Origin of the sequence: Wenyingzhuangia aestuarii, assembly GCF_011927765.1 — a bacterium.
Taxonomy (GTDB): Bacteria; Bacteroidota; Bacteroidia; order Flavobacteriales; family Flavobacteriaceae; genus Wenyingzhuangia; species Wenyingzhuangia aestuarii.
Genome location: NZ_JAATJG010000019.1, coordinates 1 through 45,096 on the forward strand (window position 1 = coordinate 1; position 45,096 = coordinate 45,096).

Genomic DNA, 45,096 nt, shown 5'->3' on the forward strand with positions numbered 1-45,096 from the left:
ATTAGTAAACAAGCTTTCTATAAACGCTTGAAAATTCATCAAAAGCAACTACATAACGAACAGATTATCATCAAACTTGTAAAGGAGTGTCGTAAAAGAATTGGACAGTTTTTAGGAGCTAAAAAGCTGTATCATGAACTGAAATATGAGTTTAAAAACCTTGGGATTAAAATTGGAAGAGATAAGTTTTTCACACTTCTAAAAAATCAAATCCTACCTACACTAAGTTTGCAGAAGAGAATGGAATCATCATGAGTATGACAAAACAGTATGATCCTTACGAAAATGCAATTGCAGAAAGAATTAACAGAACTTTAAAATATGAATATGGTCTAAAACATGTCATAAAAAATCTTAAATTAGCAAAAACGATCACTAAAAAGGCGGTCGATATTTATAACAATCTTCGTCCACATTGTAGTCTTGATTTATACACGCCAAAACAAGTCCACCTAAATCAAAATATAAATTACAAATCGTACCGAAGAAATAAAAACAAACTGGAATTATTAACCTTTTAAAAAACACAAAAAAGGTCAACCTATTTCAGGACGATACAGAAAAACTACAAATCGTACCGAAGAAATAAAAACAAACTGGAACTGTTAACCCTTTAAATATCAAAAAAAAGGTCAACCTATTTCAGGACGATACATAAAAATCCATAAAACGTGAAAAAGATAGCTTTTATATTTATTGCCATTTTAATTCCTTTTCTGACAAAAGTACAGATAAGATTGGAGTTAAATGGTAGTATAAATAAAACAATCCCATATCAAATAGGAGATATATCATCAACAATTACTGAAGGAACATCTGTGACTCTTAAGTCCATTTATAAGATGGAAGGAGTTAGTGATGTTCAAATTTTTGATAATGATAAAAAGATATTACTCTCCACTAGTATGAGTAACTTAAATAGTATCTCATTCAAATAACTTTATATTTAATGAAAAAGAATGGACTTTGAAAATGATTCATAAATTAAACAAAATGTAAAAGCCGATAGTTAGTACTTATAGCCTTCCCTATTTTTGATACACCAACCGTTTTACAAAATTCACCAAAATATAGTCCAAGAAATTAATCACCATATTTCTAATTTACTTCATTCAATTTATAACAACTTTTTGTTACAATTGTAATGATGCATCTTTTGTATAAAAAATAAATGTCGTTTCTGCTAAATCAAAAGCTCAGTAAATAATAATTATTTTATATTTGTTAATCAATATATTAGATAAAAAGAGAATTTTAAGTACACTAAAAAAAATAGCTCTAATTATTCTAAAGAAAGATCTTATATACCTTAACCAACATTTGTTTCTATTTTGAGTAAATAGATCAATTTGTAAAAACAAACAGATGCCTTACATTGATCTTAAAACAATTTACTTTAGTTATATTTTAATTAATATTATTAATTTAATTTTAAGCGGATACCTATATTTTCAAATTAAAACCAGGTTTCCGGGGACACTTTTAATAGTCCTTAGTATGCTTATGACTACTACAGGAAATGTATTGGTCTTTTTTAGAAACACTATTCCTGACTGGTTATCTATTCCTGTAGCCAACGTATTAATTGTAGCCTCTATACTTACATTACTTATAGGATTAGAGCATTTTGTTAAAAAGAAAGGACCCCATATTCAAAACTATCTTTTAATTTTTATCTTTCTATTGGTACACACTTACTTTACTTATATAGTTCCTGATTTAAAAACTAGGCACATTAACATTACCATTGCATTTATGCTTCTTAGTATGCAAATAATGTATTTAATGTTTATTAGAACTCCTGTAAACATGCGTAATATAACCCGTCCTATGGGGTATGTATTTACAATTGTTTTTATTACACAAATTATACGACTCATCTATCTTATTCAAAATCCAGAAGCTTTAACCTATAATCATCGGTCAGAATCTATAGAGTCTTTGTTTGTTTTAAATTGGGAACTTATTGTAATAATACTTGCCTATAGCCTTTCTTTAATGTATAACAAACGTTTAATTGTTGATGTTAACAATCAAGAAGAAAAGTTTTCTAAAGCCTTTTATGCGGCTCCTTTTGTAATACTATTGTCAAAATTTAGTACGGGAGAAATTTTTGAAGTCAACAATAAAATTCAATCTATTTGTGGCTATGCACCCAGTGAATTAATAGGTTATAACACCATAGATTTAAAACTTTGGGCATATCCTAAAGACCGTTTAAAATTTATAACGCTATTAAAATCCGAAAACAAAGTAGTGGAACAGGAATATCAATTTCGTAAAAAATCGGGAGAATTATTTTATGGATTAATTTCAGCAAAAACCATTAAAATTAACGGGGAACAATGCATTGTATCTATTATAAATGATATTACAATTAGAAAAACTGCCGAACTTAATCTTAAAAAAAGTGAAGCTTCTTTAAGACAATCTAACTCTACAAAAGACAAGTTTTTTTCCATTATTGCTCACGACTTAAAAAGTCCTTTTAATGGGATTTTAGGCTTTAGTGAACTATTAAGTGAACAAGTAAAAAACAACGATTACGAAAGTATTGTTGAATACGCAGAAATCATACATGACTCATCTAAACACGCTGTAAATTTACTCTCTAACTTAACAGAATGGTCTATGGCTCAAACAGGTAAAATGCAGTTTCATCCTGAGTATGTTGATATGGTTCTGATGATAAAATCTACCTTAGATTTGCTAAAAATAGCTTCGGATCAAAAAGAAATTCATACCCACCTAAATTTACCTTCAAATCTTATTTTGTATGTAGATAAAATAATGATTGAGGTTGTTTTAAGAAACCTTATTTCCAATGCGATTAAGTTTACACACCAAAGAGGAAGTATTTCTATTAATGTTCAAGAAAAAGAGAAGGAGTTTCTATTCTCTATTATAGATACAGGTATTGGTATTCAAAAAAACAATCTGAATCAATTGTTTAGAATTGATAGCAGCTACTCAACCCCAGGTACAAATAACGAAAGAGGAACTGGTTTGGGACTTATACTTTGTAAAGATTTCATCAATTATCACAAAGGAAAAATATGGGTAGAAAGTGAATTTAACGTAGGTAGTAAATTCTATTTTTCTTTACCAAAGTACAATTGTTAAATAGAAAAAAATAAGGCATCCATTAAAATAGCTGGTCACAACAATCTATATAAATCCATAGTGCTCTGATTTCGCAAACGCTAACACAATAGAAAATTAATGACTGAATATTTAAAATCATTTAATTTATTTACAGACATAGAAATTAATGATTTCTTAAAATTATCTCAAACCATCTTATTAAAAAAAGGTGATTTATATATTGACAATAATGAAATTTGCGACACTATAGCTTTTGTTAAAAGTGGAATTTTTCGTTCCTATTATTTTTCAAACAATGACGATGAAATTACTTATTGTTTCACTTTTCCAAACAAACTATTAATGGCTTATTCTTCGTTTATTTCACAAAAACAATCTGAAGAAAATATTCAAGCTTTAACAGATGCTGAAATAATTTCAATACCAAAAGCTACGTTAGAAAATTTAGCCAAATCGAATAGTAATTGGTTGCAATTTTTGAAAATTATTGCCGAAAAAGAATATGTTGAATTAGAAAAATGGATATTTAATCATCAAAAAGATAAAGCGCAGCAACGCTATTTAGATTTAATTACAACGCAACCTGAATATATCAAAGAAATTCCTCTACATTATATAGCTTCGTACCTAGGAGTTACGCAACGTCACCTTAGTCGAATAAGAGCTAATATTACGTATTAGACAAATGTCCTGTTCCTAAACCTTTAGTGCTTCATAAATTTGCATATAATTTAAAAATAAATATTATATGAAAACAATAATTTTAATTGGAGCAAACGGAAAAATGGGACAAGCTGCCTTAACGGGTCTTGGAAAGCACAAAGTTATAACTGCTGGACGATCTACTGACAATTATGACTTTCAAGTAGATATTACTAACGAAGTATCTTTAAGAAAATTATTTAAAGATGTAGGCCATTTTGATGCTGTTGTTAATACTGTTGGTGTTTGTGAATATGCCAATTTTACTGAAATGACCGAAGATCAATGGATGAGTACTATTTTAAGTAAAATGTTAGGACAAATTAACATTGTACGTATTGGTCAAGAATATATTGCAGATAAAGGTTCTTTTACACTAATTACAGGGATTTTAAATATCAAACCCATTCCTTTTGCTATAGCCGATGCTACTACTAGCGGAGCAATAGATACTTTTGTACAATGCGTTGCTCACGAAATGCCTAGAGGAATTCGTGTAAACTCAATAAACCCAACTGTATTAGAAGAAGCTTGGGATGTCTATGGAGATATGATGCCTGGTTTTCAGCCTGTACCAGGAAGTTTGGTCGGAAAAGCTTTTGAACGCTCGGTAGATGGATTTATAACGGGTAAAGTACTTTACGTAGATGCTTACTAAAATCTCCAATCAATACTAGAAACCACCAATTAAATTTTAGAGTATGAAAAGAATATGGATTAAGTTATTAATTGTATCTGTAATAAGCAGTTGCAATCACAAATCAACAACAAGTAATAAAAACAACCCTAAAGTTTCTAAAGGAGAAGAATGCTCTGTAAAAGTATCGGGTATTGAGTTTACCAAATCACTTAACAATGCAAAATCAACAACGTCTATTAGAGGAAATACATTAACACTTAAAAGTAATGCTAAGTGTGATAATTTTAACGATCCAGATGGAAAACTGTCTAATAATACAGCTCCTGTTTTGCTAACAAAAATAGACAATACAAAACCCTTTACATTTACCTCTAAAGTTACTCCAACATTTATAGATACTTATGATGCAGGTGTTATGTATATTTATTTGAATTCCAAACTGTGGTTTAAATTTGCTTTTGAGTTAGATGAACGAAATAAAACTCGTATTGTAAGTGTTAGAACCATCGAAACATCGGATGATAATAATCACGATATGATTGATTCTACAAGCGCATATATGAAAATTTCTTCGGATGCAAAGACAATAGGTTTTTATTACTCTTTAGACAACAACAAATGGCAGCTTGTTAGACTATTTAAAAACGATTATCCAGCTGAATTGTGGGTAGGATTCGGTGCACAATCTCCTATTGGTAACGGAACCAATGTGAGATTTGAAGAATCTTCCTTGTTACAAAGTAGTATTACTGATTTTAGAATGGGTATTTAATAAAAGCATACATAACATTACAGAGTCCAAAAACAGCTAAACTTTATACAGTAACAAATCCAAATAAAAAGCTTAGTTTTAGTCCTTGTCAAAAAAAAATCATCGATTTATGGCAAGGACTATTTATATACACCCCTTATTCCACACTCTATAACCACAAAAGCGCTATTCAATAACGTTACGCAACCTTTTTTACACAATTGCATCTATGTTTTAATCACATTATTTAAAATACCATGAAACTAAAAAACTGGATTCTAAGCCTCTTATTGATAACAATCAGCTGTAACAAAGACAAAGAAACTATAACTATATCAGGAGTTTGGAAACTGTCTAAAATAGTCTACGGGCAAGTACCTGGATCTTTTATTCCTGATGAAAATAATACTCATTCTTATCGTTTTAATACAAACAGTAGATTTGAACGAACTGAAATAAAAAAAGGAAATATCATTAAAGAAGAAGGAACCTATACAATAACAGATACCCATTCATTTTACGAGAATAAAAATGCTAAAATCTCTAAATTAATTAAACTAACATACGACAATCCAGAACTTGTTTTTTTTAACTGTGGATCAACAGAAACGAATAAACAACTAATCTTGCTAAAGGCTGATCATTCTTTGGAAAACAATTCTGCTCTTGCTTGTGATGGTAATGGATATCTTTATAGTAAAGAAGAATAAGTCTCTTATATGATGCCTAAGAGAGGCTAAACATCCTCATAACAGACTCTATTCATCTTATAACCCAAAACAAAGTCCGATTTCACAAAATTCTTAAAAACAATTCGTTATGCTAAACGTGTTTTAGTATTTTAACGGTACTGTTACTTCCATTTATATATAAAATCGTTAAAATAACAGCTATAAACAACATCATCATAAATTTACTATTTTTAAGAATGATGAGTAATTTTACATGTACAGAAAGAAATCAAAAATAGTTTATGAGCGTTATTGAATACATATTACCTTTTATCACAAACCTTTTAAGGTATTTTATTTTTGCGGGGCTTCCATTCTTAATTTTTTATGTTTTTTTTCCAAATACATACGCTAAAAGTAAAATACAACTGTATTCTGCAAAGAAAAATGATTTTGTCAGAGAAATTTTACATTCTGTACAAACAACCTTAATTCTAGTAACCGTAGCGTTGTTAATCATAAAATCACCTCTTAAAACCTACACTCAATTCCACAATACTATATCAGATTATAGCTTGTGGTGGATTCCTTTGGGTATAATTATCTCATTGCTATTGCAAGACACTTATTTTTATTGGGTACATAGAACTCTACATCATCCCAAATTGTATCACAGAATACATTTAACTCATCATAAATCCACCAATCCATCACCTTGGGCTTCTTATTCTTTTCATGTTTTTGAAGCCATTATAGAATCATTATTTGTAATTGTTCTTTTGGTATTGATACCTATGAGTAAAATATCATTAATTTTATTTACTTTCTGTGCTTTTTCTATAAATGTATATGGGCATTTAGGCTATGAAATTGCTCCTAAATGGTTTAGAACCTCCTTTCTTTTTGAAATCTTAAATTCTTCTGTACATCATAATATGCACCATTCAAAGTTTAAAGGAAATTATGGGTTGTATTTCCGAATTTGGGATCGGATTATGAAAACCGAGAATCCTGATTATGTAAAAACATATGATGAAATACAAAAAAGAAGATTTCCTTAAAAAATTTGAACTACTATAGGAAAGCTATAACTACATATATTTCTAACGTTGTTTTGTCTATATTTACTTAGCGGACTAAATTAATAGCCCTCCATTCTCTTTACATAAAAACTATGACCTCAAAAAACAATCAAACATCCATAGTTATGCTAGGGGCAACGGGTGCTGTTGGTACAGAAACCTTACAAACACTACTTCAGTTCAAGAACATTCAACAAATAATATTACTAGGAAGAACCCCTATTTCAAATCTAAATGCTGATTTTGTACAACAGCATAAAATTAACATCTTTGACTCTAGTTCTTACCAGAGTTATTTACAAAACCATACCACAGCAATTTGTACTTTAGGTGTTGGAGAACCCTCTAAAATAAGTAGAGAAGAATTTGTAAAAATTGACAAAACAGCAGTTTTAAACTTTGCAATAGCCTGTAAAAAAGCAAATGTTAAACGTTTTGAATTGTTAGCTTCTGTAGGTATTCATCCTACCTCTAACTCTTTTTACCTAAGAACCAAAGGAGAATTGGTAGAAGAATTAAAAGCCTTAAACTTTGAACGCTTAAGTATTTTTCAACCCTCTATGATTTTAACCCCAACCAATAGATATGGAATTTCTCAGGCCATTACCTTAAAAGTTTGGCCACTTTTAAAACCTTTACTAATGGGTAGTTTAAAAAAATACCGTGGAATTCCCGTTCAGGTACTAGGACAAGCTATAGCTAACAATGTTTTTGTACAAGGACAAGCTTACGAAATATTACAATGGGATGAATTTTATGCAATCTCTAAAAAAGAGCTAACAACTTTTTAGCTTAAAATCACCTATAAAACAAGACTTAAACAACAAAACGATTTTAAAAGTGAAAGAAAAAATTCATAAATACGATTTCAAAGAAGGACTTCCACAGGAGTTTGAAATTATTGATTTTAACTTTTTGTTTCATGAGTTTTCTGAAGAAATAAAAAAACCACATAGAGCCGAATTTTATCAAATTTTGTGGTTTCAAAAGGGCTCACCAACACATTTGGTCGATTTTAACCCTGTTAAAATCCAACCAAATTCTTTGCTTTTTATAAATAAAAACAGTGTTCAACTTTTTGATTATAAAACAAAATTCCAAGGAAAAGCAATCTTATTTACCGATAGTTTTTTCTGTAAAACAGAAACTGATACCCAGTTTTTAAGGAGTAGTATTCTATTTAATGATTTACTTTCTGTATCACAAATTCAGATTCCAAACACCTCCTCTATAATCACTTCTATTTTTCAGTTTTTAGAGAGTGAATTAAAGAATTCTAAGGACGAATATCAATCAGAAATACTTAGAAATAGCTTGCATAACTTTTTACTACATTCTGAAAGAGAAAGACGTAAACAAGATTTTATAGCCATCAAAAAAGATGCTTATCTTGAAGAAACTTTACTTTTTAAAACCTTATTAGACACCCATTTCATCCATCATAAAAAGGTTAGTTTTTATGCTCAAAAAATGAATTTAACCTCTAAAAGACTCAATCAAGCTACCTCAAAAATTTTCGGTAAAACTCCTAAAAATATCATTGACGATAGAGTTCTACTAGAATCTAAAAGGTTATTAGCTCACACAAACGAAAGCATTAAAGAAATAGCATTCTCCTTAGGTTTTGAGGAACCTACCAATTTTATCAAATACTTTAAAAAACACACAGGTAAAACTCCTGTTGAATTTAAATCTAAATTCACTTTGGCCTAAAAGTATCATTCAAAGGATCATTTTTATCCTTTATTTTCTTCTTCTTCATTGCAACTTTGCAGTATCAATTTCAAACAATAGATCATGAAAAAAATACTACTTAGTGCAAGCGTAATTATGGCAATAGGACTTACATCTTGTAAAAGCCATAAAACACATTCAACAATTCAAAAAGAAGAAAAAATGGAAATTTCAAACAAAGAAAAAGTAATCGCTCTTTTAAAAAGTATTGAAACTGGGGCTCATGAGCCAGCAAGTTACATCAACCCAAACAAATACATTCAACACAACCTAGGAGTTGCAGACGGACTTGCAGGATTTGGTGCATTGTTGCAACAACTTCCTCCAAACTCCGCAAAAGTTAACACTGTTAGAGCTTTTGAAGATGGTGATTTTGTTTTTACTCAAACAGATTATAACTTTTTTGGACCCAAAATAGGTTTTGATATTTTTAGGTTTGAAAAGGGATTAATAGTTGAACATTGGGATAATTTACAAGAAAAACCAGCCAATCCAAACCCTAGTGGACACACAATGGTTGACGGTACAACAGAAGTTACAGACATTGACAAAACGGAAGAAAATAAAACATTGGTAAGCAACTTTGTTAATGACATTTTAGTAAATGGTAACATGGAAAAATTAGCTGGATATTTTGATGGAGACAACTACATACAACACAATCCACAAATTGCCGATGGACTTTCTGGACTAGGAAACGCATTAAAATATATGGCTTCACAAGGAATTACCATGAAATTTGACAAAGTACACAGAGTTTTAGGAAAAGGTAATTTTGTATTAACTATTAGCGAAGGTTCTTTTGGTGGTAAACATACCTCATACTACGACTTATTTAGAGTTGAAAATGGAAAAATAGCAGAACACTGGGATGTTATGGAAACTATTGCTCCAAAAAACGAATGGAAAAACAACAATGGTAAGTTCTAACAACTAAAAAGTAGCAACAATTAGGTAGGATCCCTTACCCAAGTACTTGTCTAAAAAACAGCAGTTAAGAACAAATTTTAAATATTTGTCTCTTTCCTGCTGTTTTTTTGTTGGAAACCAAAATAAACATATCCTAAACAACTATACACCTACACGCTTGCTCTAAAAATCCATTTCTATTTCTAATCCATAGACTCCCTTTGTTTGTGTATCTTTGCAAACGATTAAATCTTTTTAAGATCCTTAATCTACATAAAACACAAATTTCCAAATACCAAATTCATGTCTAAAGAGAAAAAGAAACCTATTCGAAATAAAATTCATTCTCGTAACAAAAACAAAGATCGATATGATTTGAGTGCTTTGGTAGCTGTAAATCCAGCATTATCAGATTATATAAAGCCAAACATAAAAGGAGAAGACACTATTGATTTTACCAATCCTGTTGCCATTAAAACCTTAAATCAAGCTTTGTTACAGTATTACTACAGTATACAAGACTGGAGTTTTTCTGATGAATTTATTTGTCCTGCAATTCCTAACAAAGCAGATTACATTCATCACATGGCAGATCTGTTAATGGAAAGTAATTTTGGAAACTTACCTATAGGAAACAAAATTACCTGTTATGACATTGGTATGGGAGCTACGTGTATTTATCCAATTATTGGAGTTACAGAATACGATTGGAATTTTATAGGTTCGGATATTGATGAAACTTCTATTATTTCTGCACAAGCTATTACCAGTAAAAACGAAGTTTTAAAAAACAAAGTTGCTTGTAGATTACAAGGAAACCCTAAAGATTTTTATTACGGAATTATAGATAAAGAAGAAAAAGTAGATCTTTCTATTTGTCACCCTCCTTTGTACGATTCTATAGAAGAAGCTCAAAAAGGAGTTCAGAAAAAAAACGCACCTTATAGCGCTTCCGAAATTGGTAGCGAAATTATATACGAAGGTGGAGAAACTGGTTTTTTACAAAAATTGGTAAAAGAAAGTAAAAAATTCTCAGAAAACTGTTTTTGGTTTTCTGCCTTAGTTAGCAAACAATCCAACCAAAAAGGAATGGTCGATTTTTTACAAGAATTAGGAGCTACACAAACCAAAGTAATTCCTATGGGAATGGGAAACAAATCTAGCCAAATAATCGCTTGGACATTTTTATCTAAAGAAGCACAAACTGCTTGGAAAAAAACAAGATGGACGGTTAAAAAATAACTACTTCCTAAGACCAAACACAATTTTACACACCTTAACAAAGAGTTTCAACTCTCAATCTTATGAATCCTTACCAACAAATAGAAGCTGAAATTCAAGCAGCTTCACATATCGTTATTACTGCACACAAATCTGCCGATGGAGATTCTATAGGATCTTCTTTAGGACTCTTACACTTTATAGAAAAACTAGGAAAGTCTGCTGTAATTTGTCACCCAGACAAAGCTCCTGATTTTTTATACTGGTTAGATACTTCTTCTATTTTAGTAATGGAAGAACATCCTGAACAAGTAACAGAAACCTTGCAACAAGCAGATTTAATTTTCTGTTTAGATTACAATGCAACCAACCGTGTGGGACCCGAAATGCAAGCTTTGTTAGAGGCATCTTCTTCTAAAAAAATAATGATAGACCACCATTTAAATCCTGAAGATTTTCCTTTGATAACGGTGTCAGAAACTTCTGTTTGTTCTACCTCTCAATTAATTGTTGAATTGATAGAGCAATCTGGTCATTTGGATTTGTTAGACCAAAAAATTGGAACTCCTTTGTACTTAGGAATTTTAACAGATACGGGTAGTTTTAGATTCAATTCGGTACAACCCAGAACGCACGAAATATTAGCCAAATTATTAGCAGCTGGTGTAGAACATCATCTTATTCACGAAAAATTAAGTGATAACAATACCGAAAGTCGTTTGCGCTTGCAAGGCTATGCTATGAGTGAAAAACTAGAGATTTTATACAATCATAACGTAGCTATTATTTCTTTATCTAAAGAAGAATTAGCCAAATACAACTATAAAAAAGGCGATACAGACAGTCTTGCCAATTTAGTGTTATCTATTAAAGGAATGAAAGCAGCTATTGTTTTTACCGAAAGAGATGGAATCATGAAAATATCTTTCCGTTCTAAAGGAGCCAACAATCCTGTAAACATTTTGGCTTCGGAACATTTTAACGGAGGTGGACACGCAAATGCATCGGGGGGAATGAGTGATTTAAGCGTTACCGAAACACTAGATAAATTAAAAACATTAATTCCAACCTATTTCCCAACAGAAACATTAAACTAGCCTACAGCTATAAAAAACAACTATGACACAACAAGAATTTTTAGACGAAAACGTTTTTAGAACACAACCTAGCCAAACGTTTCACAATGATGCCAACACTTTATATTTTTCGGAAGAAGGTTTTTCGGAAATTTTAAATAAAGCAGAACATTATGGAATTGCTATTTATGAAATTAAATCTACTTTAGACGGAGAAGCAGGTAAATCTGCTCATCACGAAAAGTTTAAGAAAAAAGCTACAGATCCAAATTGGTACAAAGGAGTTTTTAAAAGTTTTAAAAACGATCAAAAAGGATATGCATATGCTGCTACTTATAAAGTTTCTAAAAAATTATTGAATAGATAAATTCAACTCAGTATTCCACATAAAAAAACTCCCTTTGTAAAAATTACAAAGGGAGTTTTTTTTATAGCTCTTTTAAATTTAAGAATGCGTTAACACCCAAAGCTCTACCTCTTCGGCAGCTCTTCTGTCTAAATCTCTTTTGGTTTTGTCTGATGAAGATTTTACCTTTCTTTTTAAACATTTTTCCAATTGAAACCTACCTCCTTCTGCAATTTCTTTTTCTATAGGATGTTCTTGGGTAGCCTCTGTAATTTGAGCTAGGTTAGAAAACAAAAGCACTAGTTTTCCATTGGGTAACAATCTTTTTTTAGCGGCTGCAAAAAATTCTGGAAACAAATTTTGGTTGTAATAAATAGCCTCATCCAAATTTGTAATTTTATTAGGTTCTGGCAACCAAGGCGGATTAAACACAATCAATTCACTAGGTTTTTCCCAAGCTCCAAACAAATGCCCAAAACTCAATTCTAATTTTCTAGACAACTTTGTTTCTCCCATAAATTCCGTTAATCCCACAATGGCATTTGGATTGGTATCGGTTGCAAATACTTTCTGAAAACCGTGTTTAATCATCAATAAAGAAAGTACACCACTCCCTACTCCAACATCAATGGCAGATTTTTTAGTGCCTTTGTAACGTTGTAACCAATTGTCAAAAAGAACCAAATGATCAAAACGCGTAGGAAAATAAGTTCCGTAATAAGGATGTAATTTGTTACGCAACACAGGAATAGAAATTCCGTTTTGATACCATTGCCAAGCACTATTCAACCCCTGAACTTGTGGAAAAGGTAATAAAAAATCAGTAGTTTCTGCATATAGTTGTTCTAACCAACCAATAGCAGGTGATTTTTTTACAATTAATTTGTGACCTACAATTTCTATCAGAATTAAATTAGACAACTTTTGATAAGCAGCTCTAAACACACGTTGTTCCTGAAAGGTTTGATTGGGTAATTTTTTCTTAAGGTAATTTTGCAACTCTTTTAAAAGCAACAATCCATTGCTGTAAAAAGCAGTAATCAACACAGGTTTACCAGCCTCTAAACCTTTTATAGTACGTTTTATATCTGTAGTACTATGGAACAATTCTAGTTGTTGTCCAGTCACTATAGGTGCTGGCTTGTTTATATTAATATCTGTTATCATCAATGGATTTTTAAAAATTAGTATAGAAAAACATCTTCATGTTTAGATGCTTCTGTGATTGTATGTGGTTGCTAAGTATTACAGAACGTTGTTTTCTATAATGTTCCGGAAGTCTTTTTAAATGTTCTGGGTGAATGGGTACTCGTCTTTCATCGTCTTTTTTAGAGGTACCAATAACCCCCATAGTTAAAAAAGTCATGTATTTTTTGAATTGAAACGGATTGCAGACTAATGAGATTAGCAAAGCGTAAGATTAAAATCACTATTAAATAGTTAGCTCCTAGCAATCAGGCATTAAGTTGGCCACTAGAGTTTCATCAATCAAAAAAAAAGACTTTTACATAAAAGTCTTAGCAATTCGCAAAAAGAAATGCGAAAGGATAAATAATACTACCGCAAAGATAGTCCTTTAAAACCTATAATGTAGATTTAAAAAAAGCAATACAAAATCAACAAAAACAATCTCTACATAAAAAACATTCCTAGTGGTCTTTTTTAGTATATTTGAGCTATGGAACAAGCATTAAAGTCAGAAATCACAAGACAAGCCATTATAAGCAAAGCGTTTACCTTGTTTTACGAAAACGGTTTTAAAACCACAAGTATTAAAACCATTATGCAAGCTACTCAATTGAGTAAGGGTGCCTTTTACCATCATTATAAAAATAAACAAGAAATTGGATTGGAAGTCATCAACCAAAAAGTACAGAAGCGACTTTACGAAAAAATGATTGCTCCTATGTATAAAGATGGAAATGTGATAGAAATTCTAGAAAACACCTTTTTAACTAGAATGAAATCTATGCCAGATTATGACAAAAAACATGGTTGTTCTATGAATAACTTGATCAATGAAATTGGAGATTTTGAAACCGTATATCAGAAGGCTTTAAAAGAGTTGATTGAAGAATGGAAAACAGCCATTGTAACCTTGTTAGAGAGAGGAAAAACAGAAAATTCCATCAAAAAAGAGAGCAATAGCAAAGCAATAGCCATGTACTTAATCAGTGCTTTTGAAGGAGTTAGAGGCATTAGAAAATTATACAATGACGATGCAATTCTAGACGAATACATGGCTGGTTTATCGCTATATCTACAACAATTAAAAGCTTAATAATAACCTCTAGAAAAAGAACTTATGAAACTCGCAGAAAAAGTAATTATAGTAACCGGTGCATCTAAAGGAATTGGAAAAGAAATTGCAAGCTTGTTGGCTAGTAATGGAGCCAAAGTAATTGTAAACTATGCTAATAGTACAGCTGAAGCTGATGATGTGGTAGCTTCTATTGTAAAGAACGGAGGAACAGCCACAGCTATTAAAGCCGATGTAAGCCAAAGAGAACAAGTAACTCAGTTATTTAACAAAGCCATTGAAACTTATGGAAAAGTAGATGTGTTGGTAAACAATGCTGGAGTAATGATTTCCAAAAAGATAAAAGACAATACTCAAGACGATTTTAACAAACAGTTTGATGTAAATGTAAAAGGGATCTTTAACACGTTGCAAGAAGCTGATTCTAAATTAGCAGATAACGGAAACATCATCAACATATCTTCTAGTACCGTAAAATTAATGTTTCCAACCTATGCCTTATACTCTGCCTCTAAAGCAGCTGTAGAACAAATGACTCGTGTGTTTTCTAAAGAAATTGGAAGAGGTATTTCTGTAAATGCCTTAGCTCCTGGTGCCACAGAAACTGAGTTATTTTTAAAAGGAAAATCTCAGGAAACTATTGATAAATTAAGTGCTATGAATGCCTTTAATCGCTTGGCAAAACCCATAGATATTGCCAAAGTGGTTTTATTTTTAGCGAGCGATGATTCTAAATGGATCTCGGGTCAAGTAATTGGTGCCAATGGTGCTTTAGTTTAATCTTATATTTAAAAACAAACCTTATGAAATTTCGTTTATTATCCCTTCTTTTAACCGTAACGCTGTTAGCTTGTAACGGTAAAACAGCATCCAAAACCACACAACAAACAACCTCAGCCCCTACCTACAAAAACAAAGGACATGAGTTGGTTTCTAAAATGGTTGAGAAAGTAGGAAGTTATAACCAACTTTTAACACTTAAAGATGTTGTATATACTTTAACGTACCAAACAGCAGATGTTAAAACCGATATTGTAACAGAAAAATATTTGTTTGATGGACAATTGTCTTATGGTTTGTACAAGCAACACCAAAGAACCTTAGCAGACTTAGAAGGACCTATTGAACAAGGATTTGATGGTCAAGAATTTTGGTTAAAACAAAACGGTAAAATTTTAAACAATCCTAACTATTTAAAAAAAGTAGCCTTTAACAGACCTACTAATTTTTATTGGTTTACCATGTTTCAAAAATTATTAGACCCAGGTGTGAACTACACTTTTGTTGGAGAACAAACTATTAACAATACAGAGTACCATATTGTTAAAATTTCTTTTGAAACAAATGATGATAAACCTACAGATATCTATCAACTTTATATCAATAAAAATACTTTATTGGTTGATCAGTTTTTATTTACTGTAGCCGATTATGGAATGTTAGAAACTCCTTTATTAATGCAATTGCAGTATCAAGAAATTGAAGGTATGTTACTTCCTACCCAAAGACAGTATAAAAAATCTACTTGGGATGCTACTATTAATGATGGACCTTGGATACACGTTAACTGGTCTAATATTCAATTCAACAACCAATTAAGTCCAGTAGATTTTAAAAAATAAAAACCCTCCTATATTTCACAAAAGGTTGATGACTCTTAAAACAGTCTTCAACCTTTTTTTATGAAAACTCCTCTACAAAATTTGTAATAAAATCATTGATGTATTTTTTGTCCTTATCCGTTTTTCTAACCACTAAGTAATGCTTTCTTTTTAACCCATTTTTCCCTAATTTTTTATAGGTAACATTCTCTGGAACATTAAGCGATTTTAAAGCCCATTTAGGCATGCACAACACACCTATATTGGCATCAATCATTTCCAAAGCTACTTGGGTTAATGGAATGGCAGAAATTTTTGCAGGATGTACTTTTTCTGGTTTTAAAAAATCTTGATATACCGAAACCGTTTCTAAAGGATAAGAATGTATTATTAAATGTGTATTTAGAAAGTGTTTGGGTAGTATTACTTTTTCTAAATGCAAAGGATGTTCTTTATGAAGAACAGCATACACCTCATCTTCAAAAAACGGAAGACTCCATAAGGTATCGTTTGCTGGTTTGGTGGTTACAATGGAAATATCTATTTCATTTGTTAGTAATTTATCTATAGGCTGATGGGTAGACTCCAAAGACAAATCCACATTAATATCCGGATAAAGCATGCCCATTTTCTGAATAAACTTAGGCAAACCATGATAGAAAGAAAAACACTCAGTACTGACTTTAATCACCCCCGTAGAACCTGCCTGAATTTTTTTAATGTTCTGCAACCCCACTTCTATATTCTCTAAAATGGTATTCCCTATTTTATACAATTCAGAACCTTCTTCTGTAAGTTCCCATTGGGCACGTTTTCTATAAAAAACTTTAAATCCTAATTGCAATTCTAGTTCTTTTAGCTGATGACTTAAGGCAGACTGTGTTAAAAACAATTTTCCTGTAGAGTTTGCTAAATTCCCCTCTTCTACAATGGTTTTAATTAATTTAAAATACTTTATTTCCATGCGGACAAAACTACAATAAAGCAATGTAATAACAGAGGGCTTTAATTATTTTCAATACTCCTTAAAATTATTTCAACTGTGGGTAGGCTATTATTTAAGAAGTATTTTTAGTATTGCAACTGATAAAATTAAGTTCAACCTCCTCCTCCCAATTTACATACATGAAACGTAAAATTCAACGAACGTTTAGAGTCTCTAAATACATTATTTACAAAGAAACCCTAGTAGATTATACCGAAACTTTTTGGTCTTTTATTGGTGGATTTGTAGGTATTGCTCTTATTGCCTTGTTGCAATCTTTTTATTTACCCAAGCAAGAAAGCGTGTTTTTAATAGGTTCTTTTGGAGCATCTTGTGTATTAATATACGGAGCAATCCAAAGCCCATTAGCACAGCCCAGAAATTTAATTGGCGGACATTTGGTTTCCGCAATTATTGGGGTTACCGTATTTAAATTCCTACCCGATATTATCTACCTAACAGCCCCCTTAGCTGTTTCTCTTTCTATTGTAGCCATGCAATACACCAAAACCCTACACCCCCCAGGTGGAGCTACAGCTTTAATAGCTGTAATAGGTTCCGAAAAAATTAAATCGTTAGGATATTTATATGTATTCTCACCTGTATTAACAGGAGTGCTAATTCTTTTTATAGTGGCTTTGTTGTTTAACAACATGACTAAAAACAGAAGTTATCCTACAAATCAAAACTTTACCAAACTCTTTAAAAGACGAAACAAAAAAGGTCTCAATAAATAACTGAGACCTTTTTTTATAGCTACAAACAGCAATTTTTATTGATTCATTTCCATGGTGTGATCGTACTGACAACAACCCGGTAACTTGCTATAATTTCCTTTGTTACTTTCCATTTTCTCGGTATCATAACCTGAATTGGCAATGGCATGGTGTATATCCATTTCATTGGCTTTAGAAGCATCATAAGAAACCGCTATGGTTTTCTTTTCTACATCCCAATCTGCATGGCTAACTCCCGCAACACTATTTGCTGCCTTCTCAATAGTCATTTTGCACATAGCACAATTCCCTCTTACCCCAAAAGAAACCTCTGTAGTAGCTGTAGCCTGAGCAACTTCGGTACTAGCTGTTTCTTTCTTTGCTTCACCTTTACAACTTACCAAGCCTACTATTGCTAAAAAGGCCATACTTAAAAATACTTTTTTCATGTTTTTATCTATTTAATTATTGGTTTATTTATTCTATAATTTGTGTGACTTCTCCACAGGTTAACATTGTTTTTCCAAAATAAGGATTGATTACCTTTTTTTCGCTACTTAACCAATCTGCTCCTTTGTTACTATCGGACATGGGGCAATGTTGTTGGTATACTTTTTCTTGAATTCCAAATACTTGAATCACCTTAATAAAAGCCATAGACAACTTTTTAAAATGTGTTCGTTGCTCTTCTATTTCTTTTGATGCTGCTAATAATTTTGCCATTGCCTCTAGATCTATTTTAGCAGACATCCATTGTTGATGAGCTTTCTTTTCTGTCAATAATTTCATATTCACCTTAGTCAAATTTTGTAACAATGTTTTGGATGCTACTACAACGGTTTCCGAGTCATCTTTGGTCAATGCATTTTTAATCACAATATAATCTTCATAGATGACATGTAACTGTTCTTGAAAAGCAGAGGCTACCTGTATTCTCTCGTTTGATTTTAGCACATCATCACTAGAAGAAGAAGTTGGCATGTTCATTCCCACATGAGCTTCATGGCCCGTTAGGGTTTTGCCTCCCTTTTTATTCATCATCGATTTTTTTCCTTGTAACTGAGCTGCAGCATCTACTGTAAAAGTTCCATTCATTACAATTTCATCTCCTACAGATAAGCCTTCTAAAATTTCATAGACATCATTCGTTTTATTTCCTAACACCACTTCCCTCATTTCAAAAACAGGTTCCGTAGCATGTACTTTTTGATAGACAACAGAACGTTTTCCTGTCCATAAAATTGCCGATGCTGGAATACGCAAGGTTTCTTCAGTCTCCATTTCTTTAAGCGCTACGGTTCCCGTTACAAACATTCCGGGTTTTAAAGCTCCATTTTTATTCTCTAACACCACTCGTAAATTTACCGTACGTGTTTGCTGATTCAGAACAGGGTCTATAAAACTAACCACTCCTGTATACGCTTTATGAGAAGTAGCATTCGTTTTAATTTTAATGCGCTGTCCTATTTTAAACCTATCTATTTGATGCTCATACACATCAAAATTAGCCCAAACGGAATTTAAATTAGCCACCTTAAAAATAGATTTTCCATCCATAATATGAGCTCCATCACTTACAGCTATTTCAGAAACCACCCCATCTACATGTGCATAAATAGCAAAACTAGTTTTTACGTTTCCCGTTCTTAACACCTCCTCTAATTGAGGTCCATGCACCATCCAGTTTTTAAACTTTTGATGTATGGCTTTAAACAATTCGGGTTGCGATTCTTTTAGTTCATTTGCCGTAATTAATTCTTGCTGAGCAGCCACCAATTCAGGAGAATAGATATCGGCCACTTTCTGACCTTTATATACACGTTCTCCCAAAGAAGTAATGTATAGTTTTTCTATTCTTCCGTTAAAATGTGCAGGTTGTATAGCGGTTTCATCTGCATTGATACTTATTTTCCCCGATAAGTTTACAGCCTTCTCTTCTGTATTTGTAGTACCAACCATAGTAGTTTGAATGTTAGCCAGAGCCATGGCATTTTCAGACAATTTAAACTGATTGGCCAACAAACCCTCTGCACTGCTTGCTGCAGGAATTAAATCCATCCCACAAATAGGACAATCTCCAGGTTCTGATTTCATAATTTGTGGATGCATAGAACAGGTCCACATTTCTTTCTCAACAGTTACTTCTGAATGCTTAGGACTTGTTTCTTTTGAACCTGAATATCCAAAGAACCAACTACCTAATAGCATTCCCACAACTAGTATTCCTATGTAAACTATATATTTTTTCATTTCTTTAAATATTCTCTTTTCTTAATCTTAAAGCATTGGCAATTACGGAAACCGAACTAAAACTCATAGCCAATGCAGCAATCATTGGAGATAATAAAATTCCAAAAACAGGGTATAAAACTCCTGCTGCAATAGGAACTCCAACGGAATTATATATCAAAGCGAAAAATAAGTTTTGTTTGATGTTTTTCATCACTGCATCACTTAAATTTCTAGCTTTTACAATTCCTTGTAAATCTCCTTTTACCAAAGTAATCATAGCACTTTCTATAGCTACGTCTGTTCCTGTTCCCATAGCAACTCCCACATCGCTTTTTGCTAAAGCAGGAGCATCATTAATTCCATCACCTGCCATGGCAACCACCTTTCCGTTTTGTTGGAGTTTTTCTACTTCTTTTAATTTATCTTGGGGTAACATACTTGCTTTAAAATCGGCTAAATTTAATTCTTTAGCTACGGCTTGAGCGGTATTGTAATTATCTCCAGTAAACATCATAACTTCTATACCTTTAGCTTGCAACTCTCGAATGGCTTTGGCACTGCTTTGTTTAATTTTATCAGCAATAACCACATACCCTATCACTTGCTTGTCTATAGCCAAATAAGAAACCGTTTTCCCTTGTTCTTGATAAGCCGTTACTTCTTTTTCCATCTCATCACTAATAGTAGCTTGAGCATGTTCCATCATTTTAGGATTTCCTAAAGCTATTTTTTTGGCATCCACCTCAGCCTCTACACCTTTTCCTGTTACAGCACTAAAGTGTTGCGATGCTAAGAGCTCAACCTTTTTTTCTTTTCCAAATTGAACAGTAGCAGCTGCTAAAGGATGTTCGCTATTGGCATTTAAAGAAACGATGTATTGCAAGATTTGAGTATCACTAAAACCATTCTGAAAAGACCCTACTTTTTCTACCGTTGGTTTTCCTTCGGTTAGTGTTCCTGTTTTGTCTACAATTAGCGTAGTTACCTTGTCCATTTTTTCCAAAGCTGCTGCATTTTTTATAAGCACTCCATTTTGTGCTCCTTTACCCACACCTACCATAATAGACATAGGAGTTGCCAAACCTAAAGCACAAGGACATGCAATAATTAAAACAGCAATGGCATTTACCAAAGCATAAACATATACGGGTTCAGGTCCAAAAGCAACCCAAAGAATAAACGTAACCACAGACACCAATACAACTACAGGTACAAAATACCCCGAAACTTTATCGGCTAATTTCTGAATAGGTGCACGACTCTTACTGGCATCATTCACCATGTGAATAATTTGAGAAAGCAAGGTATCGCTCCCCACTTTTTCGGCTTTCATTAAAAAGGATTGATTTCCATTAATGGTTCCACTATTTACCGTATCTCCTTCAGATTTGTTTACCGGAATGGGCTCTCCAGAAATCATCGATTCATCTACCGTAGTAGCTCCTTTGGTAATAGAGCCATCTACAGGAATTTTATCTCCGGGTTTTACTTTTAAAATAGCTCCAATTTCAATTGTATCAATAGAGACTTCAACCTCATCACCCTCAACTATCTGAATAGCTTTATTAGGAGCTAATTTTAACAATTCTTTTACGGCTGAATTGGTTTTACTATGTGCTCTGGCTTCTAACAATTGCCCCATTAACACTAAGGTTAAAATTACAGTTGCCGCTTCAAAATACACATGTACCGTTCCATGTTCGGTTTTAAACTGAGCAGGAAACACCTCCGGAAACAAAAGTCCAAATACACTAAACAACCAAGCCACTCCAGCACCAATACCAATGAGCGTAAACATATTTAAGTTCCATGTTTTTACACTTCTATATGCACGTTCAAAAAACATCCAGGTAGCATAAAAGACCACAGGAATAGACAAGCCTAACTGAATCCAATTCCAATAGTTTTGATCCAATACCTTATACAGTGGATTGTTTGGAAGCATTTCGCTCATGGCAATCAAAAATACAGGCAAAGTAAAAGCAAGCGCAATCCAAAACTTCTTCAATAACTTTTGATACGTTTTTTCTTCTGCTGAGACATCGGGTTCTTTAGGGACCAAATCCATTCCGCAAATAGGACAATCTCCAGGCTCTTCTTTTAGCACTTCAGGATGCATAGGACACGTATAGGCTTCTGAATGAACGGCCGTTAAATTTTGCTCCTCTACCAAATCCATTCCACACACGGGGCAATCTCCAGCTTTGTCATAAGTCTTATCTCCTTCACAATGCATAGGACAATAAAAAGTTCCTGTCCCTTTTCCTTTGGGAACACTTTCTTTTTTAACGGTATGTGGATGTGCTCCAAGCTTGTGAATACTATAACGTCCTCCAGCTGCCTTCAAAGCTTTTTGTAAGGTTTCCAACGGAATATGACTTTCCATTTCTATAGTAGCTTCCGCTTTTTGCAAATCTACATCAGCCTTAGCAACACCTTGTAGGTTAGAAAGAAGCTCTTCTACATGCCCACGACAACCGTTGCATGTCATTCCGTGTATGTGATATGTATGTTTCATGATATTCTCTTTTTTATACCCTCAAAATTAAACTAGACTCTTTGTTTTCTTTTGTATGATTAAGGTAGATGTTTATACAATTTTGTCCAATGTTTTTCGATTCCAATCTTTTGCCGTTTTATAGGCGGTCATAGACAAACCTGTAAGGAGTTTAAACTGCTTGGCTAAATGACTGCTACTTTTATAATTTAATGTGTAGGCTATTTCTGAAAAAGTGAATTGTCCCATTTGTATTAACTCCTTTGCTTTTTCTATTTTTAAATGAATTACATATTTTTCAATAGTCATTCCCGCTTCCGTACTAAACAACTTGCTTATTACCGAATAATCTTTGTTTAAGTGAGTCGCTAAATAAGTAGATACTTTTACATCAAAACCTCCTTGTACAATAATCTTTTCTTGTAAAAGCTCTTTTGTTTTTTCTACTAGTAATTCGGTATCACTTTTCATCATTTCAAAACCATTAGCCATGATGATTTTTTTAAAAGTTTTAAAATCAGTTTCCGAAGAAATAGTGGCTACTATTTCTCCTAATTCAATTTTAGAAAAAGGAATAGCAGCTTTGGATAATTCTTGATGCAGTACTTGCTTACACCGATCGCAAACCATATTTTTTATGTAAAACGTTTCTTCCATGCTTTGAACTCTCTATTTTATTAAATAATTAATGACTGTAGACATTGCATAGTATTTTTTAATAGCTTCTATTTGATTTACTTCAAACTTTAATTGCAGTTCTTGAATGTCTAAAACATCTTTAAAATCAATGGTTCCTGTTTCGTAATTTTTAAGTAAAATCTCTTCTGCCTTAGTTGCCTGATGTCTATTTTTAGTTTGTGTTTCATAACTAATTCTGGCTTCTACTCTTCCTTTTACAGCACGGTATAACAAGGTTTCTAATTTATTTAAACGCTCTTGTTTTTCCGAATAAATTTCTTGTTGTTTTAATGCATTCTGTTTGCTTCTTGATTGGTATTTCTTATTAAAAATAGGAATAGATAGCGACATCATAGGCATGACAACATCTTTTCCATTGTCGCTAAAAGTTGTGTTTGGAATTTTTGATACATTGATATAATCCAAACCAAAACCAATCATAGGCTGGCTATCTTTTTGATTTAACAATTCCGATTGCGTTACAGAGGTATACAACTTATCGTACTTTAACAATTCAGGATGTACCCCTAAGTTGTCTGAATGTAACTCCAACTCCTTACTTGGAATTTGCAAGGTAGTTTCCAACTCAACAGCAAGCTCTTTAGCTCTGTTTAACAACTTATTTAAAAGGGTTTGTTCCGCTAGAAATTGTTGTACTAAAATTTGTTTTAACTGCTCAATATCATTAATTCTCATTTCTAGTCTTAATACATCTACCACCGAAGCTTTTCCAACCTCTACAGAAGTTAATGCTAACTTTTTATATGTCTTTAATAAGGCTATGTTCTTTACAAATATTTCTTGTTTTTGCTGATTTGCACACAAGTTGTAATAAGCTTGCGATATTGAGCTGATTAATTTTCTTTTGGCAATCACCAAATCTTCATACTTAGCATCTGCCAAAGAATTTGCATAATTTTTACGAGCTGTAAGGGTTCCAAACCAAGGCAACATTTGTTTTGCCGACAATTTAAAGCGTTGAGGACCTGTTTTGGTTTCTGGTTCACTCACAAAATATCCCACACTTAATTCTGTATTAGGCAGTGTTTGTGTCTCATTTGCGTGCTCTGCTACAATTTGATGTTGCAATTCAAACTTTTGAATTTCGGGATTGTTTGCTAAACCTATTGCTATTAACTTTTCTAGTGATTGTGCATTCGCGAAGTGAAAAATTAGAAGTGAAAAAGTAACAATCATCACACTTCTTAAATCCCCCCCTTTATTTTTATATTCTGATGTTGTCATTTTACATTCTTGATTTTGTGGTTTTAATACTACTTACCAACATTGCCGTTAATTCTTTACATTGATTCATTAAAAATTCATGATTTTTAGTTTCCATATAATTGGTATCTTTTAAAAGATCCAACCAGTATTGAGTTTCGTTTGCTTCTTTTAAAGAAATGCTCATTTTATTCACAAAGTCTTTTTTACTCTGTGCAAATTCAGCTTCACGAATAAGAGCTCCAATTGCAGTTCCACTCCTTAAAAGTTGTTTGCTTAAAACATATTCTTTTTTTTCAGAAATCAATAATTGAGAAAGCTTTACTATATGAATAGCAAAAACATAACTTTTAGTTTTTAAAACACTCTCTTTCATAGCGCATTTGTTTTAGATCTTATTTTTTACTTTTTCACTTATCACCTCTCACTTCCCACTTTTAACTTATCACTTTTCACTTTTAACTTTTCACTTCCCACTTATCACTTTCCACTTTTCACTTTTAACTTATCACTTTTAACTTATCACTTCCCACTTTCCACTTTCCACCTTTCACTTCCCACTTCCCACTTTTCACTTTTCACTTTTCACTTTTCACTTTCATCTCTTCTCTCCAGCTATACAATACAGGTACAATAAAATAAGAAGTAATATCAATCACCATTCCCCCAAAAATGGGAATTGCCATAGGAATCATAATATCGCTTCCTTTTCCTGTGGATGTTAATACAGGTAACAAAGCCAATATGGTGGTTACCGTGGTCATTAAACAAGGTCTAATTCTTTTTTTAGCTGCATGCAAAGCTGCTGTTCTAATTTCATTTTTAGTTGTTGGTTTTTCTCTATCAAAAGACTGGGTTAAATAGGTAGCCATCACCACTCCGTCGTCTGTAGCAATTCCAAACAAAGCAATAAATCCAACCCAAACAGCCACACTTAAATTCACCGTTTTGATGTTAAAGAGCGTTCTCATATTTTCTCCAAACAATTCAAAATTTAAAAACCAATCTTGACCATACAACCAAATCATAATAAATCCTCCTGCAAAAGCAACAGCAATTCCTGTAAATACCATTAAGGAAGTTGTCATTGATTTGAACTGGAAATACAAAATCAAAAAGATAATGGCTAAAGCCAAAGGCACAACCACCCTTAATGTCTTTTCCGCTCTTAACTGATTCTCATAGGTTCCTGTAAATTGATAATTGACTCCTTTGGGAATTTTTAAGACTCCTGCCTCTATTCTTTGTTGCAACAAAGCCTGTGCATTTTCTACCACATCTACCTCTGCAAAACCTTCTAATTTATCAAACAATACATAGCCCATTAAAAAAGTATCTTCACTTTTTATAACTTGTGGCCCTTGCTCGTAACGAATGTCTACCAAATCTCCCATAGGAACTGGACTTCCATTGTCTACTGGCACATAAATGTTTTTTAAATCGTTAGGATGATTGCGTAGTTCCCTAGGGTAACGAACTCTTACATGGTAACGCTCTCTACCTTCTACGGTTTGTGTTAAGGGCATTCCCCCCACAGCTACTTTTAATACATCTTGAACCTGTGCGATAGAAATTCCATATCTCGCAATTTTTTCTCGATCAATATCAATTAACAAATAGGGCTTTCCTACAATTCTATCGGCAAAAACGGCTGCTACTTTTACACCTTCTACCTCTTTTAGAATACTTTCCAATTGCATTCCAAAAGCTTCAATTTGTTTTAAGTCTTGCCCTTTAACTTTAATTCCCATAGGTGCACGCATTCCTGTTTGCAACATCACCAATCGGGTTTCTATGGGTTGTAGTTTTGGGGCTGAAGTAACTCCTGGTAATTGGGTAACGCGAACAATTTCTTTCCAAATATCATCTGGAGATTGTATTTGGAGTCTCCAATTTCTATAAAACTCACCGTTGTCATCTTCAATTAATTGCTGATTGTTGATTTTGGTAATAGTTGTATTTTCTGTATAGTTAGGATTCGCAATCAAACGACCATCCTTTAAGACAAATAATCCATCCTTATTGACTTTGTAGCGTTGTCTTTTTCCTTTGGCATTACGCATGTATTCCGATTTGTACTGAATCATGTTTTCGTACATAGACAAAGGAGCTGGGTCTAAGGCAGATTCTGTTCTACCCGCTTTTCCTACCACGGTTTCTATTTCTGGAAGTGTAGCCACTGCCATGTCTAGTTGCTGTAAAACACGTTTGTTTTCTTCCACTCCTGCATGAGGTAAAGAAGTTGGCATGAGTAAAAAAGAACCCTCATTTAAAGAAGGCATAAATTCTTTACCGGTATTTTTTAAGATCCAAATTCCAGATAGTAAAACCGTTGTTGGAATTATTAAAAACAGCAATTTGTTGGCCAATGCCCATTGTAAAATACGACCATAATACATTCTAAAAACCGAAAAGATTCCTAAAATTCCAAAACAAAGGATGGAGACAAATACTAAGTTGATTAAGATACTCCTATCAAAACCTAAAGGTCTCCAATACTCAGCCAATAAGAACACAATGGCAACAGACGAAATACTAATGTTAATTGTATTTTTATCAAATGAAAAATTCATGTTCATCAAGCTGAACCTATATGCCCCTTTTTTAAAAAACAGACCATTCAATCCAAAAGCTATCAACACCAGTCCCAACCAATTCCCTAGAACAATAATGGCAATTCCGGCAAGTACTAAAGCTCCTTGAATGATTACATGGAATTGTTTTTTGATTTTGGTTTTTCTAAACAAAAAAGCCGCTAAAGGTGGAATTAGAAATAAGGCAATTACCAAAGAAGCCGCTAAAGCCATGGTTTTGGTAAAAGCCAAAGGTCTAAACAATTTCCCCTCTGCACCTATCATGGTAAAAACGGGTACAAAACTAATTATGGTGGTCATAACTGCGGTTACTATAGCTCCAGACACTTCTGCTGTGGCCTTGTAAACAACTTCATTAATCGTTAATTCTGGAGCTAGATTTAGCTTGTCGAAGTCTCCTTTTAATTTATCACTTTTAACCTTACATTTTTCACTTTCTTGGTCCAAATGACGAATCATGTTTTCGGCTAAAATAACTCCCACATCTACCATGGTACCAATTGCTATGGCAATACCCGACAAAGCCACAATGTTGGCATCTACATGAAATAGTTTCATGCTAATAAAAACCATCAATACAGCTACGGGTAACAACCCAGAAATCAATAAAGAAGCTCTTAAATTAAAAACCATCACAATAATCACCAAAATGGTAATTAGTATTTCTAAAACCAAAGCCTCGTTTAAGGTGGCTAAGGTTTCGTGAATCAATTCTGTACGATCGTAAAAAGGAACAATGGTTAACTGAGAAGTACGACCATCTGCCAGTACCTTAGAAGGCAAACCACCTTTTAATTCCTCTATTTTGGTTTTTACATCGTTAATCACCTCCATAGGATTGGCTCCATATCTTGCCACCACAACTCCTCCAACAACTTCTGCACCTTCTTTATCTAGCAATCCTCTACGTGCTGCGGGTCCTAAAGAAATTTTAGCAATGTCTTTTAAACGAATTGCTGTAAACTCCTTAGAAGCCACCACAGCGTTTTCTAAGTCCTTAATAGATTTTAAATAGCCCAAACCACGAACTAAATATTCTGCTTGGTTAATTTCTAAAGTTTGTGCTCCAATATCTTGATTGCTATCTTTAACCGCTTTTACAACCTGATTTAAAGTGATGTTGTATTGTCTCATTTTTTCAGGATCTACATCAACCTGATATTCTTGTACATAGCCCCCAATAGAAGCGACTTCTGAAACTCCACTTGCCGATGACAAGGCATATTTTACATAATAGTCTTGAATGCTTCGCAACTCATGTAAATCCCATCCACCGGTGACTTTTCCTTCGGCATCTCTTCCTTCTAAGGTATACCAATAAATTTGACCCAAACCTGTAGCATCGGGTCCTAAAGTAGGATTGATTCCTTGAGGTAATAAATTGGTAGGCAAAGAATTTAGCTTTTCTAAAATTCGACTACGAGACCAATAAAACTCTATATCTTCATCAAAAATGATGTAAATACTAGAAAAGCCAAACATAGAGGAACTACGAATGGTTTTAACACCTGGAATTCCTAATAAAGAACTTGTTAAAGGATAGGTAATTTGATCTTCTATATCTTGAGGGGATCTCCCCTCCCATTTTGTGAAGACAATTTGTTGATTTTCTCCAATATCTGGAATGGCATCCACAGCCACAGGGTTGCTAGTTAAGAAACCTGTATTCCAAGCAAAAGGTGAATTTACAGTTCCCCAACCTATGAATAAGACCAGCAACAATACGGCTACCAACTTATTTTCTATAAAAAATTTAATGCTTTTATTCAGCATGATTTTGAAATTTGAAACAATGAGACATAGATGTTCTAAAAACATCAGATACAACAAAACATCCTTATGCTTGTGAACTACACATCATAGGATACAAAGGTCTATTGAAAAAAAATCAAATTAAATAAGTCTCGTCTAGCTTGTAGATTTGTTTGCTAACGAGTGGCGGAGCATAAGCTCTATAAAAATTATCTTCCTTGGTTGTTTCTGTAAACAAGTTTAAATAACTGGTCATAAAAGAAACCAAAAACACTTGTTGTTCCAAAGAAATTTTAGAAACAGATTGTTGTAAATCATCTTGACCATCTACCGACAGTTGCTTGTCTGTACAACAATTACTTTTGGTAATAGCACAATCTTTAGAAGGAGCACTTGGCATTTCCATACCACAAGTTTTTGCTTTCTGAAAGACTGAAGAATCCATTAACGTATTTCCACAATAGTGCATATCAATAGTAAATGACATGGTAGAGCATAACACTACAAAGGCCATTAATAAGCTTGCTATTTTGCGAAAAATATGTTTCATCATAAAACAAAGGTATTTATTTAAATACATATTTCCTATTATTACTTTGATAGCGAAGATTCTAAAATCGGTTGAAACAAAACCTTTTTAGATAATATGCCCTTAAACGCTACAAACGGCTAGTCTTAGTATTTGTTTACACAGGTAGGTATCGAGTAATTTTTACACACCTGTTCCCTGTAAACCCCGCTTTTTTACACAACTTATTTTTAGACAAAAAAACTCAAAATACTTTTAAAATACTGATAAACAATGACTTTAACAGTACACAACTTTGATTTATACTTTGATGGCACATTTCTTTCTTTATCCTAATCGTAAATAATTAATAACAATTTAAAATCACATATCATGAAAAAGTTAATCCTATCAGTAGCAATTTTAGCAAGTGGAATGTCAACGTTTGCAATGACCAACAATGTTTCTCCTGAAACCACTATCAACATTCTAATGAACGAAGAATTTACAGAAATTTCTGTAGAGGAATTACCTGCAACAGTTACAGCAGCTGTTCAAAAAGATTTTGCCATGGCAACTATTAGCAAAGCATCTGTAAACGCTAGCGAACAGTACAAATTAGAACTTACTGTAGAGGGTGCTACTAATACCGTTTATGTAGACAAAGATGGAAATTGGTTAGAAGAAAGCGCTATTAAATAGTCACAAAAAAAGTAACAACAAATCATTTAATTATAAACATAAAATCACATATCATGAAAAAATTAGTTTTATCAATCGCAATTTTAGCTAGTGGAGTATCAACTTATGCAATCACAAACAACGTTTCTCCTGAAACTTCTATCAACATTCTAATGAACGAGGAATTTACAGAAATTTCTGTAGAAGAATTACCTTCAGCAATTACAGCTTCTGTTCAAAAAGATTTTCCTACAGCAACTGTTAGCAAAGCATTTGTAAATGCTAGCGGACAGTACAAATTAGAACTTACTGTAGACGGAAATGCTAATACAATTTATGCAGATAAAGAAGGAAATTGGTTAGAAGAAAGTGCGGTTAAATAATCACACAGAATACTAACAACAAATCATTTAATTATAAACATAAAATCACATATCATGAAAAAATTAATTTTATCAATCGCAATTTTAGCTAGTGGAGTATCAACTTATGCAATCACAAACAACGTTTCTCCTGAAACTTCTATCAACATTCTAATGAATGATGGATTTACAGAAATTTCTGCAGAAGAATTACCAGCAACAATTACAACTGCTGTTCAAAAAGACTTTCCTTCTGCAACTATTACCAAGGCTTACGTAAATACTAATGGACAGTACAAATTAGAACTTACTGCTGACGAAGCGAGTCATACTGTTTATGCAGACAAAGATGGAAACTGGTTAGAAGAAAGTGCGGTTAAATAAACCATTGATTACTTTATAGAGTTACCTCTTTAATTTATGTTAAAAAGGACGTTTTTACAAAAACGTCCTTTTTATGTTTTTTAAACGTATAAATCCCGATAACTTAATATTTTTGTAAAAACAAGCAGTAGTTTATGAAACAGATCCTATTAATAGAAGATGATGTCAGTTTTTCTAACATGTTAAAAAAATTTATGGAACGTCATGAATATGCAGTAGATGTGAGCTATACACTTCTAAATGCTACGCAACTTCTTAAAAAGAAAGACTACGATTTGGTTTTTACCGATTTACGTCTTCCTGATGGTGATGGTATTGCTTTGTTAAAACAATTAAAAGAAAACAACAGCCCCACTCCTGTAGTTTTAATGACCAGCTATGCCGAAGTATCTACAGCGGTGCAAGCCATGAAACAAGGTGCCTTTGATTATATTTCTAAACCTTTTAATCCTAATGAAGTTTTAGAAGTTATTAGCAATGCTTTAGAAATTAAAACTTCTGAAACCCCCACTCAAACCCAAAAAGCAACAACCCCTAAAAAGGCAAACAGCAATACCGATTTTGTAACCGGAATTAGTGCAGCCTCTAAAACCTTAACCGAATACATTCATTTAGTAGCTCCTACCAACATCTCCGTTTTAATTACTGGAGAAAGTGGAACGGGTAAAGAAGTGGTTGCTAAAAATATACATTTGCAAAGTACTAGAAAAGAACAACCTTTTGTGGCTGTGGATTGTGGTGCTATTCCTAAAGAAATTGCTTCTAGCGAATTTTTTGGACATAAAAAAGGTTCTTTTACGGGTGCTATTAACGATAAAATTGGACATTTTGAATCGGCTAATGGGGGAACTTTATTTTTAGATGAAGTAGGAAATTTATCTTATGAAAATCAAATTCAACTATTAAGAGCTTTACAAGAACGAAAAATAAAACCCATAGGAAGTAGTACCGAAATACAGGTAGATATTAGGCTAATCACAGCTACTAATGAAGATTTGTTAGAGGCCGTTGAAAAAGGAAATTTTAGAGAAGATTTATACCATCGTTTGAATGAGTTTTCTATTAAAGTACCCAATCTAAAAGACAGAAATGATGATTTAATTCTATATGCAGATTTCTTTTTAAACAAAGCCAATCAGCAATTAAACAAATCTGTGGTTGGATTTTCTAAAGAAGTACTGACTATTTTTCAGAATTACAATTGGCCTGGAAATTTACGTGAATTGTCTAATGTAATTAAAAGAGCTACTTTACTGACTCCTACAGATGTGATTGAAAAGATAGCCTTGCCAAGTGAATTGTTTCAAGCCCCTAAACCTAAAACAGCTCCTACTAATTTTTCTACAAAAGAAAACGAAAAGGATTTGATTATTAGCGCACTACACGAAGCTGACAACAATAAAACGCAAGCCGCTAAGTTGTTAAACATTACCCGAAAAACCTTGTACAACAAAATGAAACTATACAGCCTTAACTAAGGTAATCTTCTAGTGACTGAATAAAATGATCTAAAGTAGTTTCAAAAGCTGTAAAAAGGGGAAGATCTATAATTTCGGTAGTTTCAAACATTTCTAAAAAAGGAAGTACCGCTTGTACTTCTAACTGTTTAAACATACTCATCATTTTATGGCTGGTATAATTTACAGCAGCCACATCTTTTTCTTCTTTGGCTTTTTGTAGCAATAATTTATTCTGCTTGGTATCTTCTAAAAAAACAGTCAAGTTCTTTTTAATGGCAGCTACATCATTATTTAAAAAGATGCTTAAAGTATTAATATCAAAACCTTCTGGAGTTTTTAATGCTTTATGTGCTGTTGTTTGAACAACTAATTTAGCTTTAAAATATTGTTGCAATACATGTTCTAACTTATCCGTTCCAAAAGGTTTCATCAACACTTCTGAAAAACCACTTTCCAAATAATCTTTTACAGACAAATTGGATCTACCGGTCATGGCTACAATAGGTTGCTTTTTATAAGCACTTTGTTGTTTCAGAAGCTCCATAAAATGAATCCCGTTCATTTTTGGCAATTGAATGTCTGTTAACACTAAATCAAAACTAAGGGTCGCTATTGCATCCAATGCTTTTTGGGCATTCTCAAAAATATGCGATGTGATTCCGTATTGCTGTAACAAATCGTTTAATAGTTGTCGCATAGAAACATCATCTTCTACCACCAAAACCGTAATATCAAAACTCATTTGTGGTTTTACTTCTTTAGATTTGCTTAACACTTCATCAGACAAAGTAACAGGAACCGATAATGTAAACGTGCTTCCTTGCCCTACTTTGCTTTCTAAAGTTAAATCTCCTCCTAACAATTCAGACAATTTTTTAGAAATGGTTAAGCCCAAACCAAATCCGTTTTGTTTGTTGGTTTTAGAATTTTCTCCTTGTCTAAAAGCTTTAAAAATATTTTTTTGCTGTTGCTCATCAATCCCTATTCCGGTATCTGTTACAGAAAGATGTAATGTATTCTTCTCTAAAGAACTTGTAATGGTCACAGTTCCCTCATCGGTAAACTTATAAGCATTGATGACCAAATTGTACAAAATTTGTTTGATTCTAAAAGGATCACTAATCACCAAGTGTTCTATATTGTCATCAAAAACAATGTTGAATTTTATGGATTTTTGTGCCACCAAACTTTCGGCATGTTTGACAATCTCCTTGAGTAAATTTTCCAAATCAAAAGGGACAGAGGTTATAGAAATATTATTGTTTTCTAAGTTGGAAAATTCTAACAAATCATTCACCAATTGCTCCATATAAGTAGATGCACTTTGGATGTGTTCTATATAATTAGAATCTTTTACACTGCTCATTGATTTTTGCAACAACTCACTATAGCCCGTAATGGTATTTAAGGGAGTTCGTAAATCGTGACTCACCATAGAAATAATTTGTTCCCTACTTTTTAACAGAGAAGAACTCACCTCATTGGCTTCTTCTAGTTTTTTGCGATAGCGTTGTCCTTTCCAAAAATCATATAAAAAAATGACCGAGAAAATAACAATGATGACAAAACTGGTTGCGGCTGCAAACAGAATAATATTCTTACTTCTTTCTAATGATTTTTCTCTTTGTATGTTAATGGTTTTGGTATGTTGAATAATATCTCGTTCCAAAGCATTTAACAATTCACGCAATTTTCTAGAAATCAACACATCGTTTTCTACCAATTCACGCTCTTTTCTTTCTAAAGTTCTTCGCTGGTATTCAATTTCTTTTTGAGCATCGATTAATTTGCTTTTAGAAATGGTTAACAAAGAATCTATTTGATTCTGAGTCATATTGCTATCAGCATTTTTGGGATTCAATCCATTTAAAACTCGAACATAATCTTCTATTTCTTCAGGAGTTTTTTTACTTAAAGGTTTGATTCCCCTAGAAAAATCGGCAATAAACATTTTTCCTAAAAGAGAGTCTACAGTACTTAATTTTTTAAGGGCGGTATGAATGGAGGCATCCGAATTATCGTTCTTTTTCAATCTGTTTAAACCAACAATGTTTTTTAGTTTATGATCTATCAGCAGCTTAATGCTATCTAAAATAGTTTCCTGAAAATCATTATCTACAATAAAGTTTAAAGAATCTATTTTTAAGAGCAACTGCTCATTTTCTAAAGCGTATTGTTTTAGTTTTTTAGTAGAATTTAATTGAAGTGCTGCTCTTGATAAACTTTCGTTTTCATAAATACTAGCGATTAAACTTCCTACTTTTACAATTTTACTTCTGTCAGAAATATCTTGTTTTTGGATTAGGGTAAAGGTCTTAATTTCAGAAATCACCAAAACACCTGCAATGGTTGCTAAAATTCCAAGAATAATATAACCTGTTACTACTTTAAACGTAATTCTATGTTTGGGTGATTGCATACAGAAATTAGAAAATTTAAGTTATAAATATAAGCACTTCCTTCCTCCTAACGAAACCAACAGCCGCTTATTGCACCAATTTTAACTCGCTAATTCCCTCTCCTTTTTTGTGAATCTGAATTTGAGTACTAATGCGTTCTTTTAAACTTTCTACATGAGAAATTACCCCAATCATTTTCCCTTGAGATTGTAAATTTTCTAAGGTACTTACTACGGTTTCTAGCGTATTTCCATCCAAAGTTCCAAAACCTTCATCTATAAAAAGAGATTCTATTTTTACATTGTTACTCGCTAAGTCAGACAAACCTAAAGCCAAAGCCAAACTGATTAAGAATTTTTCTCCACCGCTAGAGGTATCTACATAACGAGTTTGATCGGCTTGGTAGTGATCCATTAATTTAAAACTCAACTCCTCCCCTTTAGCATAACTAGGCTCTAGTTGTAAAGAGTAACGCTTGTTTAATTTAAAGAGATGAATATTGGCTAAATCTATCAAACTCTTTAACGTTAAACGCTGTACATAAATATTAAAAGCATCTTTAGATCCTCCTAACACTTTTAATAAATTGGTCCATTTAGCCACTTCTTTTTCTTGTTGACTAATTTTTTGTACCACCTCTTTGTTTTGAGATTTTAGCAAATCGTTGGTTGCAAATTGTTGTTGTAATTTTCCTTTTTCTTCTGCTAAATTTCTTTTTACTTGTGAGCTATTCTTTAGTTGTAAAGCAACTTCTTCTTGAGTCAATTCAAAATCCTTCTCCTTTTCTAATCTTATTTTTTCTTTTTGATTGTTTTCTAACCAAGCCTTTAACGCTAATTTTCGCTCATGAATCTTTTTCTCCATCTCCTTAAAGCTCACTCGTTCATCATCTTGCAACAACGCTTTTTGAACGTCTTCTATAGAACTAAAAACAGCCTTTTCTAATTTAATTTCAAGGTTCGCATTTAGTTCTTTTAAACTTTGCTCTAGCTCTTGTATCTGCTTTTCCAATCCAGCAATTTTAGTAGAAAGCGAAATTTGTTTTTCTTTTAATTCCGTTTCCGTTTTTAGAGCAGCTTCGTAATTTTTAGTGGCCAAAGATCTTTTCTCTTCTAAAAGACTTCTTTGTTTTACAACGGTTAGGTCTTTGGGTAAAATGGCAACTCGCACTATCTCTTGCTGCTTGTAAGTCTTCTTTAGTTCATCTAACTCTTTTTGATTGTTTTGAAACTGTTGCTGATAAAGTTCTAAATTCTTTTGAGCATTTTCTAAAGTTGTCTCTAAAAGTCCTTGCTTTTCTTTTAAAGCTTGTAGTTTATTTTTATTCGTGTTGTATTGCTGAACTTGTTGCTTTAATTGTTGTAAAAACTCTTTAAAAGTAGTCTCTTTAGGCAAACTCAACTTTTTTGCAGCCAAGGCGGTTTCTAATTGATGAGTAGCTAAGGCGATCTGATTTTTAATTTTTTCTATGGATTTTTCAACATCACTTAGTGTCTCTTTTTTATTGATTTCAGCCGTTTTACACTCGGCTAATTTTGTTTTAAAATCGTTTACATGAACCAATAGATTTTTAACAAGTTCACTTAGCTTATTTTTCTCCTCAACTTGATCTTGTACTTTCTTTATTTTTAGATGTAAAGACGTTAATAAATCCTCTAGATCTTTTAAAGCTCCTGCTATTTTTTCTTGTTCGGTAAACGCTAAAGAAATACCTAAATGATCTTTAGTAGCCAGCAATTCTTTCACCTCTTTTTCTATAGTCTCTAACTGAGTAGTGTAATGAGCTACCAACGGTTTTTTAGCTACTAAAGCGGTTCTAGTTTCCGTTAAGGTTTCAGTACAAATTTTTAATTTTTCTTTACGGATTTCTACTTCCTTTTCCGCTGTAGAAAGAGTTTTATCTTTATACGTTTCTACAAAAGGATGTTCCAAAGAACCACACACTTTGCAAGGTTCTCCGGCAACCAAAGCTTCTCTTTCTTTGGATAAATTAATAATTAAAGCTTCTTGTTTGTAAATTGTTTCCGCATCTGCAAAGCTTTGTTTTGCGATGGTTTCTTCTTTTTTTAACTGTACAAGCGTTTGGTCTAAGACTTTAATTTCTTTTTCTAAAGCAAGGTGTTTTTCTTTTAAAACCTGTTCCTCTTTTTTAATTTTAACAAATCTATCAGCCGTGTTTTTAAACTCTTTTAAACTTGTTAGTTTTTTAAATTCAAGCTCCTTGTAGTTTAAAAGTTCGTTCAAATGGTTAGAGGATAATTCCTTTTCTAAAATCTCTAAAGCGTTCTTTTTTGCTTGATAATCCTCTTGAACAAGCAATTCTTTTTTACCTAATTCCTCTTTGGTTGCTGTAATAACTTGTAGGTCATTTTTGAGTTTCTTTTGAGATCTCATCAATTCCTCAAACTGCTCTTTATCTTTACTTAATTCAGCCTCCAACCCATTCCATTCCGTTAAACTTTCTTCAATGGTTGGAAGATTTTTATGTTGGTTGATCTGTTCCTCTAAAGGAAGTAACTCCACTTTAATTTTAGAAAGTTCTCCCTCTTTATCTTTAACGAAGGTTTTTAATTTTTCTAATTCAGTAAGGGTGTTTTTTTGCTCACTATTCACCTTTTTACCACGAATTGTGATGGCTTGCAGTTCGGTATCTAAGGCAGTGATGGTAGAAAATTGAGGCTCCCATTTTTTATACGTAGCATCCGCTTCTTCTTTGGCTAATTTTTGAGCAACAACAAGTTCACTTTGTTTGCTAAGTTGCTGGTTTACTAGCGTTAATTCACGAGTATTGGTAATCCTTTCTCCTTTTTGAAGTAATAAGGATTGTTCCTCTTTTTTTAAACTATTCAACAATTCTTTAAACGGCAAAGCTTGTTCATCTTGCGCTAACAAATTCATGTTTGGCTGATGACCATCTACCCATTTTTCTAAAGCTATTTTTTTGATAAGCAAATCACTTTCTTCAGCTTCTAATTTTTTATAATTTGTATACCAAGTCTCTATTTTTTGATAAGAATTTTCTTCGATTTCTATTGTTTTTAATTTTTTATCAATACTAGTTAACTCTTGCTCTTTTTGAGTTAGTTCTTCTGTCGATAATAAATTTTTAGTATCAACCGTTAGCTTTAAATCCTCTAAACATCTTGTTTCTTCAGATTTTCTACGCTGTATGGTTTCTCCAATACGTTTGTAAATTACTTCTCCTGTAATTTGCTCTAACAATTTAGCTTTGTCGGGTCCTTTGGCGGATAAAAAGGCTGCAAATTCACCTTGAGCTAACAATACAGAACGTAAAAACTGATCGTAATTTAACGAAGTCACCAATTCTACTTGCTCTTTAACTTCACGTTTTTTTTCTCCTAAAATTTTACCTGTCGTTAAATTCTTAAAACTTACTTTTTCCTCTGGAGTGGTTCTTTTTTTTCCTGTTTTGGTCACCAAACTCATTCCCCAATAAGCTTCATAAACATCGGTTCCATTTTGAAATTCCACACTAGAAAAAGCACTGTTAGCACCGTAACTAACTACGTTTTCTAAACTTCTAGAACCTACACTATTAAAACGAGGTACCTGATTGTATAATGCAATTGTAATGGCATCTAACAAAGTAGTTTTTCCTGCTCCGGTAACTCCGGTAATGGCATACAATCCTACATCTTTAAATACATCAGAAGTAAAATCTACTTGAATAGCTTGTTCTGATTTTAGGGAATTTATGTTGTGAAGAGTGATTTTTAAAATTTTCATAAGAAACAAATTGGTAAAACGATGATGTAATTTTTAAGCATTTAAAAGGATAAACAAACTAGGTATTTGTTTCCTGAGCAATGGATAAAGCCTCTTTAAAAGCTTCTGCAAGTTCTTTGTGCTCTTTTAAATCAATTCCTTGTTCTTCGCACTTTTTCTCAAAAACATCCATGGGTTTTAGGTTTTTTACGCGCTCTGCATTTTCCATCAAAGTTTCTAAACCTACGGTTTGTCTTTTGTTTTTTAAAGAAACCTTTAAAATTCTAAGCCCTAAATCTTCCGCTTGTTTCTTTAATTCAGTAGTATCTAAAACTACCGTTGTATCATTATCTAACACAACCTCAATCCAGGGTTCTAAATTGTATTCATTGGTTTGTATATCGTTTAGCTGAGTTAAACAACTAGGCACATCTCCTTGAACACGAAGTACATTTCTAAATACAGGAAGTGTAGTTTCTTCTATGCTTTGAATCTCTCCATCGGCAATGGTAAGTCCTATGATTTTTTTATCATAGCCTATTTCCGAAAAACTTAAAATGTTGGGAGAACCCGAATAACGAATGTGTTCTTTTCCTCCAATCCATTGCGGTCTATGCAAATGTCCCAAAGCTACATAATCAAATATTTCTGGAAAATCATCGGCACCAATATGACCTAAATTTCCTACCGAAATATCTTTTTCACTATCCGAAATACTTCCGCCAATGGCAAACAAATGTCCCATAGCAATTACAGGTTTTTGATGGGTATTTAGCCTTACACAATGTTCGGCTAGATCTGTATAGTGTTTTATTAAGGCCGCTTTATAGCGTTCGTTCATATCCTCAAAACTTTCTCCAGCCACAGCTCTTCTCACATCCTGATCTCTTAAATACGGAACCGCAGCAATCCAAACAGCCTCGGTAGCCGTTTCTAAGTAAAACAACTCGTCCTTACAGTCTTCGGTTGCTTTTCCTACCACATCAATGTGCAATGCGTTTAGCAATTGCTTAGGAGCATTTAAAGTACCTGGAGAATCGTGGTTTCCACCTGTAACCACAATATGTTTGCAGCAGGTATTTCTTAATCCTACCAAAAAATCATAGTACTGCGTTAAGCTTTGATTGGAAGGCATACCGGTATCAAACACATCGCCAGAAATTAACAATACCTCGTAATTTTCGGAGATGATATGGTTTGTTAACCAATCTAAAAACAATTGTTGTTCTTGGTATTGAGATTGTTCGTGCAAACGATGTCCTAAATGCCAATCTGCTGTGTGAAGTATTTTCATAGGTATATTTTGATCGCAATTCTTGTCTAAAACACAATGGTAAACCATTGTATTTTTTAGAATTTAAAGATACAAAGTACCCACCTACTATTTATAGCGTTTGTCAAGGAATTGTAAAAGAACTAGCCTAGTGTGTGAATAGAACACACAAAAGGTATCTTTTACTCCATTTCTAGCTTTTCTTTTTTTAACATGGTTTCTGAGTACACCTTGGTAAATTCTGCCCCAAAAAACAAAATTAAGCTAGAATAAGACACCCATAACAATATTAACACAATGGAACCCGCAGCTCCAAAGGTAGATTCTGGATTTAAAGTTCCAAAATAAACTCCTAAGCCAAATTTACCAATATCAAAAAGCAAACTTGTGACAAAGGCACCTAACCAAACATGTTTCCATTTTAAATGAACGTCTGGTAAAATTTTAAAAATCATCCCAAATAAAACCGTAATAATTCCAAGAGATACAAAGAAATTTACAAGATGGATAATCCTTAATAAAAAGTCAGAAAAGTTAGCTTCTATCCAATTACTGATCCCCGATATAATGGTTGTAACAACCATTGATATTAGCAACAAAAAACCAATGATTAAGACCAAACTTAAAGAGAACAGTCTGTTTTTTATCATTTTAAAGAAACCAACGGTTTTGTTGTATGGTACTTCCCATATGGTGTTCAATGATTTTTGAAGCGCAATAAACAAACCAGTAGCACCATAAAGTAAGGTCGCTATCCCAACAATAAATGCAAAAGTTGTTTGATCTTCTACCACTGCATTTTTAATAATTGTTTGAATGCTATCTGCAGAGTCTTTGCCTAGTACGGATCCAATTTCTAGGAGTATTTTATTCTTAATTTCCGATCTATCATAAAACAAACCTGCTGTTTGTATAATAATGATGAGCAAAGCGGGAAAAGAAAACAGGGCATAATAACTTACGGCTGCACTTAATTGAAACGGATCGTTGGCTATCCAGTTTTTATAAGTTTTTTTAATTAGGGTACCTGCTTCTTTAATTTTAATCATATTTAGTTAAGACTTTTTACTTTTATAAAAGTAAAAAACAGAAAATGAAAGTCTTAAAAAAAGCAATTGATCTTCATCAAGCTATGTTAGTTGATAAAAACTAATGAGATCTTCTAGAAACACTTAAAAATGCAGCTAGAGCCATTTTATAAAAAGTGCTATTGCTTTTAATTTAAGAGCAACGTTTCTCTTTACAAAAAGCAACGTTCCTTTTACCTAAGAGTAGCGTTCCTCTTTACAAAAAGCACCGCTACTTTTACTGAAGTGCAACATTGCTTTTTTTATTCCGCTATATGGAATTTTAAAACAAGATAAAGTTCGTGAACTAAATAAGATGTTTGACGTTAAAACAGATGTCACTTTGATATTATTAAATGCTGTACTCTATTCTATGATGAATTTATAAATCAAAAAAGAGCCATCAAAAATGATGGCTCTTTTTTAATTATAAAATAATTTTCTTTTATTTTTTCACAATTTTAAGTGTTTTTGAATTGCCATTAGAAAGAACAATCTTTGCTAAATAAACTCCACTCTTTTGTGCTATTAAACTAATCGTTGCATTGTTTTTATCTATTTCTTGCATATCTACCAAGACTCCTAAGCTATTATAAATATAAACCTGTGCCTCTTTAACATTTTTAATGGTGGTTGTATCATGAAATGGATTTGGGTAAAATGTCATCAACTCTAAATCATTCTCAATCTTTTCTGATGATAAGGTTGTACTACTTGATAGTTCAAAAGTATCAAAGGCTAATTCCTCATTTGAAGAAGAGCTATTCATTTCAATACGAACATTCATGGTTGTTCCTGTACCAGGTACATCAAAGGTAAATTTCTGAAAAGCTTCAGTTAATATTGTACCGTTTCCTGTTCCATCTAAGTTCGTATCAATCGCCATTTCTGAACTTACACTTGGACTTTTGGGTGCTGCAGCTCCAATTAATTGCCAACCTGCATTATCTATATTAACGTAAATTCTAATATACTCTAAGTTAGGTTCAAAAGAGGGGGTATTTATTGCAGCGAAACTACATGAAACGGTTAATCCCCCATATTCAGAAATATTAATTCCTGCAAAATGAACACCAGAGCTGTAGGTTTGAGAACCAAATGCACCAGGGTTGGTATTATTAGGATTTTCTAATGATCTGTCGGTATCTTCTCCTGTATAATAGAATCCATTTGTATTTGTAAATACAATCGTTGATAATGGTTTTGATGTGAAGTCACAATCTACAGTTGTTATATTACTACCATCAGTTCTAACAAAATAATCGGCACTCCCATCTGAATACTGACCAAACTCAGAATAAGTTCCTTCACAGATTTCGAAATTTTCTGTAAAGATTAACGTTTGAGAAGTAACATATTGCATTAGCAATAGCGTAACTAATAAAGTAATTTTTTTCATGTATTTATTTTTAATGATTAAAGGGATTATTTAGATTATGGGTAATACTATTTTTACTCTAGTTACTAACAACAGTTTTAACTAGAGTTATGGTGTAATTTAGAATTGATTGGGTTTTGACACCAACTAAGTAATCCCCAGAAGCATTGGGACAGCAAGGTTTAGTGACTTTATAAATATACACAAAACTTTGAAGTAAGTACTAAGCCATATGAAGTTTAACAGTGTAGGCAACTGTAATTTTTAGTATTAAATAAAATTATTCAAATCTTGTTGTCCAATTATAGTCATGATTTCAACAATATCATTATTAATTCTATAATAAATACTGTCAGAACCACACGTACAAGGTCTATATCCTTCTTTTATAAAATCGATAGATTCAAACGAGAATGGTCGTTGAGCAATTATTTCAAAATATTCAAAAAAAGAGTTGAAATATTTGTCAGCTTGTGCTATTCCAAATTTTTCAACTCCATAATGATGAATTCTCACTAAATCTTCTTTAGCAGTATTACTTAATTTGTATTTAGCCATTAAGCAAAGATTTCGATTGTGCTAAAATTTCTTCCTTACTGTCATTCGTAAATCCACTATTTTCAGCTTTTTCAAGTTTAGCACTTATCCAATCTATTTTTCTTTGTTGTTTTCTAGCTTGTCTGATCAAGTCATTAACAAGTTCACTTTTACTAGAATACTCTTTGTTGTCTACTTGAGATTTTAACCATTCATCATTTGGTTCTGTAAATGAAATACTTTGTCTTGCCATGAGATTCGATTTTGATGTAAATTTACACCAAATAGTTATTCTCTACAAAATAAAATGTATTGTGTTTTTACTCTATGACCGTTACGATTTTATAGTTGTCAACTAGAGTTAAGGTGTCATTTAGAATAGATTGGGTTATGACAATCACTAAGCTATCCGGAAGCAACGGGACAGCAAGATTTGGCGACTTAGTAAATAGATACAAAACTTTGAAAAAGCACTGAAACCCACATTAATTTTAGACAGTGTTGGCAGTAGTTATTTTTCAAAAGTTAATGTTACAGAACCATTATTTAAAACTAACTTACTTCCACTTATCTTTAATGTAACACTTGTAAGAACAGGTTCAGATTCTCCTTCTCCAAATTCAATTTGAGTATCCAAATCAGCAATACCATCACTTTTAATTGTATAACTATCATTTATAGTAAAATTATCATTTCTAAATTCAATGTTAAAGGATTCGCAATCAACTACACCTTCTGATGATGAAGACCTAGAAGCTCCTGTTTTTTGACTACCATTTACAGATATATTACTTTCTGTAATATTAGCTGAGGCTGAATTAATTGTCCATTGTTGAGAATAAACATTACATTCTGAAATAAATCCTGATTTCACTAGTTCTCCTATAGAATATCCTCCATTAAAACTAATCGCTGTCCAATTACCAATGAATGGATTTTCCTTACATTCTTCCTCTTCCGTTTTACCTGTATTTCCACCAACACATACATCACATTCTTCAGTTGTATATGCTTCTCCACCAAAATCTTCGTTACAATCTTTGATTAGTACCTCAATAGGTAAATTTGTATTGACTGAACCAAAATCTGTATCCAAACTTATTCCGACTGATGTTTGAATTTTCTTAATTTTATTATAGTCTTCATTTTCTTTTTTATTAAAATTCAAATTTATTCCGCTACCAGAAAAAGTCTCAATTTGTTCAAGTTTTGAACTTCCTTTTGAAATAGCTAAAAGGTAGTATTCTTCTTCATTAATAGTTCTAGTTTCTGACAAAGCAGGAGGTAATTTAGGAGGAGATAGAACAGGTATATTTGAAAAAGGATTAAAATCATTAACAAAATTAATTACTGAATTTATGCTACTTGTTATGGTTACTAAACTTTTATAATTATTCCAAACTCTAGATAGAATTGGGGATTTAGAGTTTTCAGAAATATTTTGTAATGTAATATTTATTGGGTAAGATTTTGTTTGCCCTTCGTTTTGTTGAAAAGTAGAATTATTTACACTAAACACTTTGGGAGTAATGCTATTTGTACTCATTTTCACAAGTTCTAATTTTTTGTTTGAAAAATTCTCCCAAATAGCTTCAGCAGAAATAAAAGAAACCGACGCAGATAAAACGAAAGCAGAAGCAATTAAGGGTCTACCTAAACGAACAGCTGCAGCACCAAGATGAATAGACTCTCCAAGAGTAAATATACTTGCACCAAATACCAAAGCCTGTTTATTGGAGTCACTTATTGAAATTGAAGTAGCTCTGGCTGTAAATACATTATTTTGATTATCACTTTGATTACCGTCAATTAGTTTATCAAATATTTCTTTATTTACTGAATAGAATTCTGCGAATTGTTGTTTTTCTTCTTGACTAGCATTTGACCATAGATGGTTAAAGACATTAGAGTGGTTTGTGATAACAGAAGATAATTTAGGATCGGATATTTCTTTTTTTGCATTGTTGATTTCTGTTAAATAGCTATCATTAATCTGCTGCGGAGTTGATTTTAATTGAATTTTCTGAATTTTATGACTGATAGTATAACTATCATCGTTGATTTTGAAATTAAGTAAGATATCATTTTCACTTATGGTTAATCCTGAAAATAAATAAGCCCAAGTTTTTTCGTCAACACGATTTATTTCAACTGTTTTCCCGTCAAGTTCAGCATTTAATTTATCAGTATTAATAGGTATCGAGTCAGATGATATTAAATTTACTTTGTAGTTGGAAGTAGTATTGCCTTTAAATGTAAATGTTTTGGATTCTTCCGGTGTTGGTTCTTTATTGTTAGTTAAATCAGAATTGTCACTTTCTGAACAGCTTGTAATGCATACTGGGCATACGATAGATAATATCTTAAAAAAAAATGTTTTCATAAGTTATATAATTTAGAGCTTAATAGAGTTTCATTTTTCAATAATAACAAGTTGATTTTTAGTAATCAAGGATCAATCACAAAAGTTGTGTGTGAATTAGGATAGTTTTAGTTTTGAGGTTTAAATTTATTCGTATTGGAACTTACTTTAGACCTTTTAAAA

The 45,096-nt window shown here is 32.5% G+C and carries 41 protein-coding genes and 1 pseudogene; 23 read left to right on the forward strand and 19 right to left on the reverse strand.

The window, feature by feature from the left end:
- The 15 genes and pseudogenes from GGR97_RS15270 to GGR97_RS14385 form a co-directional block, all read left to right on the forward strand.
- Positions 1–255 (forward strand): annotated as a pseudogene (locus tag GGR97_RS15270) (hypothetical protein); the annotation flags it as partial.
- A gap of 2 nt (positions 256–257) precedes the next feature.
- Positions 258–521: an integrase core domain-containing protein gene (locus GGR97_RS15460; RefSeq protein WP_394352691.1), complete on the forward strand. Its 264-nt coding sequence runs from the start codon at positions 258–260 to the stop codon at positions 519–521.
- A 150-nt stretch (positions 522–671) separates the two neighbouring features.
- Positions 672–938: a hypothetical protein gene (locus tag GGR97_RS14325; RefSeq protein ID WP_167899224.1), complete on the forward strand. Its 267-nt coding sequence runs from the start codon at positions 672–674 to the stop codon at positions 936–938.
- A 559-nt stretch (positions 939–1,497) separates the two neighbouring features.
- Complete coding sequence (locus tag GGR97_RS14330; RefSeq protein WP_167899225.1) at positions 1,498–3,123, forward strand: sensor histidine kinase; 1,626 nt, start codon at positions 1,498–1,500, stop codon at positions 3,121–3,123.
- Between the two features lie 99 nt (positions 3,124–3,222).
- Positions 3,223–3,786, forward strand: coding sequence for a Crp/Fnr family transcriptional regulator (locus tag GGR97_RS14335; protein ID WP_167899226.1), 564 nt, complete (start codon positions 3,223–3,225; stop codon positions 3,784–3,786).
- Between the two features lie 67 nt (positions 3,787–3,853).
- Positions 3,854–4,465 carry a short chain dehydrogenase gene (locus GGR97_RS14340; protein WP_167899227.1) on the forward strand — a complete coding sequence of 204 codons (612 nt, stop codon included), beginning with the start codon at positions 3,854–3,856 and terminating at the stop codon, positions 4,463–4,465.
- A gap of 43 nt (positions 4,466–4,508) precedes the next feature.
- Positions 4,509–5,219, forward strand: a complete 711-nt coding sequence (locus tag GGR97_RS14345; RefSeq protein ID WP_167899228.1) for a DUF1349 domain-containing protein — start codon at positions 4,509–4,511, stop codon at positions 5,217–5,219.
- A 236-nt stretch (positions 5,220–5,455) separates the two neighbouring features.
- Positions 5,456–5,908, forward strand: a complete 453-nt coding sequence (locus GGR97_RS14350; protein ID WP_167899229.1) for a lipocalin family protein — start codon at positions 5,456–5,458, stop codon at positions 5,906–5,908.
- A gap of 263 nt (positions 5,909–6,171) precedes the next feature.
- On the forward strand, positions 6,172–6,930 hold the full coding sequence (locus tag GGR97_RS14355) for a sterol desaturase family protein (RefSeq protein WP_167899230.1): 759 nt from the start codon (positions 6,172–6,174) through the stop codon (positions 6,928–6,930).
- A gap of 113 nt (positions 6,931–7,043) precedes the next feature.
- Positions 7,044–7,742 (forward strand): NAD(P)H-binding protein, encoded by a 699-nt coding sequence (locus GGR97_RS14360; RefSeq protein ID WP_167899231.1) that lies wholly within the window; start codon positions 7,044–7,046, stop codon positions 7,740–7,742.
- A 49-nt stretch (positions 7,743–7,791) separates the two neighbouring features.
- A complete protein-coding gene (locus tag GGR97_RS15400) occupies positions 7,792–8,664 on the forward strand; it encodes a helix-turn-helix domain-containing protein (RefSeq protein ID WP_317165757.1) in 873 nt (290 codons plus the stop codon).
- Between the two features lie 84 nt (positions 8,665–8,748).
- Positions 8,749–9,615: a nuclear transport factor 2 family protein gene (locus GGR97_RS14370; RefSeq protein WP_167899232.1), complete on the forward strand. Its 867-nt coding sequence runs from the start codon at positions 8,749–8,751 to the stop codon at positions 9,613–9,615.
- A 282-nt stretch (positions 9,616–9,897) separates the two neighbouring features.
- Entirely contained in the window at positions 9,898–10,836 is a 939-nt protein-coding gene (gene rlmF, locus GGR97_RS14375; RefSeq protein WP_167899233.1) for a 23S rRNA (adenine(1618)-N(6))-methyltransferase RlmF, read from the forward strand.
- A 62-nt stretch (positions 10,837–10,898) separates the two neighbouring features.
- Entirely contained in the window at positions 10,899–11,912 is a 1,014-nt protein-coding gene (locus tag GGR97_RS14380; protein ID WP_167899234.1) for a DHH family phosphoesterase, read from the forward strand.
- Positions 11,913–11,934: 22 nt separating this feature from the next.
- Entirely contained in the window at positions 11,935–12,258 is a 324-nt protein-coding gene (locus GGR97_RS14385; protein ID WP_167899235.1) for a hypothetical protein, read from the forward strand.
- Positions 12,259–12,336: 78 nt separating this feature from the next.
- Here GGR97_RS14385 and GGR97_RS14390 read toward each other — a convergent pair whose 3' ends face one another.
- Both GGR97_RS14390 and GGR97_RS14395 read right to left on the reverse strand, forming a co-directional pair.
- Positions 12,337–13,404 (reverse strand): methyltransferase, encoded by a 1,068-nt coding sequence (locus GGR97_RS14390; protein WP_167899236.1) that lies wholly within the window; start codon positions 13,402–13,404, stop codon positions 12,337–12,339.
- A 10-nt stretch (positions 13,405–13,414) separates the two neighbouring features.
- The gene (locus tag GGR97_RS14395; protein WP_167899223.1) at positions 13,415–13,603 is read right to left on the reverse strand and encodes a hypothetical protein; all 189 of its coding nucleotides are present in this window, start codon (positions 13,601–13,603) and stop codon (positions 13,415–13,417) included.
- A gap of 312 nt (positions 13,604–13,915) precedes the next feature.
- On the opposite strand from GGR97_RS14395, the gene GGR97_RS14400 reads away from it, so the two are divergent.
- The 3 genes from GGR97_RS14400 to GGR97_RS14410 are packed head-to-tail and all read left to right on the forward strand — an operon-like array spanning position 13,916 to position 16,119.
- On the forward strand, positions 13,916–14,518 hold the full coding sequence (locus tag GGR97_RS14400; protein WP_167899237.1) for a TetR/AcrR family transcriptional regulator: 603 nt from the start codon (positions 13,916–13,918) through the stop codon (positions 14,516–14,518).
- A gap of 24 nt (positions 14,519–14,542) precedes the next feature.
- The gene (locus GGR97_RS14405) at positions 14,543–15,277 is read left to right on the forward strand and encodes an SDR family oxidoreductase (protein ID WP_167899238.1); all 735 of its coding nucleotides are present in this window, start codon (positions 14,543–14,545) and stop codon (positions 15,275–15,277) included.
- Between the two features lie 23 nt (positions 15,278–15,300).
- Positions 15,301–16,119 carry a DUF6503 family protein gene (locus tag GGR97_RS14410; protein ID WP_167899239.1) on the forward strand — a complete coding sequence of 273 codons (819 nt, stop codon included), beginning with the start codon at positions 15,301–15,303 and terminating at the stop codon, positions 16,117–16,119.
- Positions 16,120–16,177: 58 nt separating this feature from the next.
- Here the strand turns inward: GGR97_RS14410 and GGR97_RS14415 are convergent, their stop codons facing one another.
- Entirely contained in the window at positions 16,178–17,062 is an 885-nt protein-coding gene (locus GGR97_RS14415; protein WP_167899240.1) for a LysR family transcriptional regulator, read from the reverse strand.
- A gap of 161 nt (positions 17,063–17,223) precedes the next feature.
- Between GGR97_RS14415 and GGR97_RS14420 the strand changes: the two genes are divergently transcribed.
- Positions 17,224–17,820: an HPP family protein gene (locus tag GGR97_RS14420; RefSeq protein WP_167899241.1), complete on the forward strand. Its 597-nt coding sequence runs from the start codon at positions 17,224–17,226 to the stop codon at positions 17,818–17,820.
- Between the two features lie 35 nt (positions 17,821–17,855).
- Here the strand turns inward: GGR97_RS14420 and GGR97_RS14425 are convergent, their stop codons facing one another.
- The 8 genes from GGR97_RS14425 to GGR97_RS14460 all read right to left on the reverse strand — a co-directional run bounded on the left by GGR97_RS14425 (position 17,856) and on the right by GGR97_RS14460 (position 29,326).
- The gene (locus GGR97_RS14425; RefSeq protein ID WP_167899242.1) at positions 17,856–18,248 is read right to left on the reverse strand and encodes a heavy-metal-associated domain-containing protein; all 393 of its coding nucleotides are present in this window, start codon (positions 18,246–18,248) and stop codon (positions 17,856–17,858) included.
- Positions 18,249–18,276: 28 nt separating this feature from the next.
- Positions 18,277–20,049: an efflux RND transporter periplasmic adaptor subunit gene (locus GGR97_RS14430; RefSeq protein ID WP_167899243.1), complete on the reverse strand. Its 1,773-nt coding sequence runs from the start codon at positions 20,047–20,049 to the stop codon at positions 18,277–18,279.
- A gap of 4 nt (positions 20,050–20,053) precedes the next feature.
- Positions 20,054–22,549 (reverse strand): heavy metal translocating P-type ATPase, encoded by a 2,496-nt coding sequence (locus GGR97_RS14435; protein WP_167899244.1) that lies wholly within the window; start codon positions 22,547–22,549, stop codon positions 20,054–20,056.
- Between the two features lie 72 nt (positions 22,550–22,621).
- Positions 22,622–23,185: a helix-turn-helix domain-containing protein gene (locus tag GGR97_RS14440; protein WP_245229519.1), complete on the reverse strand. Its 564-nt coding sequence runs from the start codon at positions 23,183–23,185 to the stop codon at positions 22,622–22,624.
- A 12-nt stretch (positions 23,186–23,197) separates the two neighbouring features.
- Complete coding sequence (locus tag GGR97_RS14445; RefSeq protein ID WP_209272395.1) at positions 23,198–24,403, reverse strand: TolC family protein; 1,206 nt, start codon at positions 24,401–24,403, stop codon at positions 23,198–23,200.
- Between the two features lie 49 nt (positions 24,404–24,452).
- Positions 24,453–24,806 (reverse strand): four helix bundle protein, encoded by a 354-nt coding sequence (locus tag GGR97_RS14450; protein ID WP_167899246.1) that lies wholly within the window; start codon positions 24,804–24,806, stop codon positions 24,453–24,455.
- 202 nt (positions 24,807–25,008) lie between these two features.
- Complete coding sequence (locus tag GGR97_RS14455; RefSeq protein ID WP_167899247.1) at positions 25,009–28,797, reverse strand: efflux RND transporter permease subunit; 3,789 nt, start codon at positions 28,795–28,797, stop codon at positions 25,009–25,011.
- Between the two features lie 115 nt (positions 28,798–28,912).
- Positions 28,913–29,326 (reverse strand): HYC_CC_PP family protein, encoded by a 414-nt coding sequence (locus tag GGR97_RS14460; protein WP_167899262.1) that lies wholly within the window; start codon positions 29,324–29,326, stop codon positions 28,913–28,915.
- Between the two features lie 351 nt (positions 29,327–29,677).
- On the opposite strand from GGR97_RS14460, the gene GGR97_RS14465 reads away from it, so the two are divergent.
- From GGR97_RS14465 to GGR97_RS14480, 4 genes are all read left to right on the forward strand, one after another.
- A complete protein-coding gene (locus GGR97_RS14465; protein WP_167899248.1) occupies positions 29,678–29,986 on the forward strand; it encodes a hypothetical protein in 309 nt (102 codons plus the stop codon).
- A gap of 53 nt (positions 29,987–30,039) precedes the next feature.
- On the forward strand, positions 30,040–30,348 hold the full coding sequence (locus GGR97_RS14470) for a hypothetical protein (protein ID WP_167899249.1): 309 nt from the start codon (positions 30,040–30,042) through the stop codon (positions 30,346–30,348).
- A 54-nt stretch (positions 30,349–30,402) separates the two neighbouring features.
- Positions 30,403–30,711 carry a hypothetical protein gene (locus GGR97_RS14475; RefSeq protein WP_167899250.1) on the forward strand — a complete coding sequence of 103 codons (309 nt, stop codon included), beginning with the start codon at positions 30,403–30,405 and terminating at the stop codon, positions 30,709–30,711.
- Positions 30,712–30,845: 134 nt separating this feature from the next.
- Positions 30,846–32,189, forward strand: a complete 1,344-nt coding sequence (locus GGR97_RS14480; protein WP_167899251.1) for a sigma-54-dependent transcriptional regulator — start codon at positions 30,846–30,848, stop codon at positions 32,187–32,189.
- Here the strand turns inward: GGR97_RS14480 and GGR97_RS14485 are convergent.
- The 8 genes from GGR97_RS14485 to GGR97_RS14520 all read right to left on the reverse strand — a co-directional run bounded on the left by GGR97_RS14485 (position 32,182) and on the right by GGR97_RS14520 (position 44,934).
- Entirely contained in the window at positions 32,182–34,590 is a 2,409-nt protein-coding gene (locus GGR97_RS14485) for an ATP-binding response regulator (protein ID WP_167899252.1), read from the reverse strand. The two genes, GGR97_RS14480 and GGR97_RS14485, sit on opposite strands and share 8 nt — an antisense overlap.
- Before the next feature lie 67 nt (positions 34,591–34,657).
- Positions 34,658–38,317, reverse strand: a complete 3,660-nt coding sequence (locus tag GGR97_RS14490) for an AAA family ATPase (RefSeq protein ID WP_167899253.1) — start codon at positions 38,315–38,317, stop codon at positions 34,658–34,660.
- Positions 38,318–38,375: 58 nt separating this feature from the next.
- Positions 38,376–39,590 carry an exonuclease SbcCD subunit D C-terminal domain-containing protein gene (locus tag GGR97_RS14495; RefSeq protein ID WP_167899254.1) on the reverse strand — a complete coding sequence of 405 codons (1,215 nt, stop codon included), beginning with the start codon at positions 39,588–39,590 and terminating at the stop codon, positions 38,376–38,378.
- A 161-nt stretch (positions 39,591–39,751) separates the two neighbouring features.
- Positions 39,752–40,618 carry a YihY/virulence factor BrkB family protein gene (locus GGR97_RS14500; protein ID WP_167899255.1) on the reverse strand — a complete coding sequence of 289 codons (867 nt, stop codon included), beginning with the start codon at positions 40,616–40,618 and terminating at the stop codon, positions 39,752–39,754.
- Positions 40,619–41,081: 463 nt separating this feature from the next.
- Positions 41,082–42,035 carry a T9SS type A sorting domain-containing protein gene (locus GGR97_RS14505; RefSeq protein ID WP_167899256.1) on the reverse strand — a complete coding sequence of 318 codons (954 nt, stop codon included), beginning with the start codon at positions 42,033–42,035 and terminating at the stop codon, positions 41,082–41,084.
- A gap of 249 nt (positions 42,036–42,284) precedes the next feature.
- Complete coding sequence (locus GGR97_RS14510; protein ID WP_167899257.1) at positions 42,285–42,572, reverse strand: type II toxin-antitoxin system RelE/ParE family toxin; 288 nt, start codon at positions 42,570–42,572, stop codon at positions 42,285–42,287.
- Complete coding sequence (locus GGR97_RS14515) at positions 42,565–42,804, reverse strand: ribbon-helix-helix domain-containing protein (protein WP_167899258.1); 240 nt, start codon at positions 42,802–42,804, stop codon at positions 42,565–42,567. Before GGR97_RS14515 ends, GGR97_RS14510 begins: the two co-directional genes overlap by 8 nt.
- A gap of 258 nt (positions 42,805–43,062) precedes the next feature.
- Positions 43,063–44,934, reverse strand: a complete 1,872-nt coding sequence (locus GGR97_RS14520; RefSeq protein ID WP_167899259.1) for an HMG-box domain-containing protein — start codon at positions 44,932–44,934, stop codon at positions 43,063–43,065.
- Positions 44,935–45,096: the final 162 nt, after the last annotated feature.

Coding starts and splice junctions, on each gene's coding strand:
- GGR97_RS15460 (WP_394352691.1), top strand. CDS start 258: ATGACAAAACAGTATGATCCTTACGAAAATGCAATTGCAGAAAGAATT.
- GGR97_RS14330 (WP_167899225.1), top strand. CDS start 1,498: ATGCTTATGACTACTACAGGAAATGTATTGGTCTTTTTTAGAAACACT.
- GGR97_RS14335 (WP_167899226.1), top strand. CDS start 3,223: ATGACTGAATATTTAAAATCATTTAATTTATTTACAGACATAGAAATT.
- GGR97_RS14340 (WP_167899227.1), top strand. CDS start 3,854: ATGAAAACAATAATTTTAATTGGAGCAAACGGAAAAATGGGACAAGCT.
- GGR97_RS14345 (WP_167899228.1), top strand. CDS start 4,509: ATGAAAAGAATATGGATTAAGTTATTAATTGTATCTGTAATAAGCAGT.
- GGR97_RS14350 (WP_167899229.1), top strand. CDS start 5,456: ATGAAACTAAAAAACTGGATTCTAAGCCTCTTATTGATAACAATCAGC.
- GGR97_RS14355 (WP_167899230.1), top strand. CDS start 6,172: ATGAGCGTTATTGAATACATATTACCTTTTATCACAAACCTTTTAAGG.
- GGR97_RS14360 (WP_167899231.1), top strand. CDS start 7,044: ATGACCTCAAAAAACAATCAAACATCCATAGTTATGCTAGGGGCAACG.
- GGR97_RS14370 (WP_167899232.1), top strand. CDS start 8,749: ATGAAAAAAATACTACTTAGTGCAAGCGTAATTATGGCAATAGGACTT.
- rlmF (WP_167899233.1), top strand. CDS start 9,898: ATGTCTAAAGAGAAAAAGAAACCTATTCGAAATAAAATTCATTCTCGT.
- GGR97_RS14380 (WP_167899234.1), top strand. CDS start 10,899: ATGAATCCTTACCAACAAATAGAAGCTGAAATTCAAGCAGCTTCACAT.
- GGR97_RS14385 (WP_167899235.1), top strand. CDS start 11,935: ATGACACAACAAGAATTTTTAGACGAAAACGTTTTTAGAACACAACCT.
- GGR97_RS14390 (WP_167899236.1), bottom strand. CDS start 13,404: ATGATAACAGATATTAATATAAACAAGCCAGCACCTATAGTGACTGGA.
- GGR97_RS14395 (WP_167899223.1), bottom strand. CDS start 13,603: ATGACTTTTTTAACTATGGGGGTTATTGGTACCTCTAAAAAAGACGAT.
- GGR97_RS14400 (WP_167899237.1), top strand. CDS start 13,916: ATGGAACAAGCATTAAAGTCAGAAATCACAAGACAAGCCATTATAAGC.
- GGR97_RS14405 (WP_167899238.1), top strand. CDS start 14,543: ATGAAACTCGCAGAAAAAGTAATTATAGTAACCGGTGCATCTAAAGGA.
- GGR97_RS14410 (WP_167899239.1), top strand. CDS start 15,301: ATGAAATTTCGTTTATTATCCCTTCTTTTAACCGTAACGCTGTTAGCT.
- GGR97_RS14415 (WP_167899240.1), bottom strand. CDS start 17,062: ATGGAAATAAAGTATTTTAAATTAATTAAAACCATTGTAGAAGAGGGG.
- GGR97_RS14420 (WP_167899241.1), top strand. CDS start 17,224: ATGAAACGTAAAATTCAACGAACGTTTAGAGTCTCTAAATACATTATT.
- GGR97_RS14425 (WP_167899242.1), bottom strand. CDS start 18,248: ATGAAAAAAGTATTTTTAAGTATGGCCTTTTTAGCAATAGTAGGCTTG.
- GGR97_RS14430 (WP_167899243.1), bottom strand. CDS start 20,049: ATGAAAAAATATATAGTTTACATAGGAATACTAGTTGTGGGAATGCTA.
- GGR97_RS14435 (WP_167899244.1), bottom strand. CDS start 22,549: ATGAAACATACATATCACATACACGGAATGACATGCAACGGTTGTCGT.
- GGR97_RS14440 (WP_245229519.1), bottom strand. CDS start 23,185: ATGGAAGAAACGTTTTACATAAAAAATATGGTTTGCGATCGGTGTAAG.
- GGR97_RS14445 (WP_209272395.1), bottom strand. CDS start 24,403: ATGATTGTTACTTTTTCACTTCTAATTTTTCACTTCGCGAATGCACAA.
- GGR97_RS14450 (WP_167899246.1), bottom strand. CDS start 24,806: ATGAAAGAGAGTGTTTTAAAAACTAAAAGTTATGTTTTTGCTATTCAT.
- GGR97_RS14455 (WP_167899247.1), bottom strand. CDS start 28,797: ATGCTGAATAAAAGCATTAAATTTTTTATAGAAAATAAGTTGGTAGCC.
- GGR97_RS14460 (WP_167899262.1), bottom strand. CDS start 29,326: ATGAAACATATTTTTCGCAAAATAGCAAGCTTATTAATGGCCTTTGTA.
- GGR97_RS14465 (WP_167899248.1), top strand. CDS start 29,678: ATGAAAAAGTTAATCCTATCAGTAGCAATTTTAGCAAGTGGAATGTCA.
- GGR97_RS14470 (WP_167899249.1), top strand. CDS start 30,040: ATGAAAAAATTAGTTTTATCAATCGCAATTTTAGCTAGTGGAGTATCA.
- GGR97_RS14475 (WP_167899250.1), top strand. CDS start 30,403: ATGAAAAAATTAATTTTATCAATCGCAATTTTAGCTAGTGGAGTATCA.
- GGR97_RS14480 (WP_167899251.1), top strand. CDS start 30,846: ATGAAACAGATCCTATTAATAGAAGATGATGTCAGTTTTTCTAACATG.
- GGR97_RS14485 (WP_167899252.1), bottom strand. CDS start 34,590: ATGCAATCACCCAAACATAGAATTACGTTTAAAGTAGTAACAGGTTAT.
- GGR97_RS14490 (WP_167899253.1), bottom strand. CDS start 38,317: ATGAAAATTTTAAAAATCACTCTTCACAACATAAATTCCCTAAAATCA.
- GGR97_RS14495 (WP_167899254.1), bottom strand. CDS start 39,590: ATGAAAATACTTCACACAGCAGATTGGCATTTAGGACATCGTTTGCAC.
- GGR97_RS14500 (WP_167899255.1), bottom strand. CDS start 40,618: ATGATTAAAATTAAAGAAGCAGGTACCCTAATTAAAAAAACTTATAAA.
- GGR97_RS14505 (WP_167899256.1), bottom strand. CDS start 42,035: ATGAAAAAAATTACTTTATTAGTTACGCTATTGCTAATGCAATATGTT.
- GGR97_RS14510 (WP_167899257.1), bottom strand. CDS start 42,572: ATGGCTAAATACAAATTAAGTAATACTGCTAAAGAAGATTTAGTGAGA.
- GGR97_RS14515 (WP_167899258.1), bottom strand. CDS start 42,804: ATGGCAAGACAAAGTATTTCATTTACAGAACCAAATGATGAATGGTTA.
- GGR97_RS14520 (WP_167899259.1), bottom strand. CDS start 44,934: ATGAAAACATTTTTTTTTAAGATATTATCTATCGTATGCCCAGTATGC.